Genomic DNA, 55222 nt, shown 5'->3' with positions numbered 1-55222 from the left:
CTGGCTCGCCCGGTCACCGCTGGCCGCCGCGATTCCCCACCGGTCGTCGACGGCTTCGAAGGCGGCGAGGGCGTCCAGAGTCAGCGGTTCCGCACCGGCCAGATCAGCCACTGTGGACAGTGCGTAGCCGATGAACCATTTGGCCCGGGCACTTGCCGGCAGCTCGGCCACCGGACGCCAGTCGGGCCGGTCGCCGGCGAGGATGCCGAGCGCGGTGAGCGTCGCCTGCGCTTCCGCCCGCAGGTCAGCGTCGCCGCCGGGCAGGCTGAGGGCGGCGCGCAGGGAGCGCATCGCCTCGGCGGTCCGACCGCGCAGGAATCGGTACCAGGCCAGCCGGTTCGCCAGCCGCAACGCGTCGTTGGCGCTCCCCCAGCCGGCCAGGTTCTCCGCCGCGGCACGGAGATTCGGCAGGTCCGCGTCGAGCCGCTGCAGCCAGCGTCGTTGGTCCGGGGCGCGCAGACCGGCGTCCGCGGTACCGGCGAGCGCGACGTAATACTCCGCGTGCCGACGCCGCGTCATCTCGACCGCACCGGCTTCGCGGAGGCGTTCCAAGCCGTACACCGCCACCGATTCGAGCAGCCGGTACCGCGGCGCGCCGGTGTTCGCGGGCACGACCAGCGAACGGTCGACGAGCTTCGCCAGCAGACCCAGCACCTCGCCCTCTTCGACGCCGTCGCCCGCGCAGACCGCCTCGGCCGCGTCCAGCGAGCAATCCTCGGTGTGCACCGACAACCGTTGCAGCACAAGGCGTTCCGGTTCGCTCAGGAGTTCCCAGCTCCAGTCGATCAGCGCGCGCAGCGTCTGCTGCCGGGCGGGCATCCCCCGGCGGGCGGTGTCCAGCAGGCGGAACCGGTCGTCCAGGCGGCGCAGCAACTCCGGCACGCCCAACGCGCGCACGCGGGTCGCGGCGAGTTCGAGCGCCAGCGGCAATCCGTCCAGTTTCCGGCAAATCTCGGCGACCGCGGCCGCGTCGGCACTGTCCACAGTGAACCCGGTGTCGGCGACCCGTGCGGCGAACAGCTGAGCGGCGCTGTCGTGGTCCAGCGGCGGGACCGGGAACTGCGTTTCCCCGGCGAGCCCGAGCGGTTCCCGGCTGGTGGCGAGGATCCGCAGCCCGGGCGCGGCCGCCAGCAGCCGGGCGGCGGTCGCCGCGACCGGCTCGATCAGCTGTTCGCAATTGTCCAGGACGATGAGGGTTTCCTTGCCGCGCAAGGACTCCGCCAGCCGTTGCACCGGATCCGCCTGGGCGGGCGCCGCCGCGTCCCGGATCCCCAGCGTCGCGGCGATCGCCTCCACCACCCACTCGATCGGCGGGCACTGGCTCAGCGCGCATTCGTGCCGGTCCATGCCGGTCAGTTCCACGAGCCACGCTCCCGCGGCGAAGTCGCCGCCGAGCCGGTGCGCGGTCTCCAGCGCGAGCCGGGTCTTGCCGACGCCGCCGGGTCCGGTGAGCGTCACCAGCCGGGATTCGCGGACGAGCGTGCTGACCGCCTTGGTCGCGGCGGTCCGGCCGACGAGTTCGGTGAGCGGGACCGGAAGCTGCGGGACGACGGCGGTCAGGGCCGGGTCCTGCGCCAGGATCGACCGGTGCAGCGCGGTCAGCTCAGGGCCGGGATCGAGGCCCAGCTCGTCGGCGAGAAGGCGGCGGAGTTCGTCGTAGGAGGCCAGCGCCTCGCTCTGCCGCCCCGCCGCGTACAGCGCGCGCAACTGGAGAGCGCGCAGGCGTTCGCGCAGCGGATGCTGCCGGACGAGGTCGGCGAGTTCCGCGGTCAGCGCGGCATGTTCGCCGAGCGCGAGCCGCGCGTCGGCGAGGTTTTCCTGCGCGGCAAGGCGATCCTCTTCGAGCCGCTGGAGCACCGGCTGCGCGAAGGCTTCGTCGGCGAACTCGGCGAGCGTCGGACCTCGCCACAGCGCCAGCGCCTCGGTGAGCAGATCGGCCTTCGACCGCGGGTCCTCCGCCGTGCTCGCCGCCGCGGTCAACGCACGGAAGCGTCCGGCGTCCACCGCTTCCGGTCCGGTCCGCAGGACGTAGCCCGGGGCCTGGTGCACCAGCGCGCCGCCGGATCCCGGTTCGCCGCGTTCGAGCGCGCGGCGCAGCTGCGAGACCTTCGTCTGCAGGGTGTTGACCGGATTGCCGGGCAGCCGGTCGCCCCACAGGTCGTCGGCCAGCCGGTCCGCCGACACCGGAGCGCCCTCGTGCACGAGCAGGACCGCGAGCAGGGTCCGGACCTTGGCCTCGGGTACCCGCACCGGCCGGCCGTCGTCGCTGCTCACGGCCAAGGGCCCCAGGATGCCGAATCGCACGAAACCACCGTAACCGCATCCGTGCGCGGACCCCCAGCGAACCGTGCGCGGGCCTCGGCACCGTGGTCGGCAGATCAACGAACGGGAGGGACGACATGTCCGGGAATGCGACCTCGGCGACCGTGCTGGGGCTCGGTGCGATGGGCAGCGCGCTGGCCGGTGCGCTGCTGACGGCGGGACGGCCGGTGACGGTCTGGAACCGCTCTGCGGACAAGACGAAGCCGCTGGTGGGACGGGGTGCGACGGCGGCGGGGTCGGCCGCCGAGGCGGTCGCGGCGAGCGAACTGGTGATCGTGTGTTTGCTGGACGACGCGTCGGTGCGCGAGGTGCTCAAGACGGTCTCGCTGGCGGGCCGGACGGTGGTGAACCTGACCAACGGCACCCCTCGGCAGGCCCGTGAGCTGGCCGAATGGGTGACGGAGCAGGGCGCGAAGTTCCTCGACGGCGGCATCATGGCGATTCCGCCGATGATCGGGCAGCCGGGCGCCTTCGTGTTCTACAGCGGGCCCAAGGACGTGTTCGACACGCACCGCGCGGCGTTCGACACCTTCGGCGGCAGCAACTACGTCGGCGAAGACCCGGGGCTGGCGGCGTTGCACGACCTCGCGCTGCTGTCGGGGATGTATGGCCAGTTCATCGGCGTCTTGCAGGCTTACGCGCTGATCCGCAGCGAAGGACTTTCAGCGGTCGAGTTCGCGCCGCTGCTGGGCGGATGGCTGACCGCGATGAGCAACTTCGTCCAGGAGGCCGCCGTGGAGGCCGACAGCGGCGACTACACCCGGAACGTCGTGTCGAACCTGGGGATGCAGGCCGCCGCGTTCGAGAACCTGCCGATCGCGGCCGCTGACCAGGGCGTCAGCTCCGAACTGCTCGCGCCGCTGCACCAGTTGCTCCTGCGCCGCGCCGCCGACGGCCACGGCGCGGAAAACCTGACGAGCGTCATCGAACTGCTGAAGAAATAGGGAGAACTCTGTGCGCGTGACAATGATCGGCCTCGGCCCGATGGGCCAGGCCATGGTGCGGTCCTACCTCGCGGCGGGCCACGAGGTGACGGTGTGGAACCGCACCGCGAGCCGCGCCGACGACGTGGTGGCCGCCGGCGCGAAGCGCGCGGAAACGGTCTCGGACGCGCTGGCCGCGAACGAACTGGTGATCCTCAGCCTCACCGATTATCAGGCGATGTACGACATTCTCGCGCCGGCCGAGGAAGCGCTGCGCGGGAAGATCGTGGTGAACCTCAGCTCGGACACGCCGGAGCGCACCCGGGTGGCCGCGGAATGGCTGGCCGCGCGCGGCGCGGAGATGATCGCGGGCGGGATCATGGTGCCCGCGCAGGTCGTCGGCACCGAGGGTTCGTTCGTGTTCTACAGCGGCGCGCAGCCGGCGTTCGAGCGGATCGAACCGGCGCTGCGCGTCATCGGACGGCCCGACTACCGGGGCGCGGACCCGGGCCTGGCGCAGCTGTACTACCAGTCGTTGCTGGACCTGTTCCTCACCACGCTCTCGGCGTTCCTGCACTCCGCCGCGCTCGTCGGCACCGCCGGAGTCTCCGCCGCGACGCTGGTGCCGTACGCGAATGAGCTGCTTACGCTGGTGCAGACGTCGCTGGACGAGGCGGCGAAGAACGTGGACAGCGGCAGCCACCCCGGCGACGAGGCGAACGCCAAGATGATGGGCGCGACCGCCGACCACATCCTCGCCGCCAGCCGGGACGCGGGCATCGACGTGGCCCTGCCCGCCGCGGTGAAGCAACACTACGACCGCGCAGTCGCCGCCGGACACGGCCGGGACAGCTGGACCAGCCTGGTCGAGGTGATCCGCGGCTGAGCGCCCGCGGTCTGGGAAGCCGCCGTTCGGCGCGGGCGAAGCCGCGGCCCCGCCCGCCGACGAATCCGCACCGGTCGGCGGACAGCGCTTCCCAGACCGCGGCCCCGGGACGCATCCTGGACGCAGAGCCGCGCTGGGGAGGCGCGGACCAGGGGTGGTTTCGATGCTGCGCATGGTTTTCACAGCCGACGACCTGTGCCGGGTGCGAGTGGCGAGGGGCGCGCACCCGACGTGGGAGCTGATCCTGAGCATCAACAGTCTCCAGGATCCCCACCTGCCCCTGGAGTACCGCGGCTGGAGAGCGACGCTGCTGACCGGCGCCCGGCGCGCCCCCGCCCGCTGGCGCTGTCTCAAAGCCGCCGCGGAACTGGTCCCGGCCGGGAACTTCCCGGACTTCCTGACGCCCGCGCTGGACGAAACGGACGTCGGCGCGCACTTCGAAAACATCCTGTCCCAGCCGAAAGCCGCCCTGCGCGAGGACATCGTCCGCACGTATGCCCGGCACCGCCGCGTGCCGCGCTGGGCCCGCACGGTCTACGCCGACGGCAGCACCCGCGGCGTCGTGCACGCCCTGCGCGAGTACAGCGACCTGGTCCTCGGCCCCGTGCGGCCGGTCCTGGAACGCCGCGTGGAAGCCGACCGCGCCCGGTACGCCGGCCATCTTCTGAGCGGCGGGGTCGAAGCGCTGCTGGCGAACCTGCACCCGTCGATCCGGTGGCGCAATCCGGTGCTGGAGGCGGACTATCCGCGCGAGCGCACCATCGCACTGGACGGCCGGGGCCTGGTCCTGGTGCCCGCGCACTTCTGCTGGGGCGAGCCGGTGACGTTCATCGACGCGGCGCAACAGCCGATGCTGGTGTGCCCGGCGGCTGGGCTCGTTCCGGGTGAACCTTGCGGTTCCCGGGAGGACCAGCTGTCCGGCCTGGTGGGACGGACGCGGGCGCGGCTGCTGTGCGCATTGGCGGCGGAGGCGTCGACTACGGCGCTGGCCGCGCGGTTGGGGGTTTCTCCGGCGGCGGTGAGCCAGCATACGAAGACGTTGCGGACGGCGGGGTTGATCACGACTACCCGGGCGGGGGCGGGGGTGCAGCATTCGCTTACGCCGTTGGGGAAGGCGTTTCTCGAGGCTCGGTAGTGCCGGCGCACGGCCTCTGCCCAGGCGGCGCCTGGGCAGAGGCATCATCCGGTCGAGCCGCCCTCAGCAGTAGTCGATGGTCGAATACCGTTGGACGGGACCCAGCGGAGCGTAGAAATTCACCGCCGGTCCGCGGTACTTGACCCATTTGCAATCGCTGGCCGGGCCCCAGTTCCACAGCACGTGGATCCTGATGTCGAATCCGCACGAGACGTTCTGCACCCATACGTTGCCGTAAGGCGCCGAAGCGCGTTTGGTGCACGACCCGAGGTCGTACGGAACCGCGGATGACGTCGAGGCGGCGGATGCGGGCCCCGCGAATGCGAAGACGGCGGCGACCACGGCGAAAGCCGCCATAATTCGGCGGTGCAGTCTATTCATAACGTTTTCTCCCTCTAGCGGCGTGCACAACAATTCACAAGAATTGCCGCGCCTCACCGGGCAGTCCACCCATTGAGCCCTGGCTTAACAGTCTCGACAAGAGCGCTCCGGGGTGCGTCATTTCGCAGCGACCGCCAAACTCGCTCCTGAACCCCGGCCTGCCCAAGAGATCCCCGCGCGAGTTTCTCTTCCGCGCCAAGAGATCCGCCGAAGTCGATCACACCGTCGGCCGGGCTGGGCTCGGAACGGGGTGGACGGTGTTCTCTGGGCTCGACGAGATCGACTGGGCGCGGATGAAGCACGCGTACGGACCGGCGACCGATGTCCCGGACCTACTCGGGGTCGGTTGCGCCCGACCCGCTGGGCGGGAACGAGCGCGCCACCGCGTTGTGGCGGATCACCGGCGATCCCGAGCCCGCGGCCGCCGTCCTGCTGCCGGTCTGGACGCGCAGCCGTAGCCGCTGGCCTGGTATCGCCCGAGACTTGATCAAACTCGGTCCGGCGGCGGCTCCCGCGGCGCCGTCGCTGAGAGAGGCGCTCGCGTCGCTATCGCGTGGAGCGGGTCGCCGAGTCCGACGACGGGCTGGGCAACGACATCGCCCGGGCGAGGCTTTTCAGCGCGTCTCGCGTTGGCGGACGACGGTACCTGAGCCTCCGTGGCGCCGTTCGGCCAGAGCGGCCGGCGGTCATTCGTCAAGAAGACGATCGTCCTGATGGGAGCCGTAAAACCGGGCTTGGCGGAGCATGAGTTCGCGCATCGGGGTGTCTCTCGGCGTGCCGTAGACGGTGCCCGGGAAGTCCAGGGTGCGCTGGAGTTCCCACAGTTCGTCGTGCCGGTCAGGGGAGAAGAGCTCGGCCGGGTTCCCCGCGGCGATCCAGCCGATGGGGAGCACCGCGCCGGGTTCGAGGCGGGAATTGACGTGCAGCACGCTGTTGATCCGCAGCTCGGCCCCGGCGCCGGCGACCGAGCCCGGGAACAGGGAGGCCCCGGTCGCCACGAACACCTCGTCTTCGATCACGGCTCCGTTGACGTGGGCGTGCGGCCCGACCAGCACCGCGTCCCCGAGCGTCGCGGGGTGTGCGGCCCGGCCGCGGACCAGGGCGTTCTCCATGACCACGACGTCCGAACCGGTCCGGACTTCCCCGTCTTCCGCGGTGAGCACCGCGCCGTGCAGGATCCGGGCCCGTTCGCCGAGGACGACTGCTCCGCACAGCACGGCGGACGGGGCGACGTACGCCGACTCGGGCACCACTGGCCGTTGTCCTCGATGTTCGATCAGCATCGCTCCACGCTAACCCGCGGTCCGTTTGGCGGTTGCCCTGCTGGGATATCCGGTTCCGATACAGGCAGGAGGAAGCCATGACGGAACCGTTCGCGGTCGGCGCCGGGACGTCGCTGGCCGAGGGAGAGTTGACGGTGCCTGCCGATGCCGCCGGGGTGGTGGTTTTCGCGCACGGCTCGGGCAGTTCGCGGCACAGCCCGCGCAACCAGGCGGTCGCCCGCACCTTGCAGGACCACCGTTACGCGACGCTGCTGTTCGACCTGCTCACCGAGGAGGACCACGACCGGCAGCGGTTCGACGTCGGGCTGCTGCGGGAGAGGTTGCTGCGCGCCTTGGACGACCTCGCCCGTCATCCCGGAGCAACCGGCTTGCCGGTGGGACTGTTCGGAGCCAGCACAGGGGCCGCAGCGGCGTTGAGCGCGGCGGCGAGTCGGGCGGACGTCGTGCGAGCGGTCGTTTCCCGAGGTGGCAGGCCGGATCTGGCCGAGGACGCCCTGGCGGAGGTGCGGTGCCCGGTGCTGCTGATCGTCGGCGGAAACGACGACACCGTGCGCAGGCTGAACAAGGCTGCCGCGGCCCAGCTGCCTGGCGACCGGGAGCTCGTGGTGGTTCCCGGAGCGGGGCACCTGTTCGAGGAGCCCGGCGCGCTGGAGCAGGTCGCCGACGCCGCCGCCGGATGGTTCGACCGCCATCTTCCCGGCGGGAGCGACCACGCCTTCGTGCTGTGACACGGTCTCACCGGGGCAGGCCCGGCAGCAGTTTGTCGAGCGTAATCGGCAGATCCCGCACCCGCACCCCCGTCGCCTGATGGACCGCGTTCGCGATCGCGGCCGCGGTTCCGACGATGCCGATCTCGCCGATTCCCTTGCTCCCCATCGGGTTGAGGTGCGGATCGGTCTCGTCGAGCCAGTCCGCGCGCAGGTCTTCGACGTCCGCGTTGGTCGCGATGTGGTACTCGGCGAGGTCGTGGTTGACCACATGCCCGAACCGCGGGTCGAGGACGCTGTTTTCGTGCAGCGCCATCGACAGGCCCATGGTCATGCCGCCGAGCAGCTGCGAGCGCGCGGTGACCGGGTTGACGATCCGGCCGACGGCGAATGTGCCGTGCAGCCGCGACACGCGGACTTCGCCGGTGTCGGCGTCGACTCGCACCTCGGCGAACTGTGCGCCGAACCCGTACATCGAGTACTGCTTGTCGGCCGGTTTTTTCGGAGTGCCGGCCTGTGCTTCGTCGCCGTCGCCGGGGTCGGTGCCGTATTTGTCCCGGAACACCTCCGCGGCCGCGACCACCGCTGAGCCCCACGACGCGGTTCCGGTCGAACCACCGGCCACCGTGGCTTGGGGGAGATCAGTGTCGCCGATCCGGATGTCGACGGAATCGACGGGCACGTCCAGTGCGTCCGCGGCGATCTGCGGGAGGATCGTCCACGCGCCGGTGCCGAGGTCGGCTGCGCCGATTTCGACGGCGTAGCGGCCTTTCCCGAACCGGATCGTCGCGCTCGACCCAGGCATCCGCTTCGCGGGGTACACCGAGGCCGCGACGCCGCTGCCGACCAGCCACGGTCCGTCTCGACGGCCGCCCCGCCGCGAGCTCCAGCCGAAGCGTTCGGCTCCGGTGCGCAGGCATTCGACCAGGTGCCGGCTGGAGAACGGAAGACCGGTCTCGGGATCCCGCTCCGGTTCGTTGCGCACGCGCAGGTCGATCGGGTCGACGCCGAGCGCTTCGGCGAGTTCGTCCATCGCCGCTTCCGGGCCGAACATGCCCGGGCACTCCCCCGGCGCGCGCATCCACGACGGAACGGGCACGTCGAGGCGGGCGAGCCGGTGGCTGGTGGAACGGTTCCGCGCGGCGTACATCATCCGGGCGGGCGCCGCGGTCTGCTCGGCGAACTCCTTGATCCGCGAGGTCTGCTCGACGACGTCCATCCGAAGCGACTCCAACCGCCCGTCGCGGTCGGCGCCGAGGCGGACCCGCTGGATCGTCGGCGTGCGGTAGCCGGCCAGGCTGAACATCTGCTGCCGGGTCAGCGCGAGCTTCACCGGGCGGCCCGGCACGGTCCGGGCGGCCAGCGCGGCGAGCACGACGTTGGCGTGCGGCATGCCTTTCGAGCCGAAGCCTCCGCCGAGATAAGGGCAGATCACCCGGACGCGGTCGGCGGGCAGGCCGAAGGTCTTCGCCACAGTGGACCGTACCGAGTGGACGCTTTGGGTGGAATCCCACAGGGTCAGCACGCCGTCGTCCCACAAAGCCATGGTGGTGTGCGGTTCGAGCGGGTTGTTGTGGTACATCGCCGTGGTGTAGGTCTGGTCCACTGTCACCGCGGATGCGGTGTCGAGGTCGCCTTCGCTCGTGTCGGTCGGGAAGTTCGGGTTGACCTTCTCGGGCTGGTACAGGCCGGGATCGTCGACGATGAGCTCGGCGGCGAAGGGATCGGTCTCGTATTCGACGTCGACGAGTTCCGCCGCGTGCCGTGCGGTCTCGGAAGATTCCGCCAGGACGAGCCCGATCACCCTGCCGCGAAACGGGATCTCGCAGTCTTGCAGCACCGCGAGTTCCGCGTCGTCGGTGTCGGCGAGCCGTTCGGCGGTGAAGGGAGTGATCAACGCGCGGACACCGTCGAGAGCTTCGGCTTCGACGCCGCTGATCCGCAGACAACGACCGCGCGCGATGCTCGCCTGAACCGGATGGCAGTACAGCGGCGCTTCGACGGGATGTTCGTAGGCGTACGGCGCGGTTCCGGTGACCTTCGCCGGACCGTCGCGGCGCGTGAGCCCGCGTCCGATCGCTCGCGGTTCCAACAGTCCGGTCATCGGTCGCGCTCCTCGGCGGTCAGGTCGCGCAGCACCGCGGCCAGGGTGCGTGCGGCGAGCGGGATCTTGAACGCGTTCCCTCCGTCGAGGCCTTCCAACGCCGTGGCGTCCGCGAGTTCGGCGTCGGCGGCCGCGCGGAAGACGTCCTCGCTGGGCCTGGCACCGCGGAGGACTTCCTCGGCACGCTGGGCGCGCCAGGGTTTGTGTGCCACGCCGCCGAAGGCCAGCCGGACGTCCTCGATTACGCCGTCCGAAATGGACAGTCCAACTGCGACAGAGACGAGCGCGAAGGCGTAGGAGGCCCGGTCGCGCACTTTGCGGTACGTCGAGCGGCGCGACCAGGAGGCGGCGGGCAGCGTGATGTCGGTGATCAGTTCGCCGTGTTCGAGCACGGTGTCGCGTTCCGGGTGCTCGCCGGGAAGCCGGTGCAGGTCCGCGAACGGCAGGGTCCGCTCCCCGGAAGGGCCGATCACGTGGACGCGCGCGTCGAGCATCGCCATGGCCACTGCCATGTCGGAGGGATGCGTCGCGACGCACCGGTCGGACGCGCCGAGGATCGCGTGATGGCGCGTGTAGCCGCCGAGGGCCGAACAGCCGGACCCTGGCGAACGCTTGTTGCACGGGGTCGTGACGTCCTGGAAGTAGACGCATCGAGTGCGCTGCAACGGGTTTCCGCCGACGGTCGCCATGTTCCGCAGCTGCGGCGACGCTCCGGAGAGCAGCGCTTCGGCCAGCACCGGATACCGCTCCCGGACCCGCCGGTCGGCCGCTAGGTCGCTGTTGCGGACGCCCGCGCCGATCACCAGTCCGCCGTCGTCGTCACGGATTTCCGCCGACGTCAACCCGCTCACGTCGACCAGGCGTTCCGGGCTCGCCACCCCGAGTTTCAGGTGGTCGACGAGGTTGGTGCCGCCGGCGAGGAACATCGCGGCGGGCTCGGCCGCCACGGCCCGCACCGCCTCGGCCGTCGTCGCCGGCTTGCCGTACGCGAAGGGCTTCATCGCTGTTCTCCCACCTCGCGGACCGCCGCCACGATGCCCGCGTAGGCACCGCAACGGCAGAGGTTTCCGCTCATCCGCTCGGAGATTTCCTCGTCGGTCCACTGCGGAGTGCCGGCCACCGATTCGGTGACGTGGCTGGGCGCGCCGTCGGCGAACTCGGCCAGCAACCCGGCCGCGGAACAGATCTGGCCGGGCGTGCAGTAGCCGCATTGGAACCCGTCGTGGTCCACAAACGACTGGTGCAGCGAATGCAGCTCGCCGTCCTCGGCCAGGCCGGCGGCTGTCGTCACGTCGGCGCCGTCGCAGGACAGCGCGAGAATCAGGCACGACAGGACTCTGCGGCCGTCGAGCAGAACCGTGCACGCCCCGCACTGGCCGTGGTCGCAGCCCTTCTTGGCGCTGTAGTCGCCGATCTGCTCCCGCAACAGGTCCAGCAGGGTGCGGCGCGGGTCCACGGTCAGCCGGTGCTCGGTCCCGTCGACGCGCAGCGCGATCGTCCGGACCGCGCCGGCGGTTTCCGGGATGGGTTCCGTCTTGGCCGCTCGCATACCGCCGCCATACCCGCTCGCCCCGGGCCCAAACCTCCGCCAGGTCAGGCGGCGGCCCAGCGCAGGATCTGCTCGGCGGTCCGGGCCGGGGCTTCCCGGGGCGGGAAGTGCCCGACGTCGCCGAAGACCACCCGGCGGTAGTCGGCGGCGAACAGTTCGTCCTTTCCCTCGCTGGTGGAGGGCAGATTGTCGGCGTCCTTGCCGCCGTGCAGCACCAAGGCCGGCACCTGCACGCGGGGCGGCTTCGCGAGCTCGCGCTCCAGGTCGGCGTAGGCCGGGTCGCCGTCCTGCTCGCCCCAGCGGTGCAGGTAGGCGGAGACCGTGATCGGCGGCCAGTCGTCGTTGTCCCAGCACGCCGCGGCCTGGTCGAACTCGGCGTCAGAGAACTCCCAGCCCGGCGACCACGACGTCCACAGATACCGGCAGAACGCTCGCCGGTCGCGGCGCATCGCGTCCTGGCCGCGTTTCGTCGCGACGAACCACTCGTACCAGTACGCGTGGGCGAGCGGATAGTCCAGCGGGACGCCGGGGCCGCTCGCCCCGTGCCCCGCGGACATCGCGACCAACCTGGACACCCGCTCGGGGAACAGCGCGCCGACCACGTACCCGGCCCGCGCGCCCCAGTCGTGTCCGACGAGGACGACGCGGGAGAGGTCGAGCGCGTCGAGGAAGTCGCGCAGGTCCTGGCCGAGCGCCCCGGATTGCCCGCTGCGCGGCTTGTCCGGCGTGCGGAACTCCGTCGGGGCGAACCCGCGCAGATACGGCCGGAGCACCCGGTACCCCGCCTCGGCCAGCGCGGGAACCACCTGGTCCCAGCAATGCGGATCGTCCGGCCAGCCGTGGACCGCGACCAGCGGACGCCCGTCCGGCGGGCCGTCCGCCTCGTAGCCGATCTTCAGGTCGGGTGTGCGCACGAACTCGGTCATGCCCTCCTCCGCGGTTCGGCTGCCGTCGGGCGGCGGATACCCGGGCGCCCGCGGAGCTACACCGCTCGATCAGAGCAGCGTCCCCAGCGGACCGAGGTCGAGGTTCAAGTCCGCGGCGGAAAGGCCGTACCGGTCGCGAAGCTCGGTCAGCCGTTCTTCGAGCAGCATCAGGGTGAGACCAAGGCGTTCCTCCTGCGCCTCGGTCAGCCCGCCCTCCTCGACGCGGCGCAAGGCCTGGCGTTCCATCAGCTGCCGGAGCAGTTCGATGATGGTCAGGACCAGCTTCATCAGGTCGCGTTCGACCGTGTCCGCGTCGGTCTCGAGCCGGGTCGGCAGCGCGTCGCGCATCGTCCCTCCTTCACCAGGGCGCCGGACGGTCTTCGCGGATCGAGGTGATCAGTGCGCGCAGGGAGATGTGCACGAGGTCGACCTCGGCGACCGACAGCACGAGATCCCCGGTCAGCACCACGCCCCCGGCGAGCAGCCGGTCCAGCAGGTCGACCAGGGCGAGCCGGCCGGTTTCCTCGACCGCGCCCGTCACGAGATCCCCGCGAAGGAGTACGGGGCCCACGGGCCGGTGACCTCGACTTCGATTCCGGCGGCGGCCGATCGCCGCAGCTGCGCGAGCCGGTCCAGGAAGCGTTCCCGGCCGGCGTCGGGGACCAGGCAGGCCAGGTTGAGGATGTTGCGGTCGGTGCGGCCGGTCAGGGCGGGATCCTGGTTGCGGTGCCGGTGGAGGTCCGCGGACAGCTGCGCGAGTTCCCGCTCGATGCGCTCGGCGACCGCGACCGCCTCGTTCGCCCGGGTATCCCGCGCCTGCCGCTGGCGGAGTCGTTGCCGCAGGTAGGAACGTCCGTCGGCGGGCGGCTCGTGCGTGCCGGAACCGCGGAGCGAGGCGAAGACTTTGACGCCCCATTCGGCATGGCCCCGGATCCGCCGCAGCGCTTCCGAAAATTGCGCGGAATGCTCGGCGAGCATTTCCCGGACCCGCTGCTCGTCGCGATAGATCGTCGCCATCCGCAGCGGCAGCACGCCCGTGCGACGGCTCGCTTCTTCCACGACGGCGTTGTGCGCGCGGGCGATTTCTTCCAGCCACGGAAGCTGTTCCAGCGAAGTTTCGTCGAACCCCTCGTCCGGGGCCGGGCTGGCCAGCGCGGCCAGCCCGGCCCCGGAAATGACGGAAACCGGACGATCACGGAGTCCGGTGATGCCGTCCATCGGGTTTTCCGCCGCGAATTCGGCGACTGCGTAGCAATACCAGCTCACTGTTCCGCTCGCTCTCCCCGCGCGAGTTCGAGTTGCGCGCGCAGTCGTTCGTTCTCCTCCAGCAGATCCTCGCGCTTCGAGCCCGACGACAGGGACGGGTCGTGCTCCCACCAGTCGATGCCCATTTCCTTGGCCCGCTCGACCGACGCGACCAGCAACCGCACCTTGATGGTCAGCAGCTCGATGTCGAGCAGGTTGACCTGGATGTCCCCGGCGATCACGATGCCCTTGTCCAGCACCCGTTCCAGGATGTCGGCGAGGTTCGCGCCGCCGCCGGGCCCCGCCGGGCGGGACACCCCGCCGAGCGGTCTGCCGGCGGGTAGGCTGGACTCGCTCATCTGCTGCCTCCTCGTCACCGCGCCGCGACGGCCCGGCGGCCCCGGGGACGTTCGTCCTCGGGTTCGTCGTCTTCCTCTTCGTCTTCCTCTTCGAAGTCGTCCTCGTCTTCGTCATCCTCGGGAAGCTCTTCGTTTTCGGGCTCGCCGCCGCCGGTGTCTTCCTCCTCGCGCAGCGCGCCCTCGTCCTCGTCTTCGTCTTCCCGCACCTGTTCCGGCGAGCGCACGACCTCGCCGTCGCGGATCTCGCCGCGCCAGCCGTCGCCCGACGCCTGCCCGGCCATGGTGATGAACCGGCGGAAGTGCTTGAGGTCGAGCCGCGCCCGGCGGCCCTGCGCCCGCCAGATGTTGCCGGTCTTCTCGAACAGCCCGGCCGGGTAGTACTCGATCACCAGCAGGACCTTCGTCAGGCTCGGGGCGAGTTCGTGGAAGGTCACCACGCCCTTGATCGTGCCCTTGGCCCCGTCGGTGGTCCACGCGATCCGCTCGTCGGGGATCTGTTCGGTGACCGTGGCCTTCATCGAGCGATTCGACCAGAAAATCTTGAACCGCCACTGCGAAGTGGTGTCGTCGTTCTGCTCGGCGCTCGTGACGCCCTTGGCGAAACTGCTGAACTTCTGGAATTCGGTCCACTGGTCGTACGCCTCGCGGACCGGCACGCCGACGTCGATGTCCTCGATGATGTTGATGATCTTCTTGCCGCCGGAACCTTTGCCGCGCTTGCCGAACAGCCCCGAAACCGAGTTCTTGAGCGCTTTGCCGCCCGCCTCGGCCATCGCCTTGACCGGCGTCTTCCCGTCGGCGATTTTCTCGCCGGCGCTGAACAATCCCTTCAACGAGCCGCTCCCGCCCGCGTCGGCCAGCCGCCGGGACGCCTCGCCCAGTTTGCTGCCCGCCGAGGACATCACCTGTTCGGCCTTCGCCTGCGCGTATTCCTCGCCGGCGTGCAGCAGCTGCTCCGTCGCGGGATTGCGCGAGGCCAGGTCCCGAAGCTTTGCCAGGGGACCGAGTTCGTCGTTGCCAGAACGGGATTCAGCCACGGTTCACCCCCGAGGTGCTCGAGGAACGCTTCTGCGTACGGCCGCCCGAGGACGTCCGCTTCCGCGCCGTCGAACTCGACGAACCGCTGGACGCCTTCCGCGCGGGCTTGCGCTCTCCCGGCGAGGCGCTCCGCGATTTCGCCGGACGTTTGCGGGCAGGCGGGCGGGTTTCGCTTTCTTCCCCGCCGTCGTCCCCGTTGTCATCGGCCGCTTCCGGCTCTCGATCATCCGGGTCCCCTCCGCCGATCGCCGGAAGGCCCGCTGCCTTGTCTCGCAGGGTGTCGGTGTGCTCCTGCAACGAGCCGGCCAGCCGCCCCGCCTGATGAGTCAGGATGTCCGCGGCCAGGGTCTTGCCCGCGCCCAGCACCTCGTCCCGCACCTGATCGCGGACCCCGGCCAGTTCGGGCGACGAAGCCAGCTCGCGCGTGACATCCGACAGCAGCTTCTTCGGGTCCAGGTTCAGCTTCCGCCCGACGAGCCAGGCGCCCATGGTGATGGCGAGTTTGGCTTTTTTCCGTCTCCCGAGCACATAACCGCCGACCACGGCGGCCGCGACCTTCATTCCCGGTGTCATCTGTTCGCTCCGTTCATCCGGCAACCCCCCGGTCGAATTCTTCGAGCAGATCGAGTATTTCGTCTTCCCTGCGGTCGAACTCCTCCTCGCTGATCCCGCCGGTCGCCAGTTCCCGTTCCAGGGCGACCAGTTCCCGTTGCCACTGCGCGATCTGCTCCTGCTCAGCGGCGTCGACGACCTGTCCGGTCACCCAGACCGCGCCCCGCACCGGCGCCAGCGGGAGCAGCACAAGTTCCCCGAGCAGCCCCACTATTGGCCCTCGGTAAAGCTGTAGGGCGGCAGCGGTCCCTGTGCGCGGACCTCCGCCACTTCCTCGACCAGGGTCGCCAACCGCTGCACCGCGTCCTGGAATTCAGCCGTTTTCTCCTGCCGCACCAGGAACGAGCAGGTGAAAAAGCACCCGTCGACCCGCGGCCCCGGGGAATGCTCCGACGCCAGCGGAAGCAGATAGCTCAGCACCGCGTCGGCGTCCTCGCCCTCGCGCTCCTCCAGCCGGCCGGCGACCAGTTCGCCGAACCGCACCTGTTCGGCTTGCCCCTTGCCGGCGTCCTCCCGCAAGCTCGCGGCCAGGTTTCGGAGTTCCTCGTCCTTGGCGAGGAGCTGGCCGAGGACGGCCTCTTCCCGGTGCGCGACTTTGACGTTCATCTCCACGTGCCCGCGAACGCGTTGCAGCACAGCGGTGTACACCTCGGTTTTAGCCGCGATCTCCTCCGCTACCGCGGTGTCGTCGTCCGCGACGACACCGAAGCGCATCGGAAGCGTCGGCCCCTTTTCGCACAACGCCTGCAAGATCTCTTGGTGGGCAAGCAGATCCCGGCGTTTCGCCCGCAGTTCGCCTTCGACGTCGCCGACCACTGCGCGGAGTTCGTCCCCGGCCGCCAGCACCCGCGCAGGAGCCGGCGACGGTCCGACGCCGCGCAGATCGCCTACGTCGGCAGGATGATCGGCGAACGTGATGCCGTACAGGTAAGTGCTCATCCGCTCGACCTCGCGGTGCTGCGCCGGCTACGGCTGCGAGGCCGTTCCCCGTCCTCTGCGCCGTCCTTGTCGCTGGACTTCTGGAACTGCTCGGCGAACGTCTCGACCGCGCCGGTCAGCGCGCCTTTGGACTTTCCTTTGGCGCCTTTCTCGGTCACCTCGCCCAGCAGATCGGGCAGCGTCGTGGCGCTGGAGGCACGGGTGAGGTCCAGCCGGTTGCACGCTTCGGCGAACCGCAGGTAAGTGTCCACACTGGCCACGACGATCCGCGCGTCCACAGTGAGCAGTTCGATGCCCACCAGCGAAACCCGCACGAACGCGTCGATCACCAGTCCCTTGTCCAGGATCAGTTCGAGGATGTCGTAGAGGTTTCCGGTGCCCGGTCCGCGTTGCAGCTGACCGTTCGAGCCCTGCCGTCCGGTCGCCATGGTCATGAAATCGCCTTCCCTTCCTCACGCGTCGACCTGGCCGCGCGCGTACCTCCGGACCTGCTCGTAGCCGAGGAAGCCGCCCTGTGCGTCGACCCGCACACAGTACGTGGCCATCAGGCTGGTGGTGTCCGGAACCCGTTCCAGCTCAAGCACTTCGACCAGCAGCTTCCATCCGTCGCCGTCCTTGGCGAACGCCGACACGGACTCGATGTCCTTTTCGGTCAGCTCCTCGAACACCGCACGCGCGTCGCGCATGAGCCCGGCAGGCGACCGGCCGTCGTCGCGTCCACTTTCGTCAGGCCGATGAACCATGTGGTGTCGGCTACCCCGGGCGCTCCGGCCAAAACTGGCTACTCGCGAGGAAAATCGAAATTGGGCCGAACAGCGCAGCACCGCCCCGCCAGTCAGCGCAGAATCGGACGCTCAGTAGCCGCCCGCGTGCGAAGCGCGCTTCCCGCAACGGAAATCACTGACTGTCCACAACGGACACATCGTTGGTGTCCTCAGTGGATGGCGGAGCGTCACCACCGCCACCGCACTCCGTGGATCCCGGCCCCCCGCCCGGTCCGGATCACGTGCGCGGGCACGCCGGGCCGCACGCGGACCTCGGCGGTCTCCAGTTCCGGCCCGGCCGGCGAATCCTGCCGGTACGACACGCATTCCGCGGGCAGCGCCGACGGATCGAAATGCACTTCCAGCAGGTGTTCCGCGATCGGCAGCCGGAACCGCCGGTCGTAGCGCGCATCCGGCTCCTCGTCCCGGAACGCGAACCGGTACTCGACGATCCCCGTCTCGCCCGGGGCCAGCGGATGGTCGAGGACCAGTTCCGTCACCGAGAACGCCTGCTCCGGCGTCGCCCGCACGCAGCCGGGGCGGCAGTACCGCGCCGACACCAGTTCCGGCGACTGACCGGGCGTGAATCCCCGCAGCGCCACGATGCGCACGAACGCCGGTTCGTCCAGAGCCCGCAGCACTTCCCGCACGTGCAGGCCGCGCATCCGCCCCGCGGCGTCGACGTGCAGGGTCTCGTGCACGCTGACCGATTCCGGCGAGGAGTCCTCGAACGAGTTCAGCACCATCGGAAGCAGGCTGCGGTTCTCCCACAACCGGTCCCACCGCGCCGCACGCGGGGCCGGGCCGCCGGTGCGCGGCCGGTCCAGCAGCGCGCGCAGCGTCCCCGGCGGGACGTCCAGGACCGGCTCCAGCAAAGCCAGCGCCCGCAACGATTCCGGCCGTTCCGGACGGCTGCGCCCGGTGCGCCACGAGCTGAGCGTGGTCGTGCTGACCGGCACGCCCGAGGCCGCGAGCCGTTCGCGCAGCCGCGCCAGGCCGAGGCCGCTGCGCTCGATCGCCAGCGTCAGGGCGCGCTCGAAGGGTCCCTCGGCCAGCGCCCTGGCCAGCCGCTCCCCGCCCGGAGCCGGGGCGAACAACCGCATTTCGCCTCTCCTGGAAAAAACGGACCGGTCGAAACGGATTCTCGGCATCCGTTCACCGGTTGGCAACCCGCCGAAAGTCGCGTCGCCGCCGCTTGCCCGCCACCGGCGGTTCGGCGGATTCCGCGGCGCGGCCGCGCTGCTTACGTTCGAAAGCGTCCCCATCGGAAACCTGTCCCCAAGGAGCGACATGCGCGCACTCACCCGAGCCCTCGCCGTGCTGACCGGTTCCTGCGCGGTGCTCGGCGCGTTCGCCGTGACCCCCGCGTCCGCGAGCCCAGCCGCGCCCGACGCCCAGCCGTCGATCATCGGCGGCAGCACCGCGCAGAACCCCGGCTACATCACCCGGTTCAACGGCCACGCGAACGGCTACACCTTCTTCTGCACCAGCACCCTGATCGGCAGCCGCTGGGTCCTCACCGCGAAGCACTGCATGTACGACAACAACGGGCAGCGCCTCACCGACATCGACCTGTACATCGGGTCCAACAGCGCCAGCGGCGGCGTGCACGCCAAGGCCGCCTCCACCTACGTCTACTCCGGCGGCGACCTGGCGCTCATCAAGCTGAACACCGACGGCGGCAGCACGTACGCCCGCCTCGCCAGCAGCTCCGAGGACGCGCAGGAAGGCGACAGCGCGACGGTGTACGGCTGGGGTGCGACGCAGAGCACCGACGAGGGGCACCACCAGTCGAGCGTGCTGAAGCAGGCCGAGGTGACGATCTCGAACACCCAGGACAGCGACAACTCCGGCGGCCCCGCGATCACGGCGAGCACCCCGAACGGCGCAGTGGCGGGCGGCGACTCGGGCGGCCCGATGGTCGACGGCGGCGTCCAGGTCGGGGTGTGCTCGACGAGCGACCGGTCCAGCGTCACGACCTACGGCAGCGTGGCCGCGGGGCGGGACTGGATCCAGCAGGTCTCCGGGGTCTGATCGCCGCGGCGAGAAGTCAAGTGCGCGCGGGAAACCCTCGGGGAATCGGATTCCCCGAGGGTTTCCCGCACGCACCGCAAAGCCCGCGTGACGTCAGCCGAGCTTCTCCAGCGCCTTCTCCGCCGACCCGGCGTCCTTCCCCATCCCCCGCCACGGATCCTCCTTGCGCGCCAGCCGACGGCGCAGCTTGTCCGGACCCCACCCGTTCGGTTCGGCCTTGCCGAGTTCCGTCCAGTCCAGCGGGGTCGCCGAGGCCGCGCCGGGGCGGGCGCGCAGGGAGTACGGGGCCACGAACGTCTGGGCGTAGCCGTTGCGGTTCGCGTCGACGAAGACGCGGTCGCCGCGCTGGTCCTTGCGCTGCGCGGTGGTCAAGCGGTCCGGATCCGCCGCCGCGACGCGGTCCGCCAGGGCTCGCGAGAGTTCCAGGACCACGTCCGTGGTCGCCGTGGCGTCGAGGGGCGCCACGACGTGGAAGCCGCGGCCGCCGGTGGCCTGGAGGCAAGCGGTGAGGCCTGCCTCGGCGTAGTGGTCGCGGATGCGGCGGGCCGCGGTGCGCAGGTCGGCGACGTCGGTGCCGTCCGGCGGGTCCAAATCGAGCACCAGCAGGTCCGGTTTGCCCGGTGCGTCCACAGTGGACAGCCAGACGTGGAACTCCACCGTGCCCTGGTCGGCCAGGTACAGCAGGGACTCCTCGTCGTCGCACACGACGTACTCGTCCGTGCCCCCGCCCCGGCGCGGGACTCGTTCGGTGTGCAGCCACGACGGGAAGTGCTCGCCCGGGTGCTTCTGGAACCACCCCTCGGCCTCGATGCCGTCCGGATACCGCCGCAGCGTGAGCGGGCGGCCGCGCAGGTGCGGCAGCATCGCGGGCGCGACGGTGCGGTAATGCTCGGCGACGTCGCCTTTGCTGAGGCCGTCGGCGGGGTAGAAAATCTTGTCGGGATGGGAAATCTTCACGGGCGCTCCCGGATCACGTCGGACGGCTTCTTGTCCTCGCGCAGACCGGTGAACCTCGGATGGCGCAACCGGCCGTCGCGGGTCCACTCGGAGAAGCCGATCTGGGCGACCAGCTCGGGCCGCACCCAGCGCGCACCCGGCTCGCGCACCGGATCGGCGAACGGCGAGCTGTTCGTTTCGCGCCGGGTCAGCTCGGCGTGCAGCGAGGTCAGCAGCCGGTGGTCGAAACCGGTGCCGACCTTGCCCGCGTACCGCAGCCGCCCCTTCTCGTGGTAGCCCAGCAGCAGCGCGCCGAAGCCGATGCGGCTGCCCCGCGGGGCAGTGAACCCGCCGATCACCATCTCCTGCCCTTGCTGGCATTTGAACTTCAGCCAGTCCGGCGAGCGGCCGTGACGGTACGGCGCGTCGGCGCGTTTCGCGATCACGCCCTCCCAGCCGCGCCGGCACGCCTCCTCGAAGTACTTCTCGCCCTCGGTATTGCGGTGTGCGGACAGGCGGAGCGGGTCTTCGAAGGCGAAGGCGTCGCGCAGGATCGACTTGCGCTCGCGCAGCGGAAGCGGCGTGATGTCCTGCTCGTCGCAGTACAGGAGGTCGAAGAGGTAGTAGTACACGCGGACGCCGGTCGCCCGGGCGCGCGCCGGATCGGTGAGGTGGATGCGCGGCTGGAGCGCGGCGAAACTGGTCTGGTCGCCGTCGAACGCGACGATCTCCCCGTCCGCGACGAACCGCGGTCCGCCTTGCCCGGCAAGGGCTTCCACGATCTCGGGGTACGCGTTGTCCATCACCTTGCGGTTGCGGGAGTACAGCGTGGGCGTGCCGCCGTCGCGCACGCAGATCGCGCGCACCCCGTCGAGCTTGCGCTCGTAAATCCAGTCCTCGTCGGAAAACCGCCGGTCGGTGAGGGTGGCGAGGGTCGGCTCGCGCCAGCCGGGACCGGTCATTCGAGATCCCGGTTGGTGCGTCCGGTGAGCACGGATTCGAGCTGCGTTTTCGCGGGCTTGCGGCGGCGGTCGGCGCCCTCGTCGTCCTTTTTGATCAGCAGCCACTGTTCCTGGCCGGACGAGTCGCGGCGGATCAGGGAGAAGGCGCCGCGCAGCTTCTCGCCGTGCAGCCAGACCTTGAGATGGCCGTCTTCGAGGGCTTGTCCGGCGGAGTCGGTGAGCGCGTCGAACGTCCCGGTGTCCCACACGATCACGGTGCCGCCGCCGTACTCCTCGGCAGGGATAGTGCCCTCGAACCGCGCGTAGTCCAGCGGGTGGTCCTCGGTGCGGACGGCGAGCCGCCGGTCCGAGGGGTTCAGCGACGGGCCTTTCGGCACCGACCACGAAACCAGGACACCGCCGATCTCCAGGCGGAAGTCGAAGTGCAGACTGCTCGCGTCGTGCCGCTGGACGACGAACACCGGTTCGGCGTTCCCGCGGCCCCCGCCTGGTTCCGGGGTCCGCCGCGGGTCGCGTTTGGCCCGGTATTCGGCCAGCCGGTCCTTCGAGGACATCCCACCACCTCCGACCGCCCGGGTGCCCGCGCACCGGGAGCGCGAAACGTGGTTGACGGGCCGCCACCCGGGTAAGCGAACGGTTCCCGGCAGGCAGGAGCGACCCATGGCGCCCGAACCCACGGCCCCCATCGCGGACGGCCTCGTGCTCGCGACCCGGACCGGCGACCTCGACGAGGTGGTCCGGCTGCTCGGCGAACTCGACGCCCTTCCCGTGCGGCAGCGAGTGCTGCGCGGCCTGGTGCACCGCTGCGCCGCGGCGGTCCGCGAGCGGTTCGGGCCGCAGCCCGAGGACGCGGTGTTCACCGCCGTCGCGGTCGGCGAGGACGCGGTGGCCGCCGACGTGGACGACCTCCGGCCCGGGGTACGAGCTGCGTTGCGCGCGGTGCTGGCGGAGCTGAACGGCGACTTCGAGGCTCTCGAAGTGCAGCTCGGCCAGGCCGCGCGGGAACCGCGGCTGACCGGGCTGGTGCACTGCCTGCTCTGGGCGGCCGGCCTCCCGTGAGCCGCCTCAGCGCACGGTGAAATCTCCCTGGTCGCCGACGACCAGGACCCGGCCGTCGAGCGCGTCGGAACTGGCCTGGTCGAGGAACACGCGCGCGCCGGTCTCGTCGTCAGTCAGCACGGTGTCGGTTTCCGCGGCCAGCGCGGACACCGAGGTCGCCAGGTCCGCGGAGCCTTCGCGGGCGGTGATGCGCAGCCCGCCCTCTGGCGCGACGCCCTGTTCGGTCGCGAGGCGCTGGATGGTCCGGCCGGCGTCGGGATCGATCTTCAGCATGGCACCCGGGTACCCGCCGGAGCCGCGGCCAGACGCGCCGGGCGTCCGTTTTGCCGCGGCGGGCAGCGGGTAAGCGGATGCTCGACCCCGATTTCGAGCCGTCCTGAGATGTGAGCGCTCCGATGACCGGATTTTTCCCGCCCGGGCAGGGAAACAGCCCGTTCGACCAGTTCCTGTCGCAGTTCTTCGGCCAGGCAGCGCCCGGCCGCCGCGGCTATTCGGTCGACGTGTCGCGCCTGCTCAACGACCAGGCCCGCGGGCTCGTCGCGGAGGCGGCGGACCGCGCGGGGGCGTGGGGCGGGCGGCACGTGGACACCCAGCACCTGTTGTGGGCCGCGACCCAGCTGCCCGCCACCGCGCAGGCGCTGACCCGCGCCGGGGTCGACCCGGCCAAGGTCGCCGGGCGCATCGAACGCGACCACGCCGCCGGCGGCGAAACCACGGCGACCGCGCTGGCGCCGGGCGCGAAACGAACGCTGATCGACGCCCACCAGCTCGCCCGCGGCCTCGGCTCCCCGTTCATCGGCCCCGAGCACCTGCTCGCCGCGCTGGCCGCCAACGAGGAGTCCGAAGCGGGCCGCATCCTGCGGGAAGAGGGCGTGACCACCGACCGCCTGCGACAGGACTCCCCCGCGGAAAGCCCGACCCCCTTGCGGGACACCCCGACACTCGCCCAATACGGCGAAGACCTCACCGCCCGCGCCCGCGAGGGCCGGATCGACCCGGTGATCGGCCGCGACGACGAGATCGAGCAGACCGTCGAGGTGCTTTCCCGCCGCACCAAGAACAACCCCGTGCTGATCGGCGAGGCTGGCGTCGGCAAGACCGCGATCGTGGAGGGTCTCGCGCAACGCCTCGCCGACGACGACGTGCCCGACATCCTCAGCGGCCGCCATGTGGTGCAGCTCGACCTCACGGCGATGGTCGCCGGCACGCGGTACCGCGGCGACTTCGAGGAGCGGATGTCCGCGCTGCTCAAGGAGATCCGCGAGCACGGCGACCAGCTGATCGTGTTCGTCGACGAGTTGCACACGATCGTCGGCGCCGGCGCCGGCGAAGGCAGCGGCGGCCAGGGCGCCGGGAACATGCTGAAACCGGCGCTCGCGCGCGGTGAGCTGCACATCGTCGGAGCGACCACGCTCGACGAGTACCGCACCGGCATCGAACGCGACCCGGCGCTGGAACGCCGGTTCCAGCCGATCCTGGTGCCCGAGCCGACCGTCGAGGACGCCGTGTCGATCCTGCACGGCCTCCGCGACCGCTACGAGGCCCACCACCAGGTCCACTACACCGACGACGCGCTGCGGGCGGCCGTCGACCTGTCCGACCGTTACCTGACCGAGCGATTCCTGCCGGACAAGGCGATCGACCTGATCGACCAGGCCGGGGCCCGCGTCCGGCTGCGTGCGCGGATCAAACCCGACGGCCAGCGCGAGCTGCAGAGCCGGCTCGACCAGTTGCTGCTGGAGAAGGACCAGGCCGTCGCCGAAGAGAACTTCGAACGCGCGTCCTCGCTCCGCGACGAGATCGCCGACCTGCGGAAACGCCTCGAACAACCGGTTGAGCGCCCCGGCGGTCCGGTGGAGGTCACCGACGCGGACATCGCCGAGGTCGTCTCCCGGCTGACCGGCGTGCCCGCGGCACGGCTCACCGAGACCGAGCGGGAACGTCTGCTGGGCTTGGAGGAGCACCTGCACGACCGCGTGATCGGCCAGGACGACGCGGTGCGCGCGGTCGCCGAAGCGGTGCGGCGGTCCCGTGCCGGGCTCGCCGAGCCGGACCGGCCGTTCGGCAGCTTCCTGTTCCTCGGCCCCACCGGCGTCGGCAAAACGGAACTCGCGCGGGCGCTGGCCGAAGCCCTGTTCGGCGACCAGGACAGCATGGTGCGCATCGACATGAGCGAGTACTCCGAGCGCCACACGATCAGCAGGCTGATCGGTTCGCCGCCCGGATATGTCGGGTACGAGGACGCCGGCCAGCTCACCGAGGCCGTGCGCCGCCGCCCGTACTCCGTGGTGCTGCTCGACGAGGTCGAGAAGGCGCATCCGGACCTGTTCAACGTGCTGCTGCAGGTCCTCGACGACGGCCGCCTCACCGACGGCCGCGGCCGCACGGTCAACTTCGCCAACACCGTGCTCATCATGACCAGCAACCTGGGCTCCGACCTGGTCGGCAGCTCGACCCACGGCGCGCTCGGCTTCGTCCAGCCCGCCGACGGCGACGGCGACCAGCTGCGCGAACGCCTCATGCGGCGGCTGCGCGAATCGTTCCGCCCGGAGTTCCTGAACCGGATCGACGAGATCGTCGTCTTCCGCCGGCTGGAGCCCGAGCAGCTCGACCGGATCACGGAACTGCTGCTGGAGCGCACGAAACGGCGCGCGCACGCGCAGGGCCTCACTGTCGAGTTCACGCCGGAGGCGGTGCGGCGGATCAGCGAACTGGGCTACGAACCGCAGTTCGGCGCGCGGCCGCTGCGGCGGGCGATCCAGCGGTACGTGGACAACCCGCTGTCGAGCAGGCTGCTGTCCGGCGACGTCGCGCCCGGCACCGCGGTGCGCGTGGACGCGGGCGACGAGGGACTTCGCTTCGACACCTCAGTGACCGCCTGAGGTGCCCCCGCTCCCGGTCCTGTTCGGCGTCGCCGGACTGCTCGCGCTCGCCGCGGCCGTGCTGCCGAAACTGGTCGCCGACCGCCCGTTCTCCACCCCGCTGGTGATGCTGCTCGCCGGGCTGCTGCTCGGCCTGCTGCCGCTGCCCTACCTCGGCGATTGGGCCTCGCCCGCCCAGCACGCGGACGTGGTGGAATCGTTCACCCAGCTCGGCATCGTGCTCGCGCTGGCGGGTGCGGGCCTGTCGGTGGACCGGCCGTTCGGGCTGCGCACCTGGATGTCGCCGTGGCGGCTGCTGTTCGTCGCGATGCCGCTTTCGATCGCGGCGGTCGCGCTGCTCGGCTGGTGGTGGCTCGGGCTCGCGCCCGCCGCCGCGCTGCTGCTGGGTTCCGCGCTTTCGCCCACCGACCCGGTGCTGGCGGGCGACGTCGGGGTCCCCGACCCCGGCGTGGAGCCGGATCTGGCGCGGGACAACGAGATCCGCTTCACCCTCACCACCGAAGCGGGCCTCAACGACGGCCTCGCCATGCCGTTCGTCCTCGTCGCGCTGCTGCTGGCCGGCACGCACGTGTCGATCGGCGCCGACGTGCTGCTGCCGCTGCCGATCGGAGTGCTGGTCGGGCTCGCCGTCGGCAGGCTGCTGGCGTGGGCGTTCTTCCGCATCCCGTCGTCGCGCTTCCGGCTGGCCGAGTACTCCGACGGATTGGTCCTGCTGGCACTGGCCTTCCTGCCGTTCGCGGTGGCGGAACTGCTGCACGGCAACGGTTTCCTCGCCGTGTTCACCGCTGCGGTGTGCGTGCGGACCAGCGAGCGCTCGCACGGCTACCACGAGGTCCTGCACACTTTCGGCCGCCAGCTCGAACGGCTTTTCGTCGCCATCACGCTTCTGGGTCTGGGCTTCGCCCTCGGCGACGGCCTGTTGCGCGGCGTCACCCTGCTCGAAGTCCTCTTCGCGGCCGTCGCGGTGTTCGTCGTCCGGCCGCTCACCGGGATCGGTTCCCTCATCCGCTCCCCCGCCCGCGGACGCGCCGCGCTCGCGATCGCGTTCTTCGGCGTGCGCGGCATCGGAACGCTCTACTACCTCGCCTACGGACTCCACCAGACCGACCTGCCGGGCGCGGACCAGCTGTGGCGGGTGGGCGCGCTGGCGGTGGCGCTTTCCGTGCTGATACACGGGATTCTGGCCGCGCCGGTGATGCGCCGGGTCGAGGAGCAGGGCGCGCACGTGCCCCGGCGCCTTCCGGAGGAGACCGGATAGTCCGCTTTCCCGGCACGGAAAACCCGCTTCCCTCACCTGGCCACGAGGCATGGGTCGACGGGCAGAAAGAATTCACCGGGTGCCTGGACAGCGCGGAACCTGGGACATGCCCGAAGAACGCTGCCATCGCTGATCCTGCCCGCCCGTCCCGAAACCTACGCGGATTCGCCGGAAAGCTCGGCAAGCTTGCCCGCGATCCCGGCCCCGTCGCCCAGCTCTTCGCGATCCGCCGGAGAGATCCGCCACCACACGACCCCGGCGACGACCCGGCTCGGCGGGAGAACCACGAGGTCGCCCGGCGAAAGGGCCTCCACCCCGGCCGCCAGCTCACGGCCCCCGCAGGTCCCGGGCTCGACGAAGAAGAACGCCCCGTGCGGCGACAACGCCATCGGACCGAGCGGCCGCCCGCCGTCGAACGCGGCGAGTGCCCGCCAGCCAAGGTGCGTCGGCGCGCGCAGGACGTCGAAGTGCTCCCCCACCGGCGCGAGAATCGCCTGCCGATGCACAGACCACCATTCCGAAACAACCCGGCGATCGACCGTGGCCTCGGACCGGGACACCGTCGACTCCCGGCCGCCGAGCAGTTCGAAACCGACCGGATCCCAGGTCGTCAGCCCGTCGCACACCGGGCCCGGCAGCACCGGCCAGCCCCGGGCGGCGTAGTTCTCGGCCGCCGCGCGCAGCGCACGCAACGCGACCCCCTGGTCCCCAGCCAAACAGCGTGAACGGCTACCGCGCGCAACAGCGGTCATCGCAAGAGTCCCTTCCGAGTGGCGATCCCCGTCCGCGCAGGTCAAACCGCGACGGACGGTGCGGGAACCGGGGTACCGCCCGACCACCATGCGACCGCGGCGAGGCGCAGACCAGCCCGCGAACCGCCCGCCAACCGGGAGCAAACCGGCAGCGCGCCTCGCCGGTGCACCTGGTCGTCGAAGCAGTACGCACCGTTCCAGGGGACACCGTGCGCCTAAAGCGGACCGAGTTCCTCGTAGGGGGCGCCCATCTCAGATTCGCCTACCAGGTCCAGAAACAGCTGAAACTGGACGAAATTGTCCGGGCCGAAAGTTCCGCCTGGCGGCCATATCGCGTCGCATTCAGGGCATTTGGCAACGGTGATGCTCAGCCGAGTCGCCCTGATCTTCTCAAGGTTTGCCTGACGGCATCTCGGACACTCCATGCATCCTCACCGCTCCCGCCGCCCTGATCTGATTGCGACCGTTCCGCTTGGCCTGCAACAACGCGCCATCCGCAGCAGTGAGCAGCTGCTCGACCGACATCCCGTCGTCCGGATAAGACGCCACTCCCATCGAAGTGCTCACCCCGGACAACGTGCGCGGCTGCCCGTCCGTAGTAGCGGTGAGCACGACCGGAGTACGCGCCAGGCGGAAGCGGATCCGTTCAGCCACAGCCAGCAACTGCCCCGGTTCGAGACCCGGCAGGAGAATCGCCAGCTCGTCCCCGCCGTAACGAGCCACGAGGTCCTGAGACCGGACTTCGGCCCGCACAAGGTCGGCGACAGCGCGGATGGCCTGATCGCCCGCCGGGTGCCCGTAGGTGTCGTTGATCGCCTTGAACTTGTCGACGTCCAGGAAAAGCACGCCAAGCCCGGTCCGGCTGAGTTTCGCGCGGTCGAGGGCCGCGGTGACGACTTCGGCCCAGTACACCGGCGTCGCCAGACCCGTTTTCTGATCGGTCCGGGAGGCCCGCAAGTACTGGGGCAGCAAGAGATCGCGGTGCACGCACAGCACGGCGATCATCGGAGCGGGCAGCGCCCACGGCTCGTGGACCAGCAGGACGGCCATGGTCGCGCCGAGCCCCAGCGCCGACGCGACGACCAGCTGGTCGCCCGGATGCCCCAACGCCTGCCGGACCGGCACTTTCTCGTGCGACGACAACCCGATCGCGACGACGACCAGTGCGTAGTTGACCAGCCACCACACGCCGGCCGCGGCGGTCACGAGCAGCAGCGACCCCAGGTCGTGCGGCAGCAGGGGACCGTCCAGGACAGTGGAGGCGACGGCCGACGCGAGCACGAACGTGGCGGCCGAGTAGATCTTCCGGAACAGGATCGCCGGCCCGTAAACCCGGTACCAGCAATACCCGTACGACACCGCGGTCAAGCCGATGACCAGCGGCAGCGGCAGCACCAGCAGCGCGGCGAAAACCCACAGGCTCTTGAGATTCGTGTACGGCGCCTTCTTCGACGCCTGCTCGCGGCGCCGCTCGATCGTGCGGACCGCCTCGAGGTGCGCCACCGCGGCCGCGGCGAGGACGGCGAACCACAGCCACTGCGTCCGGGTGACCGCGGCCGACATCGACGAGAACACCGTGATCGCGACCGCGACCGCGTCGACCGCGAGCACCAAGCACAGCGCGGGACGCGGCAGGGACCGCAATCCCCCCGGCGCTATGCATCTGCCACTCTCACCAGTCACGCTGGTATCCGCCCCTGTCAACGAAGATTAATCACAGTAATCGCCATGTCACCGGCCGTCGATACGCCGGTCGGACCAACCACCCGCGAGAAAGGCGCCACTATGAGCAACGCACCCGGCAACGAATGGACCCGTTTCGCCCGCGGCAACGAGTGGACCCGCTGCCAGGGCAACGAATGGATCCGCCGAGGCAACGAATGGGACCGCCGCCGCGGAAACGAGTGGGCCCGCTGACCCGTTACTCCGGTCCGGCAGCGCGGCGGGCGCGGTTCCAAGCAGCTCCCGCCGCGAGTGCCGTCAGCACGCCGAGCACCCCCGCGACGGCGAGGACCGTGCTCGCGCCTGCCGCGGTCGCGGCCAGCCCGGCCAGCGCGATCCCGGCCCCTTGGCTGGTCGTCAACGCGGTCGCGGCGAGCCCGTAAGCCTGGGCCCGCCGCTGGTCGGGCACCGCCAGCGTGAACGCCGCCGACGCCGGCAGATGGTAGGCGCTGGCCATTCCCGACAGGCCCCACAAGAGCGCCGTCACGACCAGCCCCGGGTGAATCGCGCACACCACCAGCGGAACGCTGGCAGCCACCGCGAGCGGCCCGAGCAACCGCATCCGCACCGGCGACGGCAGCCGCGCCACGATCAGCATCCCGAGCACCGTCCCCGCCGGACTCGCCGCGAGCAGCACCCCCACCGCCTGCGCGGACCCGCCGATCGACTCCGCATACGGCGCCGCCAGCCCCTCGACCGTGACGTAAAACCCCGCCACACAAGCCAAACCCACCAGAGAACGCAACCGAGGCGTCCGCACGACGAGCACCGTCCCGGCCCGCAGATCAGCCCACCATCGCCCCAGCCGCGTCCCGGAATCCGCCACCGCCCCCGGCGCCGGCCGCGCCCGGATCCCGAACCGCACCACCACAGCCGACACCACGAACGTCACCCCGTCCGCGACCAGCGCCTGCCCCGGACCGAGGAACGCCACCAGCGTCCCGCCCGTCGCGAACCCCGCCACCTGCGCCAACTGGACCACCATGTCCAGCACGCCTTTGCCCAGCAAGAACTCCTCGCCCGGCAGAACCGTCGCGGCGGTCGCCGCCCGAGCGGCGTTGCCCGGCGCCCCGGCCGCCTGGACCACCACCAGCAGCGCCGCCACCGCGGGCAACGGCAGCGAGGGAATCGCCATCACCGTGACCAGCCCCGCGCGCAGCAGATCCGCCACCACCATGACCCGCCGCCGCGGCCACCGATCCGCCAGCCCCGACAGCAACGGACCGGCGAAAATCGACGGCACGTACGTCAGGGCATAGACGCCGGCGGTCCAGCCCGCCGACCGCGTCCGGTCGAAGACCAGCAACGACAACGCCACCCGGGCGAACTGATCGCCCGCGACCGAAACCACCATGCTCGCGAACAGCGCCCGGAACTCCGGTCTGCCGAACACCTGCCGATACGTAGCCACCAACCCAGCTTGGCCGATCATGGCCGGGCGAGCACACCCCCGCAGGTACGGGATGCGAACTCAGCATCTTGGCCGTGGATTCCTTCGCTCATCCCGAAATTGACAGATGAGACCGCCGTAGGGACCCGGCACGAGTTGCTGGTTCCGCAGGCTCGAAGCGGGCAGCTTTACCCGGAGTCCGCTGCGGCTACCGCCAGGAAAATTCCCGGTGCCGCCAAGCAGTGCTTCGCCCGAGTCGAAGACGACGAAGGCGCCTGAATCCGGGCTACCCGTGCGTCGATGGCTGCCCGCGTTTCACCAGCCGGGCCAGCCGTTTCCGCGCAGGCGCGAGCTCTTCGATCCTCAACGCCGCGAGCACGCCGAACGACACGCCAAGTCCGACGAGACCCTGCAGAATCAGCCTGACCCACGCAGTCGCCCGGCCCCCGAGGTCCGGCACGATCCAGCCCGCGACAACAGCCGCAGCGACTCCGAGCGCGCTCGCGAAGAGCGTGAACAGAATGACCCCCAGCGCCCGCCTGCTGCGCAGATGGCCAAGACTCACCCACAACCAAACCTGCCCCAGGATCGCGCCGACAACGAACGTCAGGGAGTTCACCAGCATCGTGCCCAGCACGATGCTGCGCGCGTCCAGCAGCACCGGGCACAGATACAGCAGCGGCACCTTCACCACGGTCATCACAACCATGATCAGCGTCGGAGTGCGCGCGTCCTTCATCGCGTAGAACACCCGCAACTGCAACATGACCAGCGCGTAAGGCAGCAGCCCGAACGACGAGATCGCCAGCGCCTCGCCGAGCCGCCCCGCGTTGGTCACGGAGTTCGCGCCGCCGCTGAACAGGGCGATGCCGATCGACTCGCCCACCACCGTCATCACGGCGGCGATCGGCACCAGCATCACGGTGGAAATGCGCGACGCGTAGGAAAGGTCGGCCACCACCTTGCGTACATCGCCGTCCGCGGCGTTGCGGGACAGCCTCGGCATGATCGCGGTCAGCAGGGACACCCCGATCACGCCGTAAGGCAACTGGAACAGCAGCCAGGCGTTGGAGTAGATGGTCACCCCGCCCGGGTCGCCGCTGGTCAGCACCCGGGTGTTGACGGTGAGGCCGGCCAGGCTGATCGCGACGTAGCCGAGGATCCACAGCGCCAGGCCGCCGAATTCCTTCATGCGCTGGTCGATGCCCCAGCGCCACTTGAAGCGGAACCCGGTCCGCAGCAGCGGCGGCACCAGCAGCCCCGCCTGCACGGCGATGCCCAGCGTGACCCCGATGCCGAGCACGAGCAGCTTCGGGTCGCTCATGCGCACGGGGTCGATCGAGATCTTGCCCGGCATGAGCATGAACAACGCCAGCGTCACGATGACGACGACGTTGTTCATCACCGGCGCCCACGCCGTCGGGCTGAAAATGTGCTTGGCGTTGAGGACCGCCGACAGCAGCGCGAACACACCGTAGAAGAAGATCTCGGGCAGCAGCAGCCGGGCGAACGCGTTGGTCAGTCCGGAGTTGGCGTGTCCGCCCTGCTCCAGGTACAGCGAGGTCAGCGCAGGCGCCGCCGCCACGGCGAGGACGGTGCCCACGCCCAGGACCGTCAGGCCCATCGTGAGCATGCGCTGCGTATACGCCGAGCCGCCGTCGGGATCGTCCTGCGAGCGCACGATCAGCGGCATCACGACGCTGCTGAGCACGCCGCCGAGCAGCAGTTCGAAGACGCTGTTCGGCAGCGTGTTGGCGATGGTGAACGAGTCGTTTTCCACGCCGGTGCCGACCGCCCACACCAGCATGATCTTCCACAGGAACCCGGTGACCCGGCTGACCAGCGAGGCGATGGCCATCTGCCCGCTGGACTTGGCGATCGACGGCGCCTTCGGCTCGACGCGCGGCGGGGCGACAGCGCGCCCCGGCCCTTCGGCGGCCGGGAGCCGCGGCAGCATCTGGGTGGCGAGCGAGTCGTACGGACGCAACGCATCCGGATCGACGACCGGCCACTTCGAACTCGCCGGCACCCCGCCGACGCGCGGGATGAACACCGTCGCGTCGGGATCGTCCGGAGCCAGCGGCGGCGCGCCGAACGGCATGCTGTTCTGCCCGCGCTCCTGCCGCCACGACCGGACCGGCGGCCACCGCGGCGCGGGTTGCCGCGGCGTGGCACGGTCGGGACGCTCGGGCGGCCACCCCGGTTCTCTGTCCACCGTGCGCCCCATCTTCAAGAGTCGATTCGACCCCCAAGGGTAGCCACTTCGCGCACGGCGGCTATGGGGCAGGCTTGGTCGCGGCGGCCGCCCGGCACAGCGGGAACATGCCGCCGAGCAGACCGCTTCGACCGGCATCGGTCATCCCGGCCTCGGACAGCCAGCCGGGCGTACCGGGCGGTGCCGGAGAAGTCGACGAGCAACAACCTCCCGCCAGGACGCAGCACCCGAGAAGCCTCGGAAACGCACTCGGCGCGGCGGCTGTCGGGATGCAGGTTGTGAGCCGCGAGGCAACCGGTGACGAGATCGACGGAATCCGCGGGAAAGGGGATCTCGGTCAGGTCGCCGTCGACCAGTCCGATCTTGGCCGCGCCCCCGGCGAGCAGTTTCCCCCGCCGCGGCGGATCACCCGGGATCCTCCCGAACCTCCAGCGTTGCCGAGACAAGAATATTCGCACTCTCCTTCACCCGGATTCACCGAATGCCGACAAGCTCAATACCGAACAGAGCAGCCGGAACTCGCGATTACCGCAGACTCCGGGATCCGCCGGAATCCACACCAGCCTTGCCGAGATAAGCAACATAGACACAACGAAAACAACCAAAACTCGGCCGCCGGACGCACTCCGCACCCGACCGAAGCGAACTGGACCGCCCAGCGCTGACGGCGAATCGCTTGGCCCGAGACCGTTTCGCGGCCGTCCTGGACCGATCAGGTTGCCGCCGCAGAGCCATAACCAGGCAAAACAAGTCAGCTCCACCGCGATAAAACATAAGCCAAAGCGGCCTCGACCCCCATTAACCGCGTTGCGCCTTTTGTCATACACATTGCACATCGAACAGGTTTCGAAAGAGTCAAACTCCGCCGTCGCCCGGTTGCGCCGAAGCCGCGTCGTGCGATCGTGCCGGCATGGACATCACCGAATCCCCGGTCGTCCGTCCCTGCTCTCCGGACGAAACGGGACGGGCGTTCGCCGAAGTTATGGCAGAATTAACCGGACGGGATCAGGTTCCGGTCGGCAGCGACTTCTTCGCCGACCTCGGAGCCAATTCGCTCATGATGGCGCAGTTCTGCGCCCGGGTGCGCAAGCGGCCGGAGCTCCCGTCGGTGTCGATGAGAGACGTGTACCGCACCCCGACCCCCGCCGGGCTGGCCGCGGCGGTCGCCGAGCCCGCCGAGTCCCCGGCGCCTGCCGCACAGCAGCCCTCGCCGGGACCGGCCGGGCCGCCGCGAAGAGCGAGCCCGCTGGAATACCTCGGCTGCGGAGTGCTGCAAGCGCTGCTCTTCGCAGCCTATTCGTTGCTGGCCGCGGAAATCCTCGGCGTCGGCGCGGACTGGCTCATCGCCGGCTCCGGACTGGCGACCTGCTACCTGCGTTCGGTCGCGTTCGGAGCCGCGGTGCTGCTCGTCGGAGGCACCGTCCCGATCGCGCTCAAATGGATCCTCGTGGGCCGGTGGACGCCGAGGGAGATCCGCCTGTGGAGCCTGGGCTATGTCCGTTTCTGGCTGGTCAAGACCCTGGTCCAGCGGAACCCGCTGCTCCCGTTCTTCTCCGGCTCTCCGCTCTACTCGCTGTACCTGCGGGCGCTCGGGGCCAGGATCGGCCGCGGCGTGACGGCCTTGTCGGCTTTCGTGCCCGTGTGCACCGACCTGCTGACCATCGGCGAGGGCACGGTGATCTGCAAGGACACCTACTTCACCACCTACCGCGCCGAAGGCGGAGTGCTCCGGACCGGCCCGGTCGACATCGGCGCGCACGCTTACCTCGGCGAGATGTCCGTGCTCGACATCGACACCCGGATCGGCGACGGCGCGGAACTCGGCCACGCCTCGGCACTGCACCCCGGCCAGACGGTCCCGGACGGGGAGACCTGGCACGGATCGCCCGCGGTCCCGGCGGACGTACGGTATCGGCGAGTCGAGCCGAGGTCGTGCGGCAGCGTCCGCCGGGCCTGGTTCGCCGTGCGCCAACTGCTGTTCGCGGTCCTCGTGGCGATCCCGCTGTCGCTCGGCGTGCTCTACCTGCTGCTGGTTGCCGCGCCGCAGCTCAGCCCCGGCCTGGGACTGGGCTCGGCCGAGCTGGACTTCACCGCCGCGGGGTTCTACGGCAAGGCCCTCGTCGTCTCCGCGATCCTGTTCGCCGGCGTGCGACTGCTCAGCTTCGCAGTCAGCGTCGCCGTGCCCCGGCTGCTCAACCCGCTCCTCAAACCAGGCGAGACCTACCGGTTCTACGGCCCGCGCCACGCGGCGCACCGGGTGATCCGGCGGCTCTCCAACGCACGGTTCTTCAAGGACGTCTTCGGCGACAGCGCGGCGATCGTGCACTACCTCCGCAGCGTCGGCTGCAAGGTCTCCAAGGCCGAGCAGACCGGTTCGAATTTCGGGCAGCAGGAGAAGTTCGAAAACCCGTTCCTCTTCGCGACCGGGGCGGGCACGATGGTCGCCGACGGGCTGTCGGTCCTCAACGCCGAATACACCAGCACTTCCTTCCGCCTGTCCCAGGTGCGCGTCGGGGCGAAGAACTTCCTCGGCAACCACATCGCCTACCCCGCCGGGGCCAAGACCGGGGACAACTGCCTGCTGGCCACCAAAGTCCTGGTCCCCCTCGACGGCCCTCTCCGCTCGAACGTCGGGCTGCTCGGCTCCCCGAGCTTCGAAATCCCGCGCTCGGTCGACCGCGACAGCCAGCTCGGCCATCCGGAAACCCCGGCCGAATTCCGCCGCGCGCTGGCTGCCAAGACCCGGCACAACACGGTGTCCATGCTGATGTTCGTCCTGTACCAGTGGCTGTTCTTCTTCGGGCTGATACTGCTGGCCTGGGCATCGAAGATCTACTACGCCCAGCTCGGCGCGTGGTTGCTCGCACTCGACGTGGCGGGCATGACCATCTACAGCGTCGCGTACTTCGTCGCCGTCGAGCGGATCGCCGTCCTCGTCCGGCCGCAGCGCCCGATTTCGTGCTCGATCTATGACCGGCGGTTCTGGCGGCACGAACGGTTTTGGAAGGCAGCGTCCGCGACCGAGCACATCCAGCTGCTCAACGGCACCCCGTTCAAGGCGCTGGCGTGGCGGCTGCTGGGAGCCGAGGTCGGCCGCAGACTGTTCGACGACGGCTGTTTCATCGCGGAAAAAACACTGGTGCGGCTGGGAAACGACGTCACGCTCAACGCAGGCTCCGTCGTCCAGTGCCATTCGCAGGAGGACGGCGGTTTCAAGATGGACCGCATCGCCATCGGCAGCGACTGCACCGTCGGCGTCAACGCCTTGGTGCACTACGGCGTGAAAATGGGCCGCGGTTCGTCGCTCGCCGCGAATTCCTTCCTGATGAAGGGCGAAGAGGTCCCGGAAAACGCCTGCTGGGGCGGAAACCCGGCACACGAGGTCCGAGCCGGGATTCCCGGGCAGCGTTCGTTCGCAAGACGTCAGGACGCGGGCGAGGCTGATCCGCCCTCAATGCCGGATGAGTCCGCCGACCGCGACGGGCCCGACGTGGCCCGTCCGCGGCCGGCTGCGAGCCAGGGAAAGACCCACGTCGACCAGACCTGACCGGCGAAGCGAGACAACGGCGGGCAGCGGAGTCCACACCGATTCGGCCGTCTCGCCGTTGGGCTCCGGCCGCAGCCGGCCGCCGACGATCCGGGCCTGGTAGAAAATACCGACGTTATGGTGCGGAATCGGCCCCGGCCTGAGGCGCTCCGCCGTCGGGATGACTCGGGAATCCACTCCCAGCAGGCGTTCGACGACCGCCTCGCACCCGGTTTCCTCGAAAACCTCGCGGATCACCGCGTCGAACGGATCCTCCGCATGCTCGACGCCCCCGCCGGGAAGCGTCCAATTGCTTCCGCCCTTCGGCGAGACGTAACGCGCGAGCAGAACCGACTCGTTTTCGATGCACACGGCATACGCTGCCAACCGGAAACTCATTTCTGCCAGATTACCCAGGTTCAGCGTCCGCGGCCGGGACCAGACGGGACTGCGGGGTAAGGATTCCCCGCTCCGCCGCTGCCGGGCGGCGGGCTGCGCCGACTGGCGCGAGAACAACGCAGCGCCATCCAACTGTCGGCCGGGCCGGCACCACGGTCGTCGCGGCCCGGCCGAGGGCCGAATGGCATTCGGCCGGTCAGGAAAGGTTGACGATGTACCACCCTTGGTAGGGGTTGGCGGGATTGCATCCGTTGCTGTCGTGGAAAAGCAGCGTGGCCTGCCCGGAGTCGAGGCAACTGTGCACGCCGAAGTTGTAGAACTGCTCGGTCCCGCCGGGGTAGCCGGTCAGCGCCCACACCTGCCTGCTGTTCCTGGACGGGTCGCAGCCCAGCATGTGCGCGGTAGTAGCGCTCACAGCGGTCAGGCAGTCACCCGAGTAGAGGCTCTTGATTTTCACGTTCGGATAGCCGGTGTCGGGCAACGCCGACTCGACGGCCCACTGCATCGGCAACGGCGGGTTGCCGGGGTCACAGGTCTCGACGTGCGGCAGGCTCGCCTTCCAGTCGAGTCTCAGGCAGCGGTTTGTCGGCGCTTTCTCGACCCTGATGGACGCCTTGGTCACCACCACCCATGCGTAGGCGGGGGCGGCCATGGTGACGCTTGCCATGACCGCGACTGCGGCGGTGAGTGCCAGGCGGGTTTTCCGGCCGATGCTTATCCTCAATTCAGAATCCTTCCGTAACGCTCAGCACGTGGACTGCGGCGTCGTTGCGGCCCGTTGCGGGCAGACGCGCCTTTCCGGATGCGGATTGCGCGCCACGACAGCCTGACCGGCCCCGGTACCCGGCTGGTACCCGCCCGGTACCCTCCGGCGACCAGCGCCGATGAGCGGTCGGTGGCGAAATCCTCGCGCCCGCCTCGGTGAACGCGTGACCGTCGCACCCCAGCCACCTCGACCAGTTCGGCTACCGCGAATCGAATACCCAGTCGCGCGGCCCTGCACCGAGGCGCACCGCGGGCCTGCCGCCCGCGGTGCGCCGCCGGAGTTCAGGCACGGACCGTCCGCGTGCCTCGGCGCACCCGGTAAAGCGTGACCGCGACAAGGACGAGCACCGCGGCTTCCGCCAGGACGCTCAGCAAAGCCTCCGGCGCGGGCTGGAAACCCTGTTCGGAAAAGCCGAACAACCCGGTCGTCCGCGAAAGCACGAACCCCGCCAAGGCGCCCGCCGCCAGTGCGGCCGCTGCCAGCCGCAGCAGGAAGGGGCCGCCCAGAGCCACCAGTACGGCCACCGCGAACGCCGCGGAAGCCTGAACGAGGAACGACGGCCCGATCAGCGGGATCACGCGATAGCCGCCGACGTACAGCTGCGCGTGGAGATAGCCGCTCACCGCGAGGCACGCCGCCGTCGCGAGGCGAAGGACGGTGTTCATGCCAGCTTCACGTCCTTCACCGCCAGGCCCGGCCCGCCCGGGCGGTAGGACACCTCGCGGATGCCGAGCGCGTCCTTGAGCTTGCCCGCAGGCAGCGTCACCGGGATCGGAGCCGGCCGCGTTCCCGGCTGCGGCAACGGGTACGCGGTCGTCGTCGCGCTGTGGAAGGTGATGTTGCCTTCGGTCTTCGTGAACAGCTGGTGCACGTGCCCGTTGAGACACGTCACTGACGAAAACCGCCGCAGGTACGAGAGCGCCTGGGTCGCGTCGTCGGTCCCCCAGCCCCACGTCGGGTACATCGCGAACAGCGGGATGTGGCTGAACACCACGATCGGCGTGTCCGAACCGAGCTTCGCGACGTCCTTGCGCACGAACTCCAGCTGATCCGGCCCCAGATGGCCGAGCTTTTCCAGGCTCAGCGTGTTCACCAGCGCGATGAAGTGGACGCCCTTGACGTCGAAGCTGTACCAGCCGTCGCCCGCCGTGCCCGCGCCGAAAGCCTTGCGGTATTTCTGGCCGCTGTCGTCGATCGAATCGTGCTCGCCGGGCACCGTGGACACGTGCCCGGTGTCGAGGGCGCTCATCATCTGCTTGACCTGGTCGAACTGGGCGGCTGTCGAAAGGTGCGTCAGGTCGCCGGTGTGCATGACGAAGTCCGGGCGGTACCCCAGCGCGTTGATCTGGGTGATGGCCTCGGAAAACGACGCCTCGACAGCGGTGTTCGCGGACCCGGTGAAGCCGAGGTGGCTGTCGCTGATCTGGACGAACCGCAGCGCGTTCGGGTCGCCGTCGGCGGCCGCGTCGCCCGGCGCGGCGATCCGGCTGACGACTTCGCCGCCGGTGACGGTCAGAACCACCGCGGCGCCGAACCACGCCGTGTGGCGCAGAAGCTGACGCCGGGTCATCCCGTCGGAGCTGTGGTCGTCTTCGGTCACGGGGTCACCGTCACGGTCGCCGTCATGAACGGATGGATGGTGCACAGGTACTCGAAGGTGCCCGGCGCACCGAAGGTGTACTGATAGGACTGTCCTGTTTGGAGGGTCGGCGACCGCAGCGGGCCACCGGATCCCGTGCTGGTGACCGTGTGCGCGTCCTGATCCTGGTTGGTCCACGTGACGGTGGTGCCCTTCTTCACCGTCGTCGCAGCGGGCGCGAACGCGAAGTCCTTGATAGCCACGGCATTCGCCGTCGAACTGGCGGTTGCGGCCGACGACGACGGCGGCGGCGTCATCCCGGGCATCGACGCCATGGGCGTGGCGGCTGGCGGCGGCGCTGCGGGCGGCGACGCGGCGCAGGCAGGCAACGCCAGCGCGGCGGCGATGATGAGCAGAAAGTGTTTCACCCCAACGGATTTCCTCATACCAGGAATACGCGCGGGGGTTACGCTCCCTCCCCCGGCACCAGGACCTCGACGACGCCGCCGGACTCGCGCACCACCAGGTGCGGCAGCGGCGGCGGGGTCACCGGCAGCTGGTGGGTGAGGACCGCGCCGTCGACGGCGAACGACGTCCGGTGGCACGGGCAGTTCAGCCGCCGGGCCGGCGCGTCCAGGTTCAGCCGGCAGCCGAGGTGCGTGCACGTCGCCGAAACCGCGCGCACCTGCCCGCCGGAGCGCTGCACGAACCCGGCGACGGCCCCGAAGTCGAACGGCAGCACGCCGCCTTCGGGCAGGTCGCCGGCCGCGACAACAGCTCGCCACTGGCCGTTCTCGGGCCGCAGGGTCTTCTCTTCCGCGGGCGCGGCGGCCGGTTCGGCCCCGGACGTCACCAGGTACTCGACGCCCGCGCCCGCCGCGGCAGCCGCCGCGGCGGCCGAGGACACCTGGATGAACCGGCGCCGGTTGCCGCCCCGCACGGGCGCGGGTTCGCGCAGTTCCTGGGCGAGCCTGCGGTGCAGCGCGGCGACGAACTCCTCGCTCGCCGCCGCACCGCCGGGCCGGGCGGCGCGCAGCAGCACCGCGGTCCGCAACTCGGCCTCGTCGCCCGGACCGGCCTCGAACGGGCGCGGCCGGCGCCGGCGCAGGAGGTCCTTGACGAATCGGCGGACGCCTCGAGTGCTCACGTCTCCATCCCTTCCGCCAGCTGGGCCGCTTGGCGCAACGCGCGGTGCTGCAGCACTTTCGCGTTGCCGACGGTGGTGCCCAGCTCGGCCGCCGCCTCCTTCAACGAGCAGGACTGCAGGAACCGCAGGCGCAGGATCCGGCCGTAGCGCTCGGGCAACTGCGCGAGGATCGCTTCGGCGCGGGCGAGCACCCCCGGATCCACGGTGTCCGCTTCGAACGCGGCGATGTCGCGCTCCTCGTCCAGGGCGGTGATCTCCCGGCCGAGCGTGCGCCGCCAATGCCCGGCCAGCACCGTCCGCGCGGTCGCCAGCAGGTACGCCCGGACCTCGCCCACGCTCGCCGAGACCCGCAGCGGCCGCAACGCAGTCAGGAAGACCTCCGTGGTGAGGTCCTCCGCGTCGGGCCGGTTGCCGACCTTCGAGAACATCAGCCGGAACACGCGGTCGACGTTATCGCGGTAGACCGCCTCCCAGTCCGGATAGACGTCCGCGCCGACCGCGTGCAGCCGCGCGCGGGGCGCCGCGCCCGCTTCGTCCTGTTGGGCGCGTCTGCGCCGGAACCGCTGTGCCACCGGCACCGCCCGCCTTCTCCCCACCGGTTCTCTTCCCGCCACCAGAGGGATACGAACCGGGGTTACGCCGTAACCCGAAACCGTATCTGTGAGCGGAGTTTCCGACGACCCGGGGAGCGAAATGACCACACCGATGTCACGCCGGCACCTGCTCGTCACCGGCGGAGCGGCCGCCGCCGTCCTCGCCGCCGCCAGCCTGCCGAGGCCCGCCGCCGCGGCGACGCCGATCCGGCTAGGCGGCGCGGACGTCGTCCTCGCCTGGAACCGTGAACTGCTCGCCATCGTGCGCACGCCCGGCCTCCAGCCCGCGACCGTGCACCCGACGCGCAGCTTCGCGATGCTGCACGCGGCGATGCACGACGCCGTCGTCGCGACGGCGGGCAACGGCCATCCGTACCTGTTCACGCTCGAAGTCCGGGGCCCCGCCGCACCGGAAGCGGCGGCAGCGCAGGCCGCGCACGACGTCCTGGCCGCGCTCTACCCCACCCGGTCCGCGGAACTCGCGAGCCTGCTGGCCGGGCAGCTGACCGGCATCCCGCCGGCCGCACGCGACCGCGGCGTGCGAGCCGGGCGGCGGGTGGCCCGGTTGCTGCTCGGCCGGCGCGCGGATGACGGCTCCGCGGCCGTCCCGCCGGTGCTGACGCCAGGCACGGCCCCCGGGGCGTACCGGCCGACGCCGCCCGCGTTCGCGCACGCGGTGTTCACCCACTGGCCCGCCGTGACGCCGTTCGTGCTCGACCGGGCCGGGCAGTTCCGGCCCCGTCCGTACCCCGCGCTGGACAGCGCGCGGTACGCGAGAGCGCTGAACGAGGTCGCCGCGACCGGCCGGGACACGAGCACCACCCGCACCGCGGACCAGACCGAGCAGGCGCGGTTCTGGGCGGCGCCGATCTGGAACTACTGGAACGAGATCGCGCAGTCGGTCGTCAGCGGATCGCACAGCGGCCTGTTCGTCGCGGCCCGGGTGTTCGCCCAGCTGAACCTGACCTTCGCCGACGCCGTGATCGCGTTCTACGAAGCGAAGTACCACTACCGGATCTGGCGGCCGATCACCGCGGTCCGCCTCGCCGCCGACGACGGAAACCCGGCGACGGACGCGATCCCCGACTGGTCGAGCCTCGGCACCACCCCGGCCGACCCGGCGTACCCCGGCGCGCACAGCGTCATCGCGCAGGCGGGCGCGCAGGTCCTGCGCCAGGAGTACGGGCCGCGATGGGCACTGCAAGTCACGTCCGAGGCCCTGCCGAACGTGGTCCGTCGGTTCACCACGTTCCAGGACGCGGCCGACGAAGCAGGCTTGAGCCGTATCGCCGCGGGCGTGCACACCCGGCTCGACCACGACGCCGGCCGCCAGCTCGGCCTCGACGTCGCCGAGTTCGTCCTGTGCTCCTGACTTTCGCTGCTACGGGAGTCGTGGACGCGCATGCAGGTTACGGCGCCGGGTGCGGCGAGGTTCTCGTCGTCGCACCCGGCGCCGAAGGCGAACAGCCGTTGATCCCGGTGCAGCAGCCTGCAGCGGTCTTGCCGGACGCCGACTCGACGGCGCCGCGGTTTCCGTCGACCGCAAGCCAATTGCCTCAGGTCTTCATGCGGTCCTGCGGCTGACGGTCAGATGAAAGAGCGTTCGGCGAAGCTGATTCCGTTGCGCTGAGCCATGGTCAGGACTTGGTGAGAGACATGCTGAGGCGGCATGCGCAGGTACTGCCGATAGCCATGGGCCCGCAGCCGGATGTCGAAGTTCTGGCCCTCGATGTGCCAGGACGGCTCTGCGTGGTCGTCAGGCACTATCCGTTCCCCGACGCACCGGGGATCCCGATGGTCCCCTACCTCACCGAGGCCGACAAAAACCGCGGCAGCGGCGGCAAAAGCATCCTCAGCTGCCTGCTGCCCGGCCAGCTCGACGGCACCTGCACCGGCTCCCCCGCGTCCTTCGCGACGTCCTACCCGGCCGACCTCCAGCACTCAGTGCTCCAAGCCTGGACCGACTACGGGTTCCCCGCCTGATAGCTCCGGCATGGGCGAACGCACCGCGGAGCAACGCTCCTGACCGGGATATGCCTGCCCTGCTGCGAATGCTGCCGGATTTCCGGCGGCAGCGTTCGCCTCGACCTGCCGCCGCGCGGCGGCCCGAACGGCCGCAACCCGTGTGCCGATCAGCCTTCCCGATTCCGGCCGTCGGCCGAGGGCAGCCTGCGGCTTTCACTCGATTCCACGGCCGTCCTTCGCAATCGGGGGTCCCACAGACCGGTGAGGTTGACCCGGTTGCTCTGTTGAAGGCTGATTCGTTCGAGCAGCCTGGGCGGCAGGTTCTCGAGGCGGACACGGAAGGAAACGATTGATGACTTTGAGGCGTGCTGCTGCCTTCACAGCAGTCCTTGCGCTCGGCGCAGCGACGGTGGTCACGGGGACGGCCAGCGCCGCCGCGACCGGGCAGGCCGCGGCCCGGTGCCCCTCCGGCGCCTTCTGTGTCTGGACCCAAGCGAACTTCGCGGGTGAGCGATTCGTGTTCACCGGAGACGACCACGAGTGGGAAGCCGGCCTCGCCAAGCACGATGCCTCGTGGGTCAACCACGCACACTCCGGCCCAGGCGCGAAAGACCATGTCAAAGTGTTCGCCGGGGACAACCTCACCGGCCGCACCACGATCTGCCTCGCACCCGGTCAGGCGGTCTCCATGAACAAGGAAGCCAGCCACCGGGGAAGCTCCCACACGTTCACGACGGATTGCTGAGCACCACACCGACCGGCCCGCCCAGCAGTCCCGCTGAAAGGGCGGGCCGCGGCGGTGTTCAGCGTCTTCCGGTTCAGTGAAACCGGGCCGCGAAGTGCGGCACAGACCGGTGCCAGCGGTCGAGGGCAGCGCAGTCCCGCCCCGCGCCACCGTGACTGTCCCCGATTTCCCTTGCCTGCCAGGGCCGCCGACCTCTAGCCCAGCCGCGCAAAAACGGACGCCAGCGACCCATTCGCGATCGCCGACACCGCCCGATCGCTGCCGCACACGCTGCGCCAGGTCGATCTCGGCGACGACGCGCTGGCCGAACTCGAGGTGCGCGCGGGGTTCGACGACGACCTCTACGCCGAGGCAACCCGGATCAGCAACCGCATCCGCGGCGTGCTCACCGGCATCCACTCCGCCCTCACCCCGGGCCAGTCCTCGGCGGCCCCTGAACATCCTGTCCCGCTGCGGCGGACCCGGCGGAATCCGACTCGCCGGACACTCTGGCACCTCCCGGCAGTTCTTCGAAGAATGCGGACGGGAGATCGTCGGGCCGGTCAGCGCGAACACGGCGGTCGGCTCGCCGGCCGAAAATGTCCCCGACGGTGCAGAGCAGCGACCGCAGCCGCACCTGCACTGGATCGTCCAACAACCCGGCCGCGAACACTCCCGCTTGCGCGACGGACAGCGGGCCCACATCCCCTCCGCGCAACGGCCCTGTGCTGCCAGGCAAGCACCGGAGCGCACCGGTTCCCACAGGCGGTTCGCCATGTCCGGCTACGGGAGATGACCGCCGAACAGAGCTCGGCGTCGCCGTGGTCGTCCCGGCGCGAGCAGCTCGTGCGGCCCGGAGCGGGTTTCCGGTTCGCATCGGCTCACGGAGGGCCCGCACTCGGCTGTGCACAAGATTTTCTCTGCGAAGAACTCCAGCAACGTCGTCACCGTCTCGACCGGGGCCACAATGACGATCAGCTTTCACGAATCAGGTGCCTGGCAGCAGGCGGAACCAACCGACACTCGCCGGCGGATCGATGCGCTCGCAGTCGGCGCTGGCGGCTCAGCTTTGTCGAGCAGGGCTGCTCAGCACGCCGCGGAGCGCGTGCTACGCAGGGAGTTCCACCGGGCGGGGCCGGCGAGCCGCGAGGCGTGCCTCGTTCACGACGCGAGGAGCTGCTTCAGGCCGTCCTCGCTGCTGATCGGCGAACCCGGCTTGATCGTGCAGTGGTTCAGGGCCAGCTGATCGTCGACAGTGTCCGGCTGCGCGAACTCCACCTCGACGGCGACCTCCCCGTCCGGCGAGTCCGTGTTCACGTCGATCTTCATCCTCCGCAGCGACCCGTCCGGACTCAGCGTCGCGGTCATCGACGCAGTGAACTTCTCGGCCCCGGCCGGGTCGTCGCCGTTCATCCGCAGGGCCGCCGCCGGATCGAGGTCGGCGCGGACGGTGTTCCCGTCCTGGGTCAGCGTCCTGGCCGCCTTGATCAGGTCGTCCGCCTTCGACTCGTAAGTCTGCTGCCGGGTCCACGAGCGCAGCAGATCCGGGGCCACCGCGTGGGACGTCGCGACGCAGCTCGAGCCCGAAAGCCTGTAGACGGTCCTGTCGTCGCCGTAGAGAACGGCCGAGTCAGCGCCGGGTTGCTCGGCGCAGGTGGTTTTCGACATCGCGAGCGTCATCCGGGCCGGCTTCTTGAGCGCCTTGACGTTCATGCAGGCATGGGCGGTGGCGCCCGCGTCCATGCTCATCCGCACGTCAGTCGCCGGCCACCCCTGCAACAGCGCGAACGCGGTGCGCAGTTTGGCCGCAGTCGCCGAATCCGCCAGCGCACCGGGCTCGGGGCCCGAGCCGCCGCATCCCGTGACCACGACCCCGACGGCCAGCAGCACGGCCAAGGCTCGACAACCCGCTCGGACAATCATAAAACCTGCATAGTAGGCAAAGACGACTGTCCTGTCCGGCCTTTCGCCTCCGCCTCACCCGAGCTACGCGTCCAGCGTCACCGCGAGCCCCGATTCCGGCAGCCCGCCCCATAACCACAGCTGTGACGAGACGCGGGTGCAGCCGCCATCGGCCCAGACGTGGGCGACGGTGACCACGACGGCCAGCAGCAGGCCGAGGTGTCGGTGGCGATGTGCCGTTTGCGTCCGCTGGTTTTCTTGCCCGCCTCGTGACCTGCGGATCAGGCACGACATTCGGCCCGGACAACCCGCCGGGGAAGGCAGTGCCACCACGTGAAGCTCTCCCTCGCCCGGCTCTCCGCGTGGTATCCGAGCCTCGGCGAACTCGACCCCGCCGCCCGAGGGTTCGGCAACGGCGTCCACCGCCTCCCGGCACCGCGCACTTCGCCGCGGCCACGCCGCCGAGACGCCGGGGGTCGCCGGAGGAGCTGATCAGGACGAACGCCGCGTTCGCCGAGGCCGCGCGCCGCTACGCCGGCGCCGTCGCCTCCACATCGGTCAGCGCCCGGGACCGGACCTGGAACCGGACGCCTTCCGGGGCTTCCAGGGAAAATCCGTCTCCCCGGCCCGGGACCACGTCGACGGTCAGACGGGTGTGCCGCCAGTACTCGCACTGGTCGGCGCTCATCCAGAACTGGGTGTCGCCGGCGAGTTCGCCGATCAGGACGTCCGACCGGCCCACCCTGAGTTCGCTGTGCGGGTAGCACAACGCCTCGGTTCCGGTCTGCTGGACCATCAGCGGCCCGTGCCGCAGGCGCAGCCGGAGAAGCACGTCCTCGGCGGCCGGGGTGAGCCCGACCCGGACGAAAACCCCGCTCTGTCCTCCCACTTCGTCCCCTTCCTCGCTCGACGATGAGCCGTGCCGCGGCTCACTGTCCCGGGGAAAGGTTGCGGTCGGGTTGGCGAGTGGCCGGGCGGGTCACTCCCGGCGCGCGACGGCGAGCCGTCCGGCCGCGACGGCCCGGCGGGCATCGCCCGGTGCCAGCACGGCGAGCGCGTGCTCGTGGACCTCCGCGTCGTACAGCGCGCGTTCTCCGTAGGCCAGCGCGTGTTCCGGCGCGTCGCTGACCAGCACCGCCGAACGCATGGCCACCTCCAGGTGGTCGCGCCACTGCACGATTCCGGGCGCTTCCGACTGCGGCAGCAACGGACCGCGGTACAGCCGCACGGCGGTCGCGAGGTCGCGGCGCTCCAACGCCCGCAGGACGTCCACCGCATCGCAGCCGATCGGCATCGTTGACGCGTACCGCCGAGAACTCACCACGCCGCCGAGCGCGTTGCGCAGGTGCGAGGCCTCCGCGCGCACCGTCGTCGACGTCACCGGCCGGTCGCCGTAGAGCGCTTCGCGCAGGGCGTCCAGCGAGAATCCGTCCGGTTGCAGCGCCAGCAAAGTCAGGATTTCCACCTGCCGCGGACGAAGGTTCAGCGGGACCCCGTCGCGGGTCGCCGCGGCGACCCCCAGCGACGAGATCCGCAGCCCGGCGGGCGAAACCGCCGGCAGGCCGGATTCGATGGCCGACACGAGCGACCGGACCGTCGACATCGCCAGCGGATGCGACCGGTCCCAGGTGCTCGACAGATCGAGCACGCCCAGCATCCGGCCCCGCGCGTCCCGGATCGGGGCGCAGTAGCAGACCCAGCCGTGCAGGGCCGCGACCAGGTGCTCGGCGGAGAACACCGCGCTCGGCCTGCCGGTGCGCAGCGCGAGCGACAGCGCGTTGGTGCCCATGGCTGGTTCGTCCCAGCACCCGCCGGGGGCGAAGTTGACCCGCTCGGCGCGCCGGCGCATCACCCGTCCGCCGCAGGTCCACAGAATCGTGCCGGTTTCGTCGGTGACCGCGGCGATGAATCCCGCGTCGTCGGCGATCGTCCGCAGTTCGCCGGCCACGCGCAGCACCGGCGCGCGCAGCGGCGACTCGCTCCAGCGCGGCCGCACGACGCCGCCGTCCGAGACCGGCGCCCGGTCGGTGGCGGGATCGACTGTCGGCACCGACCGCATCCACGATTCGGCGACCTCCTGCCGCAGCGGGACGTCGCCCGGCAGGCGCGCGGGATCCCGCAGCCGCGGGACCACCTCCGCCCACTGCTGCTCGAGATCGAGCCTGCGCCGTCGAAGCGAACCGAGTCCGTGCATTGACATCCCGACGTCGTCGTCATCCGTGCCGGTCGTCGATCCTCCCAAGCCGCTCCCCCGTTCGCACCTGCCCGATCGGACAGGTTCCCCGGCCGCGAAGGAGGGGGCGGGCCGCGTCGGCGGGCGCTTATGCTGGAGAGCCGTCCGTCCGGCGGCGGGCGGGTTACCCTCGATCCGGCATGAAGGTTCCTCACCAGCACGGGAGGTCCCGGTGCTCCGACTGGCGGAAGGCCGTGCGATCACCATGGAACACGGGACGGGCCGGCGCCGGTACTCCGCCGAGGCCCCGGCGGAGCTGACCGGCCCGCAGGTCGTCGGTGCGCACACGCCGCCCGAACCGGCCCGGGTGGCGAAGTTCCACGCGCCCGAAATCGTCTTCGGCCCGGGTTCGCTGGCCGAACTCGGGCATTGCACGCTGCGGGTCGGGGCGCGCCGGCCGTTCCTGGTCACCGACCCCGGGCTGATCGAGGCGGGCTGGGTCGACGAGGCGGTCGGGCACCTGCGGATGGCCGGGCTGCACCCGGTGATCTGGCACGACGTCACCCCGAACCCCAAGGACCACGAGATCCAGCGCGCGTTCGAGCGCTACCTGGAAAGCGGCAGCGACGTGATCGTCGGCCTTGGCGGCGGGTCCTGCATCGACGCGGCGAAGGGCGTGGCGATCCTGTCCGGCAACGGCGGCCGGATCCTCGGCTACGAGGGCGTCGACAAGGTCGTGCACCCGATCCCGCCCACCGTCATGGTCCCGTCCACTTCGGGCACCGGCGCGGACGTCTCCCAGTTCGCCGTCGTCACCGACACCAGCCAGCACATCAAGATCACCATCATCAGCCGGACGCTGGTGCCGGAGATCTCGGTGATCGACCCGCGGCTGCTCACCACGATGCCGGAGCTGCTCAACGCGGCGACCGGCCTCGACGCGCTGACCCACGGCATCGAGGCGTTCGTCTCCAAAGCGCACAACCCGCTGACCGACAACCACGCGCTGCAGGCGGTCGGCCTGATCACCCGCAACCTCCTGCGCACCCAGCTCAAACCGCGCGAGGCGGAGGCGCGGATGGCGATGGCGCAAGGCTCGCTCGAGGCCGGGATGGCCTTCACCAACGCGATCCTCGGCGCCACCCACGCGATGAGCCACCAGGTCGGCGGGCTGCTCGACGCGCCGCACGGGGTGGTCAACGGGGTGCTGCTGCCGCACGTCATCCGGTTCAACGCCGCCGAGGAGCCGCACCGGTTCGTCCCGCTCGCCGCGGCCGCGGGCATCGACACCGCCGGGTTGTCCGCGCTGGAGGCCGCGCACCGGCTCGCCGACCGCGCCCGCGAACTCGCCGATCAGGTCGGCGTGCCGCGCGGCCTGGCCGGGCTCGGCGTCACCGAGGACAAGGTCGCCACGCTCGCGCGCACCACGATGAAGGACGCGTGCCTCGCGACCAATCCGCGGCAGGCGCGGGCGGAAGACATCGAGGCGCTGTTCCGGGCGGCGCTGTGAGCGAACCGGGTCCCGACCGCACCGACGCCGACCTGGGCGTGCTCACCGGCGTGCGCTCCGGCAAACGGTCGTTCTACCCGGAATACGTCCGCTCGACCGAACGGGTCTCCCGGGCGGTCGAGGCGCTCGACGGCATCTCCCGTGCGCTGGTGCGCACCGCGGAAGGGCCGCGCGCGCTCGTCGAGGCCGTGCTCCGCGCGGCGTCCGAGCACCTGCAGGCGGACTGGCTGCTGCTGGCGGTCGCGGACGGGGCGTTGCGCGCCGCGCGCCCGAGGTTCGTGCTGAACGTCGGCGGGAGGATCGTCGACGACCGGGCCGACGTGCCGGGCGAGGTCCTCGAACACCTCGACGTCCTGCGCACCCGGCCGTGGGAACTCGACGCCTGGCCGCATCGCGACGGTTTGGTGCGCGCGACGATGACGCTGGACGACGAACCGGTCGGCGGGATCGTCGCGAAACCCGCACCCGGGCTGGAGGTCGCCTCCACCGACCTCGCCATCCTGCGGGTACTGGGCAATCAGGCGGCGGTCGCGCTGCACAACTCGTTCCTCTTCCACGCGGCCGCGCAGTTGCGCGGACGCACCGAGCGATTGTCCGAGGCCGCCGAACGCCAGGCCCGCGACCTCGCCGCACGCAGCGCCGAACTGGCGCAGACCCAGGAACGCCTCGTCGAGGTGATGCAGCGGCAGGTCCTCGACGACGAACGGCACCGGATCGCCCGCGAACTGCACGACAGCGTGGCGCAGTCCGTGCTGGGCGCGGGGATGACCATCGAGCTGTGCCGGGCCGAACTCGCCGCGATGGGCGGCCCGGCCGCGCGGATCGCCGACCAGCTCGCCCCGGCCAAGGACCTGACCAGGCAGGCGATCGAACGGCTGCGCGCCTCGATCTACGCGCTGCACCACTCTTCCGCCGAAACGCCCGGCCCGCTGCCGGTCCTGCTCGAGCGTCTGTCCACTGTGCACGGCCTGGGCGAACTGTCGGTCCAGGTGCGGGTCGCGGGCAGCCCGGTGGCGCTGCCGCCGCAGGCGGAACAGTCCATCGTGCGGATGGCGGGCGAAGCGCTGTTCAACGCGGCCGCCCACGGGAAAGCCCGGCGCGCCCTGGTGCGCCTGCAGTACCGGCCGGACGGCTCGGCCGTGGTGATCAGCGTGTCGGACGACGGCGACGGCGATCCCGCGCAGATCCGCCGCGCGCTGCGGCTGACGAAGGCGGCAGACCTGTCCGGCCGCCATCGCGGCCTGGCGAACATGCTGGCCAGAGCGGAGGAACTCGCCGGGGAGCTGACCATCCGCCGGTCCCGGATGGGCGGGATCCGCCTGCAGGTCCGGATTCCGCTCCCGGTGCCGGCCGAATGGGAGGCATCCGATGACGGCTGAGCGCCCCGCACCCGCCGCGGTCCGCATCGTGCTCGTGGACGACCACGCCATCGTCCGCCAGGGCCTGCGGTCCCTGCTGGAACGCGAAACCGATCTGCAAGTCGTCGGCGAGGCGGGGTCGGCGGACGAGGCGCTCGCCGTGATCGAGGCCGCCCGGCCGTCGATCGTCCTGCTGGACCTCAAGCTGTCGACCGGCGCGGACACCGAAGGGCTGGATCTGTGCGCCCGGCTCACCGAGCGCTACCCGGACCTGGGCGTGCTCGTGCTGACCACGTTCCTCGACGACGCCCTGGTAGTCGACGTGATCCAGCACGGCGCACGCGGGTACGTGGTCAAGGACGTCGACACCACCGAGCTGCTGCGCTCGATCCGCGCGGTCGCGCGCAACGAAAGCGCGTTCGACTCGCGGTCCGCGGCGGCGATGGTCCGCTCCATGCGGGTGGCGCGGGAACGTCCGTCGTTCACCGAGCGGGAGCTGAACGTGCTGCGGCTGCTCGCGAACGGCCTGAGCAACCGGGTCATCGGCGGGAAGCTGTACATCTCGGAGACGACGGTGAAGTTCCACGTCCGCAACATCATGCGCAAGCTGGACGCCAGCAGCCGGGCCGAAGCCGTCTATGAGGCCAGCAAAGCCGGCGTGATCTGAGACGGCCGGTCCGCCGCGGACGATACCCACGCGACGGACCGGCCAGACCGGGTTCAGCCGACCAGCGGGCGGCCCAGCGGGAGCCCCTTTCCTCCGGTAGCCAGCGAGGCGACGTGGAAGAACAGGTAGACGCCGACCGCGACGAACGCGAACACCCCGATGCCGCCCGCCGTCTGCAGCGTCGCGGAGCCCTGTGCTGTCGCCGTCAGAACCAGGGCGAGCGCGACATCGACGAGCACGAACAGCGCGGTGAACGCCAACGGCAACCGCAGCGTGACGAGCGTGAGCAGAACGATGGTGACCAGCCACGAGATCAGGAAAAGCTCCTGGGTCGGCACCGCCTCGGCGGCCGGGACCGCGAACCAGTTGTGCAGCAAGCCGAACACCAGCACCGCGTAGCTGAGCCAGAATCCGGCGAAGACGCCGAAAATGCACGCGACGGCGCTCTGCCCGAGCGCCGCCGCCCACACCGCGGACACCAGCTGGCCGATCCCGGTGGCGACGAGGATGATCGCCAGCGGCGCGCCGACCGCGGCGGCCGGGACGAAACCGACCAGGGCGAGCCCCAGCGCGATCGACCCGACGAGGAAGGTCGGCACGCCGATCAGGGCGGGATCGCCGCCGAGCGGGCCGGACGCCGGGTCCGGTTCCGGCGCCGCGTGCGAGACGGGAACTTCGATTTCCGCTGCAGTCATCACTTCCTCCTTCGGTCGCCGCGCACCGCCTGCGCGGCAGTCAGCGGGGATGCAGGACCAGCCATCCGCCGTGGTGTTCGTGCACGGAGAACCGCCGGCCCGACCGTGCGCCGAGCCGGCGCAGCGCGGGCAGGTCGAACACCCGGACATGGCCGTACGCCTCGGCGGGCTCGTCCTCGAACGGCACCGCGATCACGACTGGACCGCGTGCCAGCCGCGTCGCCTCGCGCACCACTTCCTCCCCCGCGTCGGCGTCGAGGTGTTCCAGCAGGTGCAGCAGCGTCACGGTGTCGACCGACGAGTCCGGCAACGGCATCCGGGCGGCATCGCACACGAATGTCTCGAGCGGGTGTCCCCGACGCGCCGCGACCGCGTCCAGCAGGTGCATAGCGCCGGCGGACACATCCGAGGCGACGACCTCGTTGCGGCCGCGCTCGGTCAGCAGGAGCGCGAAGAACCCGAAGCAGGACCCCAGATCCAGCACTCGCCCGGGCGGGGTGAGGCGCAGCGCGTGCTCGTACACCGGGGCGAACCCCGCGATGACCGAGCGCGGGGGGAGGTCGGCCGCTCCCCCGCGCAGGCAGTGCCGGATCCGGCCGAGCGTGTTGTCGTAGAAGCACAGCCACGCTCGCATCGGATCATCCACAGTGGACTTCACGAGCCCGGTGAAGGCGTGCTCGAAGACCTCGGCCCCGGAAAGCCAGCCGGGCGTGAACAACTCGTCGGCCAGCAGGCCGGCCAGGTCGTTGTCGAGCTGGTCCGGGCGCAGCCGGTGCCGCAGCTCCACGCGGCGTCCGTCCTTGTGCAGGCTGAAATGCCGGCTCCGCACCAAAGGTTCGCGCGCGTCCCCGACGCCGGTTTCGCGGACGACGGTGAGCAAGCGGGCGAAGTACGCGCCGGCGGGGGCGGGCGCCAACGGGTCGAGGCAGCGCGGTGCGGCGACCGGTGCGGTGCTCGTCATGCCAGCACCTCCTCGGCCAGCCGGAAGGCGGCCCGGTCCAGCCCGGCCAAGTCCGCCACGACCTGCACGTCGTCGCAGAACTCCGCGTACGCGGGCAGATCGCAGCCGCCGAGCCGCCACGAGTAGCGGGGTTCCGGCGTCAGCCAGAGGGTCTGGCGCACCCGGCGGGTGATGTCCTCGAACACTTCGAGCTTCGGATCGTTGCCGTTGCCGCGGCCGTCGCCGAGGATCAGCAGCGTCGTGCGCCGGTTCAGCGCCGCGCCGTGCTCCTCCGCCAGCTGCTCGAACGCCTGCCCGTAGTCGGAATTCGCGTCGACGTCGAGCAGGCCGCCCGCGGGCAGGCCGTCGAAGACCAGGCCGAGCGCGCGCTCCAGCGGATGTTCCTGGAACAGCTCGGTGATCTCGACCGGCTCGTCGACGAACGCGAACGTGCGCACCTGCCCGAACAACGACTGCAGGCCGTGCACCAGATGCAGGGTGAACCGCGCGGTCGCGCGCACCGACAGCGAGACGTCCGCCAGTACGACCAGCCGCGGCTTGTCCTCGGCCCGCGTGACCGTCACCGGGCGGAACGGCACGCCGTCGTAGCGCATGTTCCGTCGCATCGTGCGGGCCGGGTGCACGCGGCCGCGCAAGGTGTTGCGCTTGCGGCTGGTCAACGCGCCGCGCAGAGTGTGCGCCAAGCGCCGCAACGACTCCTCCAGTTGCGCGCGCTCACGCTCGTCGACCCGTTCGGCCCGGGCCGCCTCCGCCACGCGGGTCTCCATCGCGGTCTCGGCGAGTTCGGCCAGCTTCTCCAGGTGCCGCCGCAGCAGTTCCGGCAGGTTCTCCAGTACGCCGGCCAGTGCCGGCGGCACCTGCTCGTCTCGGTCCTCATTGTCGTTCAGCCAGCCGAGGAGCGCGCTCTCCTGCGCCACGGTCAGCTCGACATCGAGCCTGCGTCCCGTCGCGGGCGCGAGTTGGCCCGGCACCCCGGCATTGTGCAGCGAGGACGTCTCCAGCTGCACGCTCGGCGCGGCCGTCCCGCCGGTCGCGCTGTCCTTCGACAACACGATCTCGTCGGTCATCGCGGCCAGGTCGATCTTGTTGGCTTCCTGGTGGAGGTTGTACTGCTGAGCCAGGTCCTGCTGGTCGAAATAGTCGCGGATGTCGGCCGGTTTGCCGTGGCTGTGCCCCTGTTCGGGCGTTTCGGACGGCTCCGGCGAGACGGTGAAGGTCTCGAGTTCTCCGGTGTCGGCCAGGTCGTCGTGGCCGTGCCCGTGCCCCGTTTCCTCTCGCAGCCGCTCGATCTCCCGCAACGAGAAGTAGGCGTCGAAGGCCTCCTCGAACAACTCGTCGTCGCGCTGGTCCTTGACCAGCGTCATGCGCAACGCTTCCCGCAGCGTGCCGCGTTCGTCGAGCACGCCGTCCTGTGCCGCCGCGCGCATCGCGTCCGTCGCCTCCGAAACGGACATGCGCAGGCCGAACAAGCGCAGCAGGCGCACGAACCGGTGCAGACTGGTCTCCATCGCCGCCGCCTCAGACCGGACGGCGGCGAGTGAACGCTTCGAACGCCCGACTGCCTTGCCCGGAGCCGGTGCGCTGCGCGGGCCCCGAGCCCGGCGCACCGTAGTAGTTCTCGTCGTGCCTGCCGGGCAGATCCTTGGCCTGCCGCGCCGCCCGCCCGCCGTCGTCCTCGTGGTGCGCATGGCCGTCGTGGTCATGGCCGTGTCCATGCCCGTGGCCGTGGCCGTGGCTGTGCGGGAGTTCGGCGGGCAGTTCGCGGTTCGGGTCGATGAGATCCGGCAGCACCCGCAGCGCCCGGCCGAGGTCGCGTTCGTACTTCAGCACCACGTTCGCGGTCTCCGCGAGGATCTCCGGCGACAGCTCCTCGACGCCGAGGACCGCGAGGGTGCGCGCCCAGTCGACGGTCTCGGAGATGCTCGGGCTCTTGCGCAGCCGCAACTCCCGCAGCTTCCGCACCACGTCGACAAGCGTGTGCGCGGCCGCGTCGGAGAGTCCGGTTTTCTTCGACCGCAGGATCTCCAGTTCGCGTCCGGCATCCGGGTAGTCGAGGAACAGGTGCAGGCAGCGCCGCTTCAACGCGGCGGAAAGGTCGCGCGTGTTGTTCGACGTGAGCACTACGAGCGGCGGGACTTTCGCGGTGTACGTGCCGATCTCCGGCACCGAAACCTGGTACTCCGCAAGGCATTCCAGCAGCACCGCTTCAAGCGCTTCGTCCGCCCGGTCCACTTCGTCGATCAGCAGCACCGCGGGCTCTTCCCCGCGTACAGCGTCCAGCAGCGGGCGCGGAGCGAGGAAGTGGTCGGAGAAGAACACGCTGTCCTGGGCGTCGATGCGTTCGACCGCGCTGGCCAGGTCCGGCGCGTCGGCGATCACGTCGCCGATTTTTTCGCGCAGCATCTGGATGTAGAGCAGTTGCTTGCCGTAGTCCCACTCGTACAAGGCCTTCGTCTCGTCCTGGCCCTCGTAGCACTGCAGGCGCAGCAACCGGCGGCCGGTGACCTCCGCCAGCGTCTTGGCCAGCTCGGTCTTGCCGACCCCGGCCGGCCCCTCCAGCAGCACCGGTTTGTCCAGGGTGCACATGAGGTAGACCGTGGTCGCGAGACGGCGGCCGGCGATGTAGCCGGCGCCGGCGAAGCGGTCGACGACCTCGTCGATCGAGCCGAACGGAGCGGGGTCGGGGAATGCGGTGGACACGTCGCCTCCGGTAGGTCGGTGCCGGGAAGCGCGGCGGGGCCTCCCCGGCCCCGCCGCGCGGGATCAGCCGAGCAGGTCGTCGAGGTCGCCGTTGAGGCAGTGGTCGACCACCGGTCGGACCGTGTCGAACGTGCACTCCTTGGCGTTGCCCGGCGTGCAGGCGTCGCCGAGGAC

The 55222-nt window shown here is 70.5% G+C and carries 58 protein-coding genes and 1 pseudogene (2 of these 59 running past the window's edge); 17 read left to right on the top strand and 42 right to left on the bottom strand.

Features of this window, described 5'->3' with window-relative positions; translation table 11 throughout:
• On the bottom strand, positions 1–2304 hold the 5' portion of the coding sequence (locus H4281_RS30410; protein ID WP_182894319.1) for an AfsR/SARP family transcriptional regulator. Its footprint begins 864 nt before the window's first position; the window shows 2304 of its 3168 coding nt (coding positions 1–2304); it begins with the start codon at positions 2302–2304; its stop codon lies beyond the left edge, outside the window.
• Between the two features lie 95 nt (positions 2305–2399).
• On the opposite strand from H4281_RS30410, the gene H4281_RS30405 reads away from it, so the two are divergent.
• The 3 genes from H4281_RS30405 to H4281_RS30395 all read left to right on the top strand — a co-directional run bounded on the left by H4281_RS30405 (position 2400) and on the right by H4281_RS30395 (position 5266).
• Complete coding sequence (locus H4281_RS30405; RefSeq protein WP_182894318.1) at positions 2400–3266, top strand: NAD(P)-dependent oxidoreductase; 867 nt, start codon at positions 2400–2402, stop codon at positions 3264–3266.
• 22 nt (positions 3267–3288) lie between these two features.
• Positions 3289–4131 (top strand): NAD(P)-dependent oxidoreductase, encoded by an 843-nt coding sequence (locus tag H4281_RS30400; RefSeq protein ID WP_182894350.1) that lies wholly within the window; start codon positions 3289–3291, stop codon positions 4129–4131.
• 172 nt (positions 4132–4303) lie between these two features.
• Positions 4304–5266 carry an ArsR/SmtB family transcription factor gene (locus H4281_RS30395; protein WP_182894317.1) on the top strand — a complete coding sequence of 321 codons (963 nt, stop codon included), beginning with the start codon at positions 4304–4306 and terminating at the stop codon, positions 5264–5266.
• A gap of 63 nt (positions 5267–5329) precedes the next feature.
• Here H4281_RS30395 and H4281_RS30390 read toward each other — a convergent pair whose 3' ends face one another.
• Together H4281_RS30390 and H4281_RS30385 are read right to left on the bottom strand one after the other, a co-directional pair.
• On the bottom strand, positions 5330–5623 hold the full coding sequence (locus H4281_RS30390; RefSeq protein ID WP_182894316.1) for a hypothetical protein: 294 nt from the start codon (positions 5621–5623) through the stop codon (positions 5330–5332).
• Between the two features lie 710 nt (positions 5624–6333).
• A complete protein-coding gene (locus H4281_RS30385; protein WP_182894315.1) occupies positions 6334–6930 on the bottom strand; it encodes a gamma carbonic anhydrase family protein in 597 nt (198 codons plus the stop codon).
• Positions 6931–7007: 77 nt separating this feature from the next.
• Between H4281_RS30385 and H4281_RS30380 the strand changes: the two genes are divergently transcribed.
• Positions 7008–7658: a dienelactone hydrolase family protein gene (locus H4281_RS30380; protein ID WP_182894314.1), complete on the top strand. Its 651-nt coding sequence runs from the start codon at positions 7008–7010 to the stop codon at positions 7656–7658.
• Between the two features lie 7 nt (positions 7659–7665).
• Here the strand turns inward: H4281_RS30380 and H4281_RS30375 are convergent, their stop codons facing one another.
• The 15 genes from H4281_RS30375 to H4281_RS30305 all read right to left on the bottom strand — a co-directional run bounded on the left by H4281_RS30375 (position 7666) and on the right by H4281_RS30305 (position 18276).
• Positions 7666–9741, bottom strand: a complete 2076-nt coding sequence (locus tag H4281_RS30375) for a xanthine dehydrogenase family protein molybdopterin-binding subunit (protein ID WP_182894313.1) — start codon at positions 9739–9741, stop codon at positions 7666–7668.
• Positions 9738–10742, bottom strand: coding sequence for an FAD binding domain-containing protein (locus tag H4281_RS30370; protein ID WP_182894312.1), 1005 nt, complete (start codon positions 10740–10742; stop codon positions 9738–9740). The genes H4281_RS30375 and H4281_RS30370 overlap by 4 nt, the downstream gene beginning before the upstream one ends.
• On the bottom strand, positions 10739–11290 hold the full coding sequence (locus H4281_RS30365) for a (2Fe-2S)-binding protein (protein WP_182894311.1): 552 nt from the start codon (positions 11288–11290) through the stop codon (positions 10739–10741). The genes H4281_RS30370 and H4281_RS30365 overlap by 4 nt, the downstream gene beginning before the upstream one ends.
• 44 nt (positions 11291–11334) lie before the next feature.
• Positions 11335–12216 (bottom strand): alpha/beta fold hydrolase, encoded by an 882-nt coding sequence (locus H4281_RS30360; protein WP_182894310.1) that lies wholly within the window; start codon positions 12214–12216, stop codon positions 11335–11337.
• Between the two features lie 69 nt (positions 12217–12285).
• Positions 12286–12564 (bottom strand): gas vesicle protein K, encoded by a 279-nt coding sequence (locus H4281_RS30355; protein ID WP_182894309.1) that lies wholly within the window; start codon positions 12562–12564, stop codon positions 12286–12288.
• A gap of 10 nt (positions 12565–12574) precedes the next feature.
• A complete protein-coding gene (locus tag H4281_RS30350) occupies positions 12575–12787 on the bottom strand; it encodes a gas vesicle protein (RefSeq protein WP_182894308.1) in 213 nt (70 codons plus the stop codon).
• Positions 12754–13482, bottom strand: coding sequence for a GvpL/GvpF family gas vesicle protein (locus tag H4281_RS30345; RefSeq protein WP_182894307.1), 729 nt, complete (start codon positions 13480–13482; stop codon positions 12754–12756). The genes H4281_RS30350 and H4281_RS30345 overlap by 34 nt, the downstream gene beginning before the upstream one ends.
• A complete protein-coding gene (locus H4281_RS30340; protein WP_220508011.1) occupies positions 13479–13820 on the bottom strand; it encodes a gas vesicle protein in 342 nt (113 codons plus the stop codon). Before H4281_RS30340 ends, H4281_RS30345 begins: the two co-directional genes overlap by 4 nt.
• 14 nt (positions 13821–13834) lie before the next feature.
• The gene (locus tag H4281_RS30335) at positions 13835–14857 is read right to left on the bottom strand and encodes an SRPBCC family protein (protein ID WP_182894306.1); all 1023 of its coding nucleotides are present in this window, start codon (positions 14855–14857) and stop codon (positions 13835–13837) included.
• The gene (locus H4281_RS30330) at positions 14850–15431 is read right to left on the bottom strand and encodes a hypothetical protein (RefSeq protein WP_182894305.1); all 582 of its coding nucleotides are present in this window, start codon (positions 15429–15431) and stop codon (positions 14850–14852) included. Before H4281_RS30330 ends, H4281_RS30335 begins: the two co-directional genes overlap by 8 nt.
• Positions 15432–15444: 13 nt before the next feature.
• Positions 15445–15681: a gas vesicle protein GvpG gene (locus H4281_RS30325; protein ID WP_182894304.1), complete on the bottom strand. Its 237-nt coding sequence runs from the start codon at positions 15679–15681 to the stop codon at positions 15445–15447.
• The gene (locus H4281_RS30320) at positions 15681–16409 is read right to left on the bottom strand and encodes a GvpL/GvpF family gas vesicle protein (protein WP_182894303.1); all 729 of its coding nucleotides are present in this window, start codon (positions 16407–16409) and stop codon (positions 15681–15683) included. Before H4281_RS30320 ends, H4281_RS30325 begins: the two co-directional genes overlap by 1 nt.
• Positions 16406–16843, bottom strand: coding sequence for a gas vesicle structural protein GvpA (locus H4281_RS30315; protein ID WP_182894302.1), 438 nt, complete (start codon positions 16841–16843; stop codon positions 16406–16408). Before H4281_RS30315 ends, H4281_RS30320 begins: the two co-directional genes overlap by 4 nt.
• 18 nt (positions 16844–16861) lie before the next feature.
• Entirely contained in the window at positions 16862–17152 is a 291-nt protein-coding gene (locus H4281_RS30310; protein ID WP_182894301.1) for a gas vesicle protein GvpO, read from the bottom strand.
• A 209-nt stretch (positions 17153–17361) separates the two neighbouring features.
• Positions 17362–18276: a hypothetical protein gene (locus H4281_RS30305; RefSeq protein ID WP_182894300.1), complete on the bottom strand. Its 915-nt coding sequence runs from the start codon at positions 18274–18276 to the stop codon at positions 17362–17364.
• 187 nt (positions 18277–18463) lie between these two features.
• On the opposite strand from H4281_RS30305, the gene H4281_RS30300 reads away from it, so the two are divergent.
• A complete protein-coding gene (locus H4281_RS30300; protein ID WP_182894299.1) occupies positions 18464–19207 on the top strand; it encodes a S1 family peptidase in 744 nt (247 codons plus the stop codon).
• A 93-nt stretch (positions 19208–19300) separates the two neighbouring features.
• On the opposite strand, the gene ligD (H4281_RS30295) is transcribed toward H4281_RS30300, so the two are convergent.
• The 3 genes from ligD (H4281_RS30295) to H4281_RS30285 are packed head-to-tail and all read right to left on the bottom strand — an operon-like array spanning position 19301 to position 21659.
• Positions 19301–20164, bottom strand: a complete 864-nt coding sequence (gene ligD, locus H4281_RS30295; RefSeq protein WP_182894298.1) for a non-homologous end-joining DNA ligase — start codon at positions 20162–20164, stop codon at positions 19301–19303.
• Positions 20161–21105, bottom strand: a complete 945-nt coding sequence (gene ligD / locus H4281_RS30290) for a non-homologous end-joining DNA ligase (RefSeq protein WP_182894297.1) — start codon at positions 21103–21105, stop codon at positions 20161–20163. The genes ligD (H4281_RS30295) and ligD (H4281_RS30290) overlap by 4 nt, the downstream gene beginning before the upstream one ends.
• Positions 21102–21659: a DNA polymerase ligase N-terminal domain-containing protein gene (locus tag H4281_RS30285; protein ID WP_182894296.1), complete on the bottom strand. Its 558-nt coding sequence runs from the start codon at positions 21657–21659 to the stop codon at positions 21102–21104. Before H4281_RS30285 ends, ligD (H4281_RS30290) begins: the two co-directional genes overlap by 4 nt.
• A gap of 106 nt (positions 21660–21765) precedes the next feature.
• Between H4281_RS30285 and H4281_RS30280 the strand changes: the two genes are divergently transcribed.
• Entirely contained in the window at positions 21766–22164 is a 399-nt protein-coding gene (locus H4281_RS30280; protein WP_182894295.1) for a hypothetical protein, read from the top strand.
• Between the two features lie 6 nt (positions 22165–22170).
• On the opposite strand, the gene H4281_RS30275 is transcribed toward H4281_RS30280, so the two are convergent.
• Positions 22171–22437, bottom strand: coding sequence for an adhesin (locus H4281_RS30275; RefSeq protein WP_182894294.1), 267 nt, complete (start codon positions 22435–22437; stop codon positions 22171–22173).
• A 122-nt stretch (positions 22438–22559) separates the two neighbouring features.
• Here H4281_RS30275 and H4281_RS30270 point away from each other — a divergent pair, with 122 nt between their 5' ends.
• Positions 22560–25046: an ATP-dependent Clp protease ATP-binding subunit gene (locus H4281_RS30270; protein WP_182894293.1), complete on the top strand. Its 2487-nt coding sequence runs from the start codon at positions 22560–22562 to the stop codon at positions 25044–25046.
• Position 25047: 1 nt separating this feature from the next.
• Positions 25048–26304, top strand: a complete 1257-nt coding sequence (locus tag H4281_RS30265; RefSeq protein WP_182894292.1) for a cation:proton antiporter — start codon at positions 25048–25050, stop codon at positions 26302–26304.
• 155 nt (positions 26305–26459) lie between these two features.
• Here the strand turns inward: H4281_RS30265 and H4281_RS30260 are convergent, their stop codons facing one another.
• Positions 26460–27056 (bottom strand): bifunctional DNA primase/polymerase, encoded by a 597-nt coding sequence (locus H4281_RS30260; protein WP_246412399.1) that lies wholly within the window; start codon positions 27054–27056, stop codon positions 26460–26462.
• Positions 27057–27446: 390 nt separating this feature from the next.
• Complete coding sequence (locus H4281_RS30255) at positions 27447–28700, bottom strand: GGDEF domain-containing protein (protein ID WP_246412398.1); 1254 nt, start codon at positions 28698–28700, stop codon at positions 27447–27449.
• A gap of 141 nt (positions 28701–28841) precedes the next feature.
• Here H4281_RS30255 and H4281_RS46350 point away from each other — a divergent pair, with 141 nt between their 5' ends.
• Complete coding sequence (locus H4281_RS46350) at positions 28842–28973, top strand: hypothetical protein (RefSeq protein ID WP_255751372.1); 132 nt, start codon at positions 28842–28844, stop codon at positions 28971–28973.
• 4 nt (positions 28974–28977) lie between these two features.
• On the opposite strand, the gene H4281_RS30250 is transcribed toward H4281_RS46350, so the two are convergent.
• The 3 genes from H4281_RS30250 to H4281_RS46825 form a co-directional block, all read right to left on the bottom strand.
• On the bottom strand, positions 28978–30189 hold the full coding sequence (locus H4281_RS30250) for an MFS transporter (protein WP_312872208.1): 1212 nt from the start codon (positions 30187–30189) through the stop codon (positions 28978–28980).
• A 265-nt stretch (positions 30190–30454) separates the two neighbouring features.
• Positions 30455–32269, bottom strand: coding sequence for a murein biosynthesis integral membrane protein MurJ (gene murJ / locus H4281_RS30245; RefSeq protein ID WP_220508078.1), 1815 nt, complete (start codon positions 32267–32269; stop codon positions 30455–30457).
• Positions 32270–32397: 128 nt separating this feature from the next.
• Positions 32398–32841 carry a class I SAM-dependent methyltransferase gene (locus H4281_RS46825; protein ID WP_376771964.1) on the bottom strand — a complete coding sequence of 148 codons (444 nt, stop codon included), beginning with the start codon at positions 32839–32841 and terminating at the stop codon, positions 32398–32400.
• A 452-nt stretch (positions 32842–33293) separates the two neighbouring features.
• On the opposite strand from H4281_RS46825, the gene H4281_RS30235 reads away from it, so the two are divergent.
• Positions 33294–35930 carry a Pls/PosA family non-ribosomal peptide synthetase gene (locus H4281_RS30235; protein ID WP_182894286.1) on the top strand — a complete coding sequence of 879 codons (2637 nt, stop codon included), beginning with the start codon at positions 33294–33296 and terminating at the stop codon, positions 35928–35930.
• Here H4281_RS30235 and H4281_RS30230 read toward each other — a convergent pair.
• From H4281_RS30230 to H4281_RS30200, 7 genes are all read right to left on the bottom strand, one after another.
• Positions 35835–36308: an NUDIX hydrolase gene (locus H4281_RS30230; RefSeq protein ID WP_182894285.1), complete on the bottom strand. Its 474-nt coding sequence runs from the start codon at positions 36306–36308 to the stop codon at positions 35835–35837. The genes H4281_RS30235 and H4281_RS30230 overlap by 96 nt on opposite strands.
• Positions 36309–36504: 196 nt before the next feature.
• On the bottom strand, positions 36505–36975 hold the full coding sequence (locus tag H4281_RS30225; protein WP_182894284.1) for a ricin-type beta-trefoil lectin domain protein: 471 nt from the start codon (positions 36973–36975) through the stop codon (positions 36505–36507).
• A gap of 380 nt (positions 36976–37355) precedes the next feature.
• On the bottom strand, positions 37356–37739 hold the full coding sequence (locus H4281_RS30220) for a hypothetical protein (RefSeq protein WP_182894283.1): 384 nt from the start codon (positions 37737–37739) through the stop codon (positions 37356–37358).
• A complete protein-coding gene (locus H4281_RS30215) occupies positions 37736–38674 on the bottom strand; it encodes a metallophosphoesterase family protein (protein WP_312872207.1) in 939 nt (312 codons plus the stop codon). The genes H4281_RS30220 and H4281_RS30215 overlap by 4 nt, the downstream gene beginning before the upstream one ends.
• A complete protein-coding gene (locus H4281_RS30210; protein ID WP_182894282.1) occupies positions 38671–39081 on the bottom strand; it encodes a cupredoxin domain-containing protein in 411 nt (136 codons plus the stop codon). The genes H4281_RS30215 and H4281_RS30210 overlap by 4 nt, the downstream gene beginning before the upstream one ends.
• A 38-nt stretch (positions 39082–39119) precedes the next feature.
• A complete protein-coding gene (locus H4281_RS30205) occupies positions 39120–39800 on the bottom strand; it encodes a QcrA and Rieske domain-containing protein (RefSeq protein ID WP_182894281.1) in 681 nt (226 codons plus the stop codon).
• Positions 39797–40378, bottom strand: a complete 582-nt coding sequence (locus H4281_RS30200; protein WP_237600641.1) for an RNA polymerase sigma factor — start codon at positions 40376–40378, stop codon at positions 39797–39799. The genes H4281_RS30205 and H4281_RS30200 overlap by 4 nt, the downstream gene beginning before the upstream one ends.
• 115 nt (positions 40379–40493) lie before the next feature.
• Between H4281_RS30200 and H4281_RS30195 the strand changes: the two genes are divergently transcribed.
• From H4281_RS30195 to H4281_RS30180, 4 genes and pseudogenes are all read left to right on the top strand, one after another.
• Entirely contained in the window at positions 40494–41765 is a 1272-nt protein-coding gene (locus H4281_RS30195; RefSeq protein ID WP_182894280.1) for a vanadium-dependent haloperoxidase, read from the top strand.
• A 284-nt stretch (positions 41766–42049) separates the two neighbouring features.
• A complete protein-coding gene (locus tag H4281_RS30190; RefSeq protein ID WP_182894279.1) occupies positions 42050–42376 on the top strand; it encodes a hypothetical protein in 327 nt (108 codons plus the stop codon).
• 334 nt (positions 42377–42710) lie between these two features.
• Positions 42711–43103 carry a peptidase inhibitor family I36 protein gene (locus H4281_RS30185; protein ID WP_182894278.1) on the top strand — a complete coding sequence of 131 codons (393 nt, stop codon included), beginning with the start codon at positions 42711–42713 and terminating at the stop codon, positions 43101–43103.
• Between the two features lie 198 nt (positions 43104–43301).
• Positions 43302–43587: pseudogene (locus H4281_RS30180) on the top strand (IS110 family transposase); the annotation flags it as partial.
• A gap of 656 nt (positions 43588–44243) precedes the next feature.
• Here the strand turns inward: H4281_RS30180 and H4281_RS30175 are convergent.
• The 3 genes from H4281_RS30175 to H4281_RS30165 all read right to left on the bottom strand — a co-directional run bounded on the left by H4281_RS30175 (position 44244) and on the right by H4281_RS30165 (position 47226).
• On the bottom strand, positions 44244–44978 hold the full coding sequence (locus H4281_RS30175) for a hypothetical protein (RefSeq protein WP_182894277.1): 735 nt from the start codon (positions 44976–44978) through the stop codon (positions 44244–44246).
• A gap of 535 nt (positions 44979–45513) precedes the next feature.
• Positions 45514–45873, bottom strand: a complete 360-nt coding sequence (locus tag H4281_RS30170; protein WP_182894276.1) for a DUF779 domain-containing protein — start codon at positions 45871–45873, stop codon at positions 45514–45516.
• Between the two features lie 90 nt (positions 45874–45963).
• A complete protein-coding gene (locus H4281_RS30165) occupies positions 45964–47226 on the bottom strand; it encodes a GAF domain-containing protein (protein WP_237600645.1) in 1263 nt (420 codons plus the stop codon).
• A 163-nt stretch (positions 47227–47389) separates the two neighbouring features.
• Here H4281_RS30165 and H4281_RS30160 point away from each other — a divergent pair, with 163 nt between their 5' ends.
• Genes H4281_RS30160 through H4281_RS30150 form a run of 3 tightly spaced genes read left to right on the top strand, consistent with a single transcriptional unit; the run spans position 47390 to position 50692 of the window.
• Positions 47390–48667 carry an iron-containing alcohol dehydrogenase gene (locus H4281_RS30160; protein WP_237600646.1) on the top strand — a complete coding sequence of 426 codons (1278 nt, stop codon included), beginning with the start codon at positions 47390–47392 and terminating at the stop codon, positions 48665–48667.
• Positions 48664–50046, top strand: coding sequence for a MadS family sensor histidine kinase (locus tag H4281_RS30155; protein WP_182894275.1), 1383 nt, complete (start codon positions 48664–48666; stop codon positions 50044–50046). The genes H4281_RS30160 and H4281_RS30155 overlap by 4 nt, the downstream gene beginning before the upstream one ends.
• Positions 50036–50692 carry a MadR family response regulator transcription factor gene (locus H4281_RS30150; protein ID WP_182894274.1) on the top strand — a complete coding sequence of 219 codons (657 nt, stop codon included), beginning with the start codon at positions 50036–50038 and terminating at the stop codon, positions 50690–50692. The genes H4281_RS30155 and H4281_RS30150 overlap by 11 nt, the downstream gene beginning before the upstream one ends.
• A 53-nt stretch (positions 50693–50745) precedes the next feature.
• Here H4281_RS30150 and H4281_RS30145 read toward each other — a convergent pair whose 3' ends face one another.
• The 5 genes from H4281_RS30145 to mdo all read right to left on the bottom strand — a co-directional run.
• Positions 50746–51387 carry a GPR1/FUN34/YaaH family transporter gene (locus tag H4281_RS30145; protein ID WP_182894273.1) on the bottom strand — a complete coding sequence of 214 codons (642 nt, stop codon included), beginning with the start codon at positions 51385–51387 and terminating at the stop codon, positions 50746–50748.
• Between the two features lie 40 nt (positions 51388–51427).
• Positions 51428–52348, bottom strand: a complete 921-nt coding sequence (gene mftM, locus H4281_RS30140; RefSeq protein WP_182894272.1) for a mycofactocin oligosaccharide methyltransferase MftM — start codon at positions 52346–52348, stop codon at positions 51428–51430.
• Entirely contained in the window at positions 52345–53856 is a 1512-nt protein-coding gene (locus H4281_RS30135) for a VWA domain-containing protein (protein ID WP_182894271.1), read from the bottom strand. Before H4281_RS30135 ends, mftM begins: the two co-directional genes overlap by 4 nt.
• A gap of 10 nt (positions 53857–53866) precedes the next feature.
• A complete protein-coding gene (locus H4281_RS30130) occupies positions 53867–55048 on the bottom strand; it encodes an AAA family ATPase (protein ID WP_182894270.1) in 1182 nt (393 codons plus the stop codon).
• Between the two features lie 63 nt (positions 55049–55111).
• Positions 55112–55222, bottom strand: the 3' end of a protein-coding gene (gene mdo, locus H4281_RS30125; protein WP_182894269.1) for an NDMA-dependent methanol dehydrogenase. The gene runs 1182 nt beyond the window's last position; 111 of the gene's 1293 nt are visible here — the last part of the coding sequence; its start codon lies beyond the right edge, outside the window — the gene reads right to left on this strand; its stop codon occupies positions 55112–55114.

This window comes from Amycolatopsis dendrobii (assembly GCF_014145675.1).
Classification (GTDB): Bacteria; Actinomycetota; Actinomycetes; order Mycobacteriales; family Pseudonocardiaceae; genus Amycolatopsis; species Amycolatopsis dendrobii.
The sequence above is the reverse complement of the archived record's forward strand: the minus strand, read 5'-3'. Positions and strand labels throughout refer to the sequence as shown.

Coding starts and splice junctions, on each gene's coding strand:
- ligD (WP_182894297.1), bottom strand. CDS start 21,105: ATGACCGGTCCCGGCTGGCGCGAGCCGACCCTCGCCACCCTCACCGAC.
- H4281_RS30270 (WP_182894293.1), top strand. CDS start 22,560: ATGACCGGATTTTTCCCGCCCGGGCAGGGAAACAGCCCGTTCGACCAG.
- H4281_RS30310 (WP_182894301.1), bottom strand. CDS start 17,152: ATGGTTCATCGGCCTGACGAAAGTGGACGCGACGACGGCCGGTCGCCT.
- H4281_RS30305 (WP_182894300.1), bottom strand. CDS start 18,276: ATGCGGTTGTTCGCCCCGGCTCCGGGCGGGGAGCGGCTGGCCAGGGCG.
- H4281_RS30190 (WP_182894279.1), top strand. CDS start 42,050: ATGCTGAGGCGGCATGCGCAGGTACTGCCGATAGCCATGGGCCCGCAG.
- H4281_RS30195 (WP_182894280.1), top strand. CDS start 40,494: ATGACCACACCGATGTCACGCCGGCACCTGCTCGTCACCGGCGGAGCG.
- H4281_RS30150 (WP_182894274.1), top strand. CDS start 50,036: ATGACGGCTGAGCGCCCCGCACCCGCCGCGGTCCGCATCGTGCTCGTG.
- H4281_RS30315 (WP_182894302.1), bottom strand. CDS start 16,843: ATGACCATGGCGACCGGACGGCAGGGCTCGAACGGTCAGCTGCAACGC.
- H4281_RS30285 (WP_182894296.1), bottom strand. CDS start 21,659: ATGTCCTCGAAGGACCGGCTGGCCGAATACCGGGCCAAACGCGACCCG.
- H4281_RS30185 (WP_182894278.1), top strand. CDS start 42,711: ATGACTTTGAGGCGTGCTGCTGCCTTCACAGCAGTCCTTGCGCTCGGC.
- H4281_RS30225 (WP_182894284.1), bottom strand. CDS start 36,975: ATGGCAAGCGTCACCATGGCCGCCCCCGCCTACGCATGGGTGGTGGTG.
- H4281_RS30400 (WP_182894350.1), top strand. CDS start 3,289: ATGATCGGCCTCGGCCCGATGGGCCAGGCCATGGTGCGGTCCTACCTC.
- H4281_RS30280 (WP_182894295.1), top strand. CDS start 21,766: ATGGCGCCCGAACCCACGGCCCCCATCGCGGACGGCCTCGTGCTCGCG.
- H4281_RS30320 (WP_182894303.1), bottom strand. CDS start 16,409: ATGAGCACTTACCTGTACGGCATCACGTTCGCCGATCATCCTGCCGAC.
- H4281_RS30385 (WP_182894315.1), bottom strand. CDS start 6,930: ATGCTGATCGAACATCGAGGACAACGGCCAGTGGTGCCCGAGTCGGCG.
- H4281_RS30235 (WP_182894286.1), top strand. CDS start 33,294: ATGGACATCACCGAATCCCCGGTCGTCCGTCCCTGCTCTCCGGACGAA.
- H4281_RS30275 (WP_182894294.1), bottom strand. CDS start 22,437: ATGCTGAAGATCGATCCCGACGCCGGCCGGACCATCCAGCGCCTCGCG.
- H4281_RS30300 (WP_182894299.1), top strand. CDS start 18,464: ATGCGCGCACTCACCCGAGCCCTCGCCGTGCTGACCGGTTCCTGCGCG.
- H4281_RS30405 (WP_182894318.1), top strand. CDS start 2,400: ATGTCCGGGAATGCGACCTCGGCGACCGTGCTGGGGCTCGGTGCGATG.
- H4281_RS30330 (WP_182894305.1), bottom strand. CDS start 15,431: ATGACACCGGGAATGAAGGTCGCGGCCGCCGTGGTCGGCGGTTATGTG.
- H4281_RS30135 (WP_182894271.1), bottom strand. CDS start 53,856: ATGGAGACCAGTCTGCACCGGTTCGTGCGCCTGCTGCGCTTGTTCGGC.
- H4281_RS30390 (WP_182894316.1), bottom strand. CDS start 5,623: ATGGCGGCTTTCGCCGTGGTCGCCGCCGTCTTCGCATTCGCGGGGCCC.
- H4281_RS30365 (WP_182894311.1), bottom strand. CDS start 11,290: ATGCGAGCGGCCAAGACGGAACCCATCCCGGAAACCGCCGGCGCGGTC.
- H4281_RS30375 (WP_182894313.1), bottom strand. CDS start 9,741: ATGACCGGACTGTTGGAACCGCGAGCGATCGGACGCGGGCTCACGCGC.
- H4281_RS30355 (WP_182894309.1), bottom strand. CDS start 12,564: ATGCGCGACGCGCTGCCGACCCGGCTCGAGACCGACGCGGACACGGTC.
- murJ (WP_220508078.1), bottom strand. CDS start 32,269: ATGCCGTTCGGCGCGCCGCCGCTGGCTCCGGACGATCCCGACGCGACG.
- H4281_RS30340 (WP_220508011.1), bottom strand. CDS start 13,820: ATGAGCGAGTCCAGCCTACCCGCCGGCAGACCGCTCGGCGGGGTGTCC.
- mftM (WP_182894272.1), bottom strand. CDS start 52,348: ATGACGAGCACCGCACCGGTCGCCGCACCGCGCTGCCTCGACCCGTTG.
- H4281_RS30380 (WP_182894314.1), top strand. CDS start 7,008: ATGACGGAACCGTTCGCGGTCGGCGCCGGGACGTCGCTGGCCGAGGGA.
- H4281_RS30260 (WP_246412399.1), bottom strand. CDS start 27,056: ATGACCGCTGTTGCGCGCGGTAGCCGTTCACGCTGTTTGGCTGGGGAC.
- H4281_RS30360 (WP_182894310.1), bottom strand. CDS start 12,216: ATGACCGAGTTCGTGCGCACACCCGACCTGAAGATCGGCTACGAGGCG.
- H4281_RS30395 (WP_182894317.1), top strand. CDS start 4,304: ATGGTTTTCACAGCCGACGACCTGTGCCGGGTGCGAGTGGCGAGGGGC.
- H4281_RS30370 (WP_182894312.1), bottom strand. CDS start 10,742: ATGAAGCCCTTCGCGTACGGCAAGCCGGCGACGACGGCCGAGGCGGTG.
- H4281_RS30230 (WP_182894285.1), bottom strand. CDS start 36,308: ATGAGTTTCCGGTTGGCAGCGTATGCCGTGTGCATCGAAAACGAGTCG.
- H4281_RS30220 (WP_182894283.1), bottom strand. CDS start 37,739: ATGAACACCGTCCTTCGCCTCGCGACGGCGGCGTGCCTCGCGGTGAGC.
- H4281_RS30145 (WP_182894273.1), bottom strand. CDS start 51,387: ATGACTGCAGCGGAAATCGAAGTTCCCGTCTCGCACGCGGCGCCGGAA.
- H4281_RS46350 (WP_255751372.1), top strand. CDS start 28,842: ATGAGCAACGCACCCGGCAACGAATGGACCCGTTTCGCCCGCGGCAAC.